We start from the raw sequence: 43,847 nt of genomic DNA on the forward strand, positions 1-43,847 counted from the left end.
TTAAAACTATTTCTCTATTATTTGTATAATTAATTGATTACAACGTATCATTTCATTTTTCAAAACTATAAAATGACTGACTCTTAGCCTTCTAACGTGGCATCGGACGAATAGTAAGAATTTGCTCACTACGACCAAAAGGCCCATGTATATCGTGCAATACCGCACTTGTCAATCCGATACCGTCGTCGCCATATTGTTGTACAGCCTCGATACCCAGCCAGCGACCTTTTGGCGAGCGATGCATATGGATTTGCAAATCAGTATTGGGAAACATCCATTCTAACTTAGACAAACCAAGACCCAATCTTGGTACAACACCATTGGCAGTATCGACCATACCTAACAGATGCACCAAATCATCAGTCGGCTCGCCTTCTATCATGTCGAGATCATTGGTAATCCATACCATACCGCGACCAGAACGGCGGTCTTCTGTCGCTACTAGACGTACGCTTTCAATAAAACCGCCCGGCCAGCCTTTCATACCTTCCCAAACTGGCAACTCTTCAGGTTTGTATTCTGCTGGTTGATCTTCAAGTCCGGCAATCTCGCTGGTATTTTGAGTAATCAGTCGCCATGCTCTTGCAATGATGGCGTCACGGCCACGGCTACTCATGACCGCTTCTACCAGCTCAATAGTCTTGCCTGGTCGGATACAGCGAGTAGTAATAGTAAAATCGTCAAGCGGTATTAACCCCAAGATATCAAGGCTCACACGTGCGATACGGGTGTTAGGCTGCGGCGCAAAGCTGTTGATCTCGGCTGTTAATAGGCCTGTTGCTGGCGCCATGTGCTGCTCATGCTCATTCCAAGCACCTTGAGCATGCTTGGTTGGCTGATAATGCGCCACACTGACACCGTCTTCTTGTAATTCTCGTTTGATAAATTTGTAATAAGCAGTCATAGCTATTCTCTCTTTCCTATATTTGGCACTTTCACCTGTATTTTTTATTTATGCTTGTACTTTCTATTTATGGATAAGCTCTTGTTTTCTTAGCGTGAGAATACGGCGAGCTTTTTGTAAGAAGAATAATAAACAGATCATAACTACTGCGAGCATCGCGTAGAAAAAGCTTTTTTCTGCCATAAACTTCATGATATTCATAAACAATACGAAAACCACTGCTGCCATCACTAGCATATTGAGTTTTAGTTGCTTGTTGACTTCAGCGAGCGTGGCCTCTGCCAATACAAATCTGGCTTTTGGTTCTTTCATGCGACCTTATCCATATCAATGATGGTTCATACAAATACAAACACGAATATTAGTTACTTACCAACCTGAGTAACAGGTATCCGCAACGCTTTCGGCAAACTAAACGTCACATTTTCTTCAATACCAGATAGCTCACTAGGTAGATCGCCACCCCAGTCTTGCAACTGTTGCAATACTTCTTGGATTAATACTTCGGGCGCAGATGCACCAGCGGTCACGCCTATACTCTGCACGCCATCTAACCAACGCTTGTCCATCTCACTGGCATTATCGATTAAATACGCTCGGCAATTCATACGCTCGGCAAGCTCTCGCAAGCGATTAGAGTTTGATGAGTTTGGTGAACCAACTACCAAGACTACTTCACAGCGACTGGCCAAATCTTTTACCGCATCTTGGCGGTTTTGAGTGGCGTAGCAAATGTCGTCTTTGCGAGGGCCTTGGATACTAGGAAATTTTTCACGCAGCGCATCGATGACTCGCGCAGTATCATCCATCGACAAAGTTGTCTGAGTCACAAATGCCAAACGTTTGGCATCTTGTACAGTCAGTGCGGCCACATCACCTTCATCTTCGACCAGATGAATCTGCCCACCATGGCGACGATTAAAGCGCCCCATAGTACCTTCGACTTCCGGATGTCCTGCATGTCCTATCAACACGGCATCCATCCCATCTTGCGCAAACTTTGCCACTTCGATATGTACTTTAGTCACTAACGGGCATGTTGCATCAAACACCGTCAAATCACGACGCTCAGCCTCATCTTCAACTGCTTTAGACACGCCGTGAGCAGAAAAGATAACAACAGATCCATCTGGTACTTCGTGAAGCTCTTCAACAAACACCGCACCACGATTGGCCAAGTCTGACACCACAAACTTATTATGCACAACTTCATGACGGACATAAATAGGCGGCTCGAAACGTGTCAATGCTTCATTAACAATCGCAATTGCACGGTCCACACCAGCACAAAATCCACGGGGATTGGCAAGATAAATTTGCATAAAAAGGCCTATCATTGGATAATTTATAGTTAAAACGTATTTTTGAATTTTTTATTCAAAAGTTAAGGCGAAATCAATGCTCTACTTTAGCATAATTTGCTTTTATCGCTCTCTAAAATAGCTGTCTGCTCATAGCAATATTTTATGGGCAAATCTCAGCATGCTTACGACATATTGCAAAACCAGCTTTAACTTGTATAAAAGCAGTTTATAATAATGCATCTATTATAATTTCTATCGCCATACATGATGGCGTTTTTTATTTTTTCCAGTCTTTGTTTTTGACTGAGGCACTGCTTAACTTTTTATCAACACGCATTTATTACAATACATTTTACGAGTTACTAAGACACCTTCTATTAGGATAAATTGTATGACAGGTTCATTATTCATCGTTACTGCCGCTTCAGGTACTGGCAAGACCTCACTGGTTAAGCAATTGCTTGCGACCACCAATGACTTGACTGTCAGCGTCTCACATACGACTCGCGCACCACGCCCAGGCGAGATTGACGGACAGCACTATCATTTCACAGATACCGATAGTTTTACCAATGGTATTAATGCGGGTCTATTTCTAGAGCATGCTGAAGTATTTGGTAATTATTATGGCACATCAGAGGAAAGTGTCCGTACTCAGCTAGCGGCGGGTATCGACGTTATTTTGGAGATTGACTGGCAAGGCGCGACGCAAATCAGAAATATCTTTCCCGATGCCGTTATGGTTTTTATTCTACCACCTAGCATTGCGACATTACGTCAACGTCTCTCAACCCGCGCGCAGGATTCTGTAGAAGTTATAGAGCGCCGTCTAGCTGGGGCGGTCACCGAAATGGCACAATATGTGAATGCTGACTATGTAGTGATCAATGATAATTTTGATGTAGCCTTAGCTGAGCTAAAAGCTATTATCGTGGCCGACAGGCAGACACTTAGCCGTCAGCAGCAGCGCTATCATCGTACGATTAGCAACTTGCTAAACGCTCAGGTAGAAGAGTAAACTAAGCACAAGCAGCTAATCTCGTAAGTAGATATAAAAAGCAACTACGCGACTTGGCAAAAAATGCTATAATATTTAGCTATCCCCCTTTATATTTTTGATATTATTTTTATTGAGTGGCGGGCAAGGTCCGTTACTAATAAAAACAACCGAGGTAGCTATTTATGGCACGAGTGACGATTGAAGATTGTTTGGATAATGTTGATAATCGCTTTGAGCTAATTTTGGTCGCAAGCAAACGCGCCCGTCAATTGGCCAAAGGTATTGCCGAGCCGTTGGTTGACGTTGATAACGACAAGCCTACAGTATTGGCACTACGTGAAATTGCCGCTGGCAAAATCACACGCGACATCCTAAATCAGCCAGAGCATAATTTTGCTACTAGCTCATTAGATTTAGCACTGTCAGGCGACCACAGCTTCTAATAAGCTGTTTTGATAAGATGTATTTTATAAAGCCAATCGTGTTTTTATAAAATAAATACATATCTTGATCAACTATAGAGACCACAGCATAGGCTGTGGTTTTTTGGTTGTAATAATAATGTATTGGCTATTTTGGTCACCATTTATCCCCCAAATAGACCACTTAGTGAAATTTTTTCATCGCCCACACGCTTATCAGTTGACATTGAAAGCGATTTGCGATTAATTAGAGAATGGCGTACTCATCCTTAAGTTTTGTATGGTAGGTCATTATTTAGCCTCCATTTGCTTCGGTAAGTGGCCCAACAAGTAGGTCATGGAAAATAGGATCATCATTTTATGAGTCAAACCCTACCCAAACTCAGTCATCACCTCGTCGATGATGCTCAATATAATTTACTACGTTCGGTAGGTTATCTCACTGCTGCTGAGCGCCGTGATATTGTTGATGCTTGTGAGTTCGGAGATATTGCGCACATTAAAGACAAGCGCAAATCAGGGGAACCTTATATCACGCATCCAATCGCTGTCGCTGAGATACTAGCGGGCTTTCGCTTAGATCGAGATACCATCATTGCAGCAATCCTGCATGATACGGTCGAAGACACCGAAGTTAGTGATGAGCAAATCAAGCAGCGTTATGGTGAAACTGTATCAAGATTGGTCGATGGTGTGACCAAGCTAAAGTCCTCTTCACATAACAAGCAGCAAAATAAAGCGGCCACCTTTCATAAGATTTTAACCGCCACTCTCGCTGACCCGCGTGTACTTATTATCAAGCTTGCTGACCGTCTACATAATATGTCTACGCTTGACGCAGTACGTCCTGAAAAACAGCGCACTACAGCTCAAGAGACCTTGGATTTTTATGTGCCATTTGCACGATTAATGGGTCTGAATGATATTGCTGACTATATCGAAGTATTGTGTTATCGCAATTTAGACTCTGATATGTACAACAAGCTGTCCGATAAACTGCTACAGCATGGGCTTGGACGTAACTTTCAAAGAGAGTCCATTCATCGTTATTTGAGTATCGTGCTAAACAACTTGGATCTCAATGGTCTGGTCAAAGTCTTAGACAATCGTGTGGTCATATATCGTCAGTTTTTCCGCAATCGCGGTGAGATTAATGCGCTACTGCGTCACTACGCGTTTGAAATCGTCCTTGATAATATCGAAGCCTGTGACAAACTGGCCTATTATCTAATCAAAAAATATCAGATTGATGATACCCATATTGCGGATAATATTCGTCGTCCGCTGCCAGGTGGTAACCAATCCCTCACCCTCATCTATGAGCGTGATAATGACGTGGTAAAGGTCACTATATTGACTAAGCAAATGCAAAGCGCTGCGAGACTTGGTGTCATCGGGGCAGAGCACGCATCTGATGTGAGTCAATCGGTTATCCAAGCGTCATTGCGCAACATGAAAGATTTGGTCGACGAAGACAATCTGAATGAAAACAGTCCTGATTTCTCAGCGGCAGTCTCTACCATTAATGAGCTGATGGATTATCTGCACTCTAGTAAAATCATTTGTTATAGCCCTCAAGGGCGTGCTTACGAGCTTCCACAGGGTGCAACGGCGCTAGATTTTGCCTACGCGGTCGGGCCTATGATTGGTAACGTTGCCGTTGGTGCAAATATCGATGGTAAAGCTGCAAAGCTCGGTACCGTGGTAAAAAATGGACAGTCCGTTGAGATAGAAGTGAACAGCCACTCAGAACCAAAAGCTGAGTGGTTGGGATTTGTAGTGACTAACAAAGCCCGTGAAGAGATTTTACGTTGGTTTAAAGATCTGTCTGTCGCTGATAAACAACACCATGGCAGGCAAGCATTAGATCGTGCGCTCAGAACGCATCAGAAAAGTTTTGATGATTTGACAGATGCTGATTGGAAAGACCTGACTGAATGGCGCGGTCTGACAGAAAAAGATGCGTTATTTGAACAAATAAGCTCAGGTACGCTACTTCCTCAGCTAGTCGTGACACGTTTATTTAGCGATGAGCTGAGCGATCTACAGGCAAAAGTACATAGCGACGACATGACCCAACCGCAACAGCTGATCGCTAATGCTGCTGGCGTCGAGCTTGATTTTGCCAATTGCTGTCATCCGATATATGGCGATCCTATCGTAGGGCATTTATCGCGTCATGGTTTGGTCGTTCATCGACATAAGTGTTTCTCACTGGACGATATCCGCAAAGACAATCCTTATCAGGTGATCCAATTACGTTGGCGCAATGACAATGCAGTCAAACAAGGCGACATCGGTGAGCACGATCTAAAAAACAGCGGTAAGATTCGTTTTCCTGCTTATTTAAAGCTCTCAATTGCGCTTAGTGACGAGCAAATTAGTGAAGTTATTTATCACTTACGCCAGCTCAATATGGGGGTTGAAACCGTTGATGTTCGCAATACTGATACCATCATTCATATCGTGGTACGTAGTCGCAACCATTTAGCACAGGGTATCCGTGAACTACGCTCGCTGCTAGGTTTCCCTAACATTATACGGTTATATCAATTATAATAAGCGCATTTGCTGATTTGCATCACTGATATAGTCGTGATGCAAATAGCTAAAATAGAACTGCTATTCTAGTAGCCATGAATCACTCACATAAAATATAAAAGGGATATCCCATGACTCGTCAAACCATCCAAACTGATAAAGCACCTGCAGCGGTCGGCACCTATTCACAAGCCGTAAAAGTCGGCAATACTGTCTATATCTCAGGTCAGCTGGGTTTTGATCCTGACACGATGGAACTAAGAGAAGGTTTTAAAGCACAAGCTGAGCAAGTATTTGAAAACATTAAAGCTATCTGTGAAGCAGCTGGTGGCAGTCTAAATGACGTGGTCAAATTCAATGTATCTTTGACTGACTTGAGTGATTTTGCTGTCTTGAATGAAGTGTTTGTCGCCAATCTAAGCGAGCCATATCCTGCCCGCGCTGCCGTCCAAGTAGCTGCCTTGCCTAAAGGTGGCGTGGTAGAAATTGAGTCTATTCTTTATATCGAATAAGATGATATTTGATGCTTAATATTAGGTGCTCATTATTAAGCGCTCATTATTAAGTGCTCATTTTAGCAACAGCCTATAAGTCATATCACAATAAGCTTAGCATCATGCTAAGCTTATTGGTCTCCGTTCTATTATTCTGATCTCATATTCACCTAATAAGACTGCGAAGCCGTTTATGTTGGTACAAGTTGCTCTGCCCGTTCCCCTTTATCGGGTGTTTGACTATAGCCTACCAGCTGATATGCTTGCTTTGCCAGACAGTGCGATACCGCAAATCGGCAGCCGTGTCGAAGTTTCATTTGGTCGTCAGACTCTGATTGGCATTGTGATTGCTCATATTTCACAAGACGATAGCCGCGTACCTGTCAATAAAATCAAACCCATTAATAAATGTCTAGATGCTGAGCCTATTTTGAACTCGGACATGCTCAAGCTTGCCTATTGGTTAGCGCGCTATTACCATTATCCACTTGGCGACGTGTTAGCAGTTATCCTGCCAAGCCTTGTTCGTCAAGGCAAACCATTAGACTTGCTGATTACCCATTGGCGCATTTTACCTCATATTACTGATGATGATTTTCGAGCCAATGCCAAGAAACAAAAGCAGCAGTTCGATATGCTAAAGCTACATGGTCAGCACGGCGCAAGTGAAGATGTATTGCTACTAGAAGGGATGCAACGATCATTTTTAAAGACGCTGGAAGATAAAGGGTTAGTCGAGCGCTATATTCAGCCAAAACAAGCACCTACTCCAGTTAAACTGGCAAAAATGCCACTTGATCTCAATGATGAGCAGAGACTTGCTGTCGACGCTATTATTGCTGCCCATGAGTCCGATACTTATACTGGTTTTCTGCTCAACGGTATTACTGGTAGTGGTAAAACCGAAGTTTATCTGCAAGCGATGCAAGCCGTACTAGAGGCTGGCAAACAGGTTCTTATTTTAGTACCAGAGATTGGCCTCACACCGCAAACGCGGGCAAGATTTGCCAGTCGGTTTGCTGCCCATATTGTGCTATTGCACTCTGGCATGACCAATACTCATCGCTTACAAGGTTGGCAAGACTGCCGCACGGGTCATGCACAAATCGTGATCGGCACACGTTCGGCTGTGTTATATCCGTTTGCAGACTTAGGCCTGATTGTCGTTGACGAAGCGCATGATGGCTCGTACAAGCAACAAGACACATTGCGTTATCATGCCGCTGATGTCGCTCTCTATCGAGGTTTGCAGTACAAAATCCCAGTGATACTCGGTACTGCCACACCTTCCCTTGAGCATTTAAAACTGGTCGATGATGGCAAACTAGTAGAATACCAACTGCTTACTCGTCCGGGCAATGCCAAACCTGCAACCATGCAACTGATCGATGCTCGCTTGCAAAGCACCCATCAACAGGCTCAAGATGACGGTGCGCGCTATGATACAGGGCTGACGAATGCCATGATCGGGGCGATACGGCAAACGCTAGAAGCCGGTGATCAGGTATTAATATTTTTGAATCGTCGTGGCTATGCGCCTGTTCTATTGTGCGAGGCTTGTGGCTGGCAAGCAGATTGTCCGCGCTGTGACGCTCACCTGACCGTTCACTATAATAGCCAATCCCAGCGAAACAGTTATTCAAGCAACTCTTACTTAAAATGCCATCATTGCGATTGGCAAACCTATATCCCTACCGTATGCCCTGATTGTGGCAGTCAAAACCTAGACGCTAAAGGTATGGGAACGACAAGGCTTAGCGAAAATCTACATGCAATCTTTGCCAACCCCCAAACTAGCAAAGAGCTCTATCCGATTATTCAGATAGACCGTGATACCACAAGACGCAAAAACAGCTGGGAAAATATTTACGAGCAAATTAATAAAGGAAACCCGGCTATATTGGTCGGTACACAGATGGTTGCCAAAGGTCATCACTTCCCCAATGTCACGCTGGTTTGCTTACCCAATGCCGATCGCGGATTTCTATCAGCAGATTTTCGCTCACCAGAGCATACCGCACAGCTCATGATTCAGGTGGCAGGCCGTGCTGGTCGAGGTGACAAAGCTGGCCGCGTATTGATTCAAACGTTGCAACCTGATAACGAGTTACTATTGAAACTGGTCAAAGATGGCTACTTGTCATTCGCGCGCGAGCTACTGCAAGAACGTCAAATGATGGGCTTGCCTCCTCATCGACATGCGGCATTGATACGCTGCGAAGGCAAAACATTGGCAGCTACTACTCAAGCGCTCAAGGATGCTATTGCGCATTTGCCTAATGCTCATAACCTCGCTGTTCTCGGTCCTATTGATGCGCCCATGAGTAAAAAGAACAGTCGCTACCATGCACAGCTTTTGCTACTGGCCAAAGACCGTCGTCAATTGCACCATGTGTTGGGACAGTGGTGGCAGCCAGTGCTTGCCCTACCAAGCGCTAAATATCTTAAACTTACTTTGGATATTGATCCTGTCGGTTGGTAGTTCTCACGCAGCTCTCAACAAATGGGTGTATATCTTTCTACTTCTCTTCTCATCATGTTTACTTCGTCGTTACAGCTTCTCATGCTTGGCTATGTTAAATTTATAATTATCAAATGGTACGCGGTAAATGCCCTACGCCTACTCTACCCATAGCAAGCATCACTTATTAGTAAACGTCACTTATCAGTAAATATCAGCTATCGAACGCAACTATCAGCGAATCTGAGTATTATTATGAATCCAAATAATCCAAACTCTGACGAGCACAATCATAGCCAACAGTATGATAATACGGATGTGCCTAAGTACGTTCGCGAAGATGAAGAAAATAACTACACTCAAGAAAACCAAGGCCATCATGATCATGATGAGCATCTAGAGCAAACAACCACAGCACGAGATACTAAAGGCTATCAGCGCACCTTGCTGTTCAGCTTTATTATCATTACTGGTTACATGTTTATCGAAGCCATTGGTGGCTGGCTCACTGGTAGTTTGGCTCTGCTATCTGATGCAGGGCATATGTTGAGCGATGCGATAGCGCTTGGTGCCACTTTGGTCGCATTTAAAATCGGCGAAAAAGCGGCTACCCATCAGAAAACTTTTGGCTACAAGCGTTTTGAGATATTAGTTGCTACGGTAAATGGCGCTACCCTTGTGATAATCGCTTTGATGATTTTTTATGAAGCGATTAAACGCTTTAACTCACCGCCAGAAATTGCGACCCAAGGCATGCTTATCGTGGCGACTATCGGTATGCTGATCAATATTTTGGTCGCTTGGCTAATGCATCGAGGTAGTCAAGGTGGCGAGCCACACAGCCATAATCATGGTACGGATGATGCCAAGGTCGCAGAGCAGAAACCTAATAATGAAGAACCCGTTAACCTTAATATGCAAAGCGCCTATTTGCACGTATTGAGCGATTTGTTAGGGTCAGTAGCTGCGATTATCGCTGCACTACTTATGATGGGTTTTGGTTGGGTATGGGCAGATGCAGTGGCATCAGTAATCGTTGCTGTGCTTATTTTAATCAGTGGCTACCGCGTTGTACGTGATTCTGTGCATATATTGATGGAAGGAACGCCTGCCAATATATCGCTCGTCGATGTAGAGCAAAAATTACTCGAAGACTCTCAAGTACAAAAAGTACATGACCTACATGTTTGGAGTATTACTAGCGGTCTCAATGCACTCTCTTGTCACGTGGTGGTCGATGGTGAAATGAGTATCCATGAATCAAATATTCTAATTACCAGTCTCGAACAAAGACTGCTAGAGCTTGGTATTCACCATGCTACTATTCAGGTCGAAAGCTCGTCTCACCCGCAGAATATCGCACATAGCGATGCATTGGTCTGTGATATTTCGGGACAGCTACCTGATGGTAATAGTCATATTGGTCATAACCATTAACGATACATTTTCAGCTAAGTGATTGAATAAAGAAGTCAATAACTTGAAACACGACCTAGAAAATACAAGTATAGGCATCTGATACTGGTTCATACTAAAAGTTACGTAGAATTAGAACTAGAATCTAGATCACATTAAGACAGTCGTGATTTGCGACAAACTTTTGCTTTATTCCATTCAAAAAACTTAAGTTCAAATCGGCTTATGTGGTTATAATAACTATTATAAAGTTTTGTTTAGCACCCCAGTTAATTTTTATAATCATACTTTTTGGTATTTTCACTCTATCTATTGATGATACAACACTATGTCTAGACGCTCAGCACCCTTTGTCGCCCCAGACTATATCGATGATCCTGCATCAAAAGATGGCAAAAAACACGCAAAAGTTTTGTTATCAACGCTGCAAGAAGACATTGCAAACTTTCGTAATGAACAGTTTCCACCTGATATTTTGCGACAAATCCGTGACATGCCTATTTATGAAGGCAACTTAGCCGAAGTCCAAACCTATCAGCAACGTTGGCAAAATCTGCTTGAGCGTGCAAAGGATTTTTATCCAGCGGCCAATATGCCACCTGACTATCTACCGCTCCCTGCCAGCCTTGAGATACCACAATTCATCTATCATGTTCAGCGTCTACATTTAACTAAGACACGCGCTAAAGAATCCAAAAGCTTTGGGTCAGTAGGTGCTCTGACCGATAAGTGTGGTCAATATACGGATGATGAAATTGAGCGTATGACAGCAGTGTTAGATAACGATGACGAAGCGCGACTGGTAGCGCATCGTGAATTTATCGATCTGCGTGCTTATGTTTTTTGTCGCGATAGTAAGGGCGAGATGCTAGAGCCTGAGCGAGTACGCTTTTATCGTACGGGTCTTATTGTACATGCCCTGCCTGACTTTAAGATTGTAGATAGTCGCCAGACACCGCGTAAACGCCGCAACGATGCTTATAATAATCCGCTTGCAGACAATGGTGTATGGAAAATTTATCGCAAAAAATAATAGATACTAGCGCGTTATCGTTTTAGCCATACTGATTTTAGTCACGTTCATTTTATATCGTATATTTTATTCAAATTTTTAAGGAGCCCAGATGTTTGCTGCCGCCGCCGGCTCACCAAATCTCATGTTGCAAGCCACTATCTTTTTGGGAGCAGCATTGCTCTTTGTCCCTCTCGGTAAACGCTTCGGCATTGCAACGGTTTTAGGCTATCTCATCACCGGACTCATATTGGGCCCAAGTGGCTTGGATGTGGCAGGCGACGCTGAAAGTCTATTGCACTTTTCAGAGTTTGGCGTGGTCATGCTGCTGTTCATTATCGGGCTTGAGCTCCAGCCTTCGCGGCTCTGGGCATTGCGCCGCTCTATATTTGTATTGGGCGGTTTGCAGGTCGGTTTGACTGGTACGCTACTGATGTGGCTCCTACACCAGTTTTTCTCTTTACAACTAGATACTGCCTTTATCGTTGGTTTTGGTTTAGCCCTGTCTTCTACCGCATTTGTACTACAGATACTGACTGAAAAACAGCAGCTTTCGAGCACACATGGTCGAGAAGCCTTCACTATCTTACTATTCCAAGATATTGCGGTCATTCCATTATTAGCAGTCATTCCCTTTTTATCAGGGGTGCGTGAACAAAGCTACGATTTGATTTATTTTGGTAAAGTATTTGCTGTCTTTGCCGGTCTGATTTTTGCCAGCCGTTACGTGGTTCGACCCTTCTTCAAATTTGTGGCTTCCAGTGGTGCGTCAGAACTACTAACAGCGGTCGCGCTATTTATCGTGATGGGCGTATCTATCTTGATGGGCCAAATTGGTCTATCAATGGCGTTGGGTGCATTTTTAACAGGTGTATTGCTCGCTGATTCTGAGTATCGTCATGAACTAGAGGCTAGTATCGAACCTTTTAAAGGGTTGCTATTAGGTCTGTTCTTTATGTCAGTCGGTATGCTTACCGACGTCAAACTCATTTTGGCAGAGCCCATCTTTATTATTGGCTGTGCGCTCGCATTGATGTTTATCAAGTTTGCAGTGATTGCAGGTATTGCAAAGGTATCGGGCAATCGCTGGCCAACGAGTATCAGATTGGGCGTAACCCTAGCCCAAGGTGGTGAGTTTGCCTTTGTCCTATTCAGTGTCGCCACTGCTCAAAACGTCTTACGTCCCGAGCTTGCTAACACCCTTAACCTTGTCGTTACTATTTCAATGGCACTGACACCTTTAGCATTCTTGCTGTTAGAAAAAGTAGGTGAGCCGCTATTTGCCAAGAGCAAACCGAGCCGCGAATACGATACCATTCCTGATCATGAACATCAGGTAATTATTGCAGGCTTTGGCCGTGTCGGTCAGATTATTGGCCGTGTACTGCGCATGCATAATATCGAATTTACCGCCATTGAACGCTCGGCAAACCGAGTAGATTTTGTAAGAAAATTCGGTAACCAAGTCTATTATGGCGACCCGAAAAACCCTGAGATTTTGCGAGCTGCAGGCATTCAAAAAGCGCGTGTGTTTATTCTTGCCATCGATGACTTAGAGCGTTCTATCACCACCGCTCAGTATCTTCGTAAGAATTATCCTGAACTGATTGTATTGGCAAGAGCGCGCGATCGTCAGCACTATTATCGTTTGCGTGAGGTTGGCGTGCGACACATTTGGCGTGAGACTTATTTGTCGTCTTTGGACATGTCACGCGAATCACTACAGTTATTAGGCATCTCACCAGAAAAAGCGCGAGAAACAGTAAAAACATTCCGTGACTATGATGATGACTTGATAGAACGCCAACAAGCTATCTATGATGATGAAGCCAGCATGATTGAATCCGCGCAATCAGCAATGGCTGAGCTTGAAAGCTTGTTTGATGAAGATATTGGTAAAGCACGTAAAATGGATTTGACCGATTTTTATGAGGCGTTAAAGAGCCAAGCAACACCAGTTGAGGAAAAAGATGATACTGCAACGGACTCTAAGCATTAACCCTAAGCAGTAGCTCTCAGTACTAGCAACATTTACAAGTACTCGTGAAATACAGCCCCTAATCAGCTATGCAGTTTTTAGGGGCTTGTTTTTTATTCAGTGAGCTGATGCAATCCCAATTATCACTGTCTGGTATACGATAAAAGACCAGCGTCTGCTCGTTTAAATAGCGTATTGGAAACGTCACGTTCTGAATCGTTGCCACTACCGCACAGTCGGTTTTTGGCACACCAGCGGCCTGAGTATCGACATGCATGCGTAGTTGCTGCTGCTCGGTACTCAGGGGCAGATTTACTGGGCACTGCCCTGTCTGCTGATAAATCAACGCCACTCGGTTTTGAGCATTCTTTGCAATATCATAAGCATCAAACAACACTTCGTTTGCTTTTGGCTTGGCAATAATCGGTAAGAACTGCACCTTAATCACCAATAGCGAAAACGCAAAAAAACCAAACCCCAATGCCAGTCCGAATAAGCTAACACCGCCTTCTCTTTGCAGATGCGCCTTCTGTGCTGCCTCATCTCGCGGATGATCATTTATCGCATCAGCGATCTCTCGCCTTGCCATTCGGTAGTAATACGCATCCGTCCAACATGCCACCATAAACGACCAAAATAGCCAAATAACGGCAGCAATACCGATACGTGTTGCCATCTGATAAGCATCTGGTACATAGGACATCGCTATAAATTCAAAAGCGACTAGCACCAGCGCGACATTAAGCTGGATAAAAGACCACCCTGCGACACTATAGACAATCGCATCCATATAGCGCTTGCGATATAGCAGCCAAGGAAAAGTGATAAAAAATGCAGCCCAGTGCCATTTTGGCGACAGATAACCTTGCTGATCAAACTGCTCAAAACGTTTAAGGTAATAACGCTGGGTACGATTACCGATGAACCACTTGTCTAACTGCTTACGTTTAGCAGGTGTTAACGACTCTTGATAAAATGGTGGCGGTGAATCGGTCTCGATAAATAACATGGCAACACGCTCTACTTGCTGACTCTTAGAAAAAGCATTTGAAAAATACCATTATATGATAACGCTAAAACCCGTGTGTAACATAGAGAAACCACAGCACTGACCAGCAAATATGCGAAAATAGGATTGTCCGTTCACAGTTGTATGGATTTGACTTATAATAAGCAAACATCACCCACCTAATTAAGCCTTACGAATCCTATGAGTCAACATTCTGATATCAATGACAACGTCAATAGTACCGATACTACTGATGAGCAAACCCTTAATAGCACAAGCGAGCCTATCGATATCGATAACAGTACCAGCCAAGAGATAGAACCGATCTCTGATAAGCATATTCGCATCGTCAATACGTTTATGAAGCGCCGTACGCACATGAACAAAAATGCCGAGCTTGCACTAACTGCTCCAGAATTTTCTGAGTATTTGGTCAATAACAGTTTTGGTGATGGCGATCTTACCGGTATTGACAACCTACGTACGTTATTCGCCGATAGCCCTAACGGTCCAGATGCGCCGCTTACGGTAGAGATTGGTTTTGGCTTGGGTGATTCATTTATTGAAATGGCAGCCGCTGACCCTACTCGTAACTTTGTCGGTGTAGAAGTGCATGAGCCTGGTATTGGTAAATGTGCTTATATGGCTGGCACCCAAGATTTGAGCAACGTAAAAATCATCAATGGTGATGCCATTCAATTGCTCAAGCAACTACCAGAAAACCATATCGACCGTATTCAGCTATACTTCCCTGACCCATGGCAAAAGAAGCGTCACTATAAGCGTCGTTTTGTCAGTCCTGAACGTATGACCATCGTTACGCGCAGCTTAAAGCAAGGCGGCTGGTTCCATACAGCAACTGACTGGGAGCATTACGCATTTTGGATGGTTGAAGTATTGGATGGTTTCGCTGGACTGACCAACAAAGCAGGTACAGGTAATTTCACTGATCGTCCTGACTTTCGTCCAATGACTAAGTTTGAGCGTCGTGGCCTCGACCGTGGGCATGGTGTGTGGGATTTGATCTATATCAAGGACTGATTAATACAGCTTTACTTTTAAGTGTTTTGACAAAGCGGCTATCTGATATAGCCGCTTTTTTGTGGCTTTCTATAGGCTATAGAAAATATCTCTAAAAATACTAGACATCGTATGCATAACTATGTCTGCTGGCATCTTAGATGTATATCTTGAGTCATACTCCTGACTTTTAATGCCTATAGTATGATTATGCATAAAAAAAGATAAATTTATAATTTGTGAAACATAGCGCTCATAGCGTTGTTTGTAGACAAAACTGCTTCTCTAAAGTGATTAAAAACGAAATATAGAATCCATTCCTAATACTAATAATCTACGTAAACTTATGTATTATAAGGCTTTACAGAGTTCTCCCCATAAGCTGTGGATAACCCTGTGCATAAGTCACTACTTGACAACTTTATAGCTAAGCAACTTAAAGGATAAGGTAAAATCGTTCATTTTTTGTACAATTTATAAACCATTTAAAATCAATAACTTATATTAAATTCACACACATAAAAAATTATTTTAAATAATTTCTAAAATAATTTAATTATTCATAATGTTTCACAATTAGCGAAAATAGTCCTTTTATTTGTTGTGGACAACTCCTAAATCTATTGACAAGCATAGTCATTATAAGGTTCAAAACAACAACGGCCTATCGCATCATTTCTATAGATTTTTAGCCGCATACCATACGACAGATAGTGTCGTCTAGCATCCCTCAACGCTCATTATAGTGCCTTGCTTTTGTTATAATTACCTTATCAAATCAACAGTGTTAAGAAGTTGAGTCAAGTAATTAGCACGCCAAGTCTGACTTAAAAACAACGATAACGACAGTGTATTACGGACTTATTTTTACTTCTCTCGCTATTTAATTTTACTGTATAGTAGAACGATACATTCGATACTACTACCTATACCAGTCACGTGACAACCTATTTTTTGATAAAACAGCCAAAAAATAATTGCCGATTTCATAAAAGTCAGTATGCGTTTGCCAAAAGTTTTAACCGTACCAATATTTTATTTATAGCATCAACTTAACTACCGAAAACAAGGAATCCAATATGGACGACAATAAAGCCAAAGCCCTTAAAGCGGCATTAGGTCAAATCGAAAAGCAATTTGGTAAAAACACCATCATGCATCTAGGCGATGACTCGGCCATTATGGATGTCGATGTGGTCTCTACAGGCTCTCTAGGATTAGACATTGCGCTTGGTATTGGTGGTCTACCAAAAGGCCGTATCGTTGAAATTTACGGCCCAGAAAGCTCAGGTAAAACCACCATGACCCTGCAAGCTATTGCAGAATGTCAAAAGCAAGGCGGTACCTGTGCCTTTATCGATGCTGAGCATGCGCTTGACCCTGTCTATGCACGCAAGCTTGGGGTAAATACTGATGACTTATTGCTCTCGCAGCCTGACAATGGCGAGCAAGCACTTGAAATCACCGATATGTTGGTACGCTCAGGCGCGATCGACATGATCGTGATTGACTCAGTAGCTGCGTTGACACCACGTGCCGAGATTGAAGGCGAAATGGGCGACTCACACATGGGTCTGCAAGCGCGTCTGATGAGCCAAGCCCTACGTAAAATCACTGGTAACGCCAAACGCTCTAACTGTATGGTGGTGTTTATTAACCAAATCCGTATGAAAATCGGTGTTATGTTCGGTAGCCCTGAGACTACGACTGGTGGTAACGCGCTGAAATTCTACGCCTCTGTACGTATGGATATCCGCCGTATTGGTGCGGTCAAAAACGGTGATGAAATCATCGGTAACCAGACCCGTGTCAAAGTCATTAAAAATAAAATGGCACCACCTTTCCGCCAAGCTGAGTTTGAAATTACTTACGGTGAAGGTACGAACCACTTAGCCGAAGTCATTGACTTAGGTGTAGAGATTGGAGCGGTTGGCAAAGCAGGATCTTGGTACAGCTATGGCGACGAAAAAATCGGTCAAGGTAAAGCCAACTCTGTGCTTTTCTTAAAAGAGAACCCTGCCATTGCTCAAGAAATCGAAGACAAGATACGTGACGAAAAGCTTGGTACAAAGAAAAATAGCAAAGCCGACGAAACTGAAGAAGCAGAACAGGCTTCTGAACCTGTACAATAATGGTTTAACGATTAACCGTTGTCAGTCACTATGATTCATTATGAAAATTAAAACCTTAGCTGAAATTCTAGCTGAGTCGGGTGCCGACTCAGCTAGTTCTGTTGATAGCAAATTAAAAAAACCGTCCAAGAATTCTCATACGAAAGAGTCTAAAAAACCAGAGAAATACAGTAAACGGACTATCCGTTCAAGTAAAGATGATTCAGTCACGAATGACGCTACTATTGATACAGCGTTTTTTGAAGACTCCTCTCTTAAGTCAAAGAAAACTTCTAAATCTAAAAAACGTAAAAAGCGTTTTCATCCAGCGGCCAATTTTACCGCTGAGCCTAGTGACGCCCCTACATATCAACCACCTGAAGCGCAAACCATTAAAGAGATGCTGGCAGAAGTCAAACTCGACATTCATAATGACGAAATTAGTGATGGTTTGACAACTGGTTCTAGTGATAGCACTGAGTTACTATCCAAAAGCTCAGAACATGAAGCTGAGCTTTTTGCTATCAATGGTAGTGAAACAGACAGCCAAAACGATAACATACCAGCCGCGCTCAAAGCTTACTTACGAACCCCTGAACAAAAACAAGCAGAAATCGATGCGATTAAAGCAGAAAGTCGATTGCGTTGGCTCGCATTTTATTATTTATCACGCCGCGAATACGGTAAGGCTGAGCTAAAGCAAAAGCTGATCGACAAAGAACAAGACCCAGAGAAAATTGATGCACTGCTCGATGAGTTTGAAGAGAAAGGGTATCAGAGTGATTACCGCACTACCCTTATGCTGATACGTGAGAACATTCGCAAAGGCCGCGGACGTGGTCGTATTAAGCAAGAATTCTATCGAAAGAAGATTACTATGCCAGTTAACATCGATGAGCTAATCGATATGGCAAATGCAGAGTCAGAGGAATTTAGTGAGTTTGTAGATGATAATGATGACAACTTGGTCGATGGGGTAGACTGGCTGAAATTGGCTGTCACAGCACGTATTAAGAAATATGGCGATAACATACCTGTTGAACAAAAAGACAAAGCCAAGCAGCTACGATTTTTGCAGTATAGAGGGTTTAATACCGATATCTGCTTTGCCGCACTTAACCATACCACAGAGACGCTAGACGAGCGATTTTAAGGGCTTACTGTCGCTGCTAAGCGATATTTACCGACAGTCATACGCTTGTGATGGACATAAAAAAGAGCACGTTATATAACGTGCTACTTAATCAATACTATCAGTAATTTCAATCTGTATGACTTTAGAGTATTCAGTTAGAAATTTTCAAATTCTAAGCTGCCAAACTACTCGAATAAACTACTTAAAATTACCAAGACGGCTAGATAGCTGGCTAATGATTTGATCTATCTCTTCATTGGCCTCAGACTCATTATCCAGATTGCCATTAGGCGTTAGCTGATTCATGACTTCAGGCAACAGCTCAGCAAGTCCCTGTCTTACCTCAGTTTCATTAGCACCAGTATGAGCGGCTACTTGCTGAATTTCGTTTTCATCAAACAAACGATTAATTTCGTTTGGATCTAAATTATCGTTTGCTTCATTATTACTCATCCAAGAGCGTGCTTGACCTTCATAGCCCATACCAGTGATTTTCGACAATGCACCGCTCAAACCACCATTACGTTTGATCCAGCTAAGTACCATAGGCATCAATGCAGCAACGAGCATACCTTTACCACCAGACCCACTATTAGTACGCTGACCACCTAATACACTACCTAAAACATCACCTAGTCCGCCAGCACCTGAGCTCATACCACCGCGCTGACTACCGCCCGTGAGACCACCAATGATGTCGTCTAAGCCAAAACCATTATCTGCTTGACGGCTATTTTGTTGAGGGCTATAACCACCTGCCTGACTGCCACCGCCTAATACGCTACCTAAGATATCACCTAGTCCGCCAGTCTGCCGTGTTTCAGTACGTTGGTTAACTGGATTGCGCTGAGCGTCGTCTGGATTCATTGCACTACGTGCCACTTGGCTCACTAAATTCCCTAATAAGCTCATTATCTATTCCTCTTTTTATCATATTGTTTAGTACAAAAATACTGCTAAAATTTATGAAACCTCATATCTGCCTACATGTTATTTAATAACAGGACAGCAGACTTATGAGTTTTATTTTCTATTTTTAATATAACAGATTTTAATATAACAAACCCCTTTGTCCTTTGAGTTAGCTATTTTGTTATGACGTGTAGAGTTTTCTCATCGTAAAAGGAAAAACTTAAGCTCCATAAATACTCAGTTATCTAGCATTACCCTTACTGGTATTGGTTAAAATATTTAATTGTCGCCATTGATCAGAATTTACTTGATCGCGGAATATAGTGGTTGAAAACGTTCTTTGATAAGGCTCAACGATATTCAACTCGATACTCACCGCCCACTGATAGCGATTTATATCGATTAACTCTGCTTGCCATAACTCATCGCCGCGTCCCGTTCGTATCAGTAACTGCCATTCTTTATCGACACGCTGACTGAGCGATGGCTGACTAATATGTAATAGTATCGGTCTCGATATAATCAGATAACTTGCGACTGCTGCCGAGACTATGAAGATCAGTAGATACTGCCACAAAGCCAAAGATGCAAACCATGCCAATATCATCATAACGCCAGTCAAGCTTACATATAGCAGCGCGCGTAAATAACTGGCAGGCTTGATAGCTGTATCAATACGTAGCGAGGTTACTAGCGTCATATAAGCGTACCATGGGAAACGTTAGATATTATGCCGATCCATTCTTTAAGACCTAAACCAAGTCTTTGGTATGACGCCATGTTTTTATCTTATTGACCAACGCCCAGATATCATCCTCTTCTGGACGATTTTGATTGGTAAAGTAATCAAGCAAGTCTGGGTCTTCATGAGTCAGCATTTCTGCAAATGTTGCTTGTTCAGTAGCATCTGCTGTCAGATACAGCTCTTTGACGTAAGGATCAATATAAAAATCCAATTCTTTTAATCCGCGGCGAGCTTGATAAATGATACGGCGCTGCTCATTGGTTGGTTCTGGCTGAGTGGTACTAGTCATAAATTTACTCTTATTAATTGAGATAGTTTTATTGGTTTAGATAGTTTAAAAATAGACGTTAAGCATAGCGTATAGAATATTTATAGTCTTAAAATCTCACTATGCATTCGGACATGTAGAATGAAATTAACAACGATATGCTGACAGTTGACTCCATAAGGCCACTGCTTGCTGCATCATCGCCACGTTATGCGTACGAATGATACTTGCTCCTTGTTGTAGCGCAAACAACCCAGCTGCCGTTCCTGCCGAATCACGCTCTACCGCTTGCGTCGTACTCACAGCGTCAACTTCACTTTTAGTCAATACTTCTGCTAAAAAACGCTTACGAGAAATGCCAAACATCATTGGCAGCCCTAATGTCTGCAAGCTGCTCAGCTGACTTAATAACGCGCAATGATGCTCATAGTTCTTAGCAAAACCAAAACCTGGGTCGATAATGATATTGCTTTGTTTGACGCCGATGCTAACTACTTCGTTAATACGGTCAATCAGCTCTGTACGCACTTCATCGATCACATCGTCATACTGTGCCAAATTATTCATTGTCGTTGGCTCACCGCGCATATGCATTAGCATAACAGGTATATTAAGCTCAGCCGCCAGCTCTGCCGCACCCGTACGTTTTAGTGCTCGTACATCATTCCAAATGTCAGCACCTTCATTAAATGCTGCCTGCATGACTTCATGGCTGCTAGTATCAATCGATAACCAAATAGCATCACCACAATACTTACGGATGGCTCGAACCACTGGTACAACTCGTTGTATTTCATCATCAGTCGCCACAGTTTGCGCATTTGGACGAGTAGATTCACCACCGATATCAATAATAGTAGCGCCTTCATTTATCATCTGCTGACAATGAGCGACGGCCTTATCTACTGCATTAAACTGCCCACCGTCTGAAAATGAATCTGGAGTTACGTTCAGGATACCCATGATATGCGGCTGCGACAAATCTAAGGTTTTATCACGGCTAGATACTTGATAGTTGGGTAAAGATTGGAATAATGACATGAATAATCCATCACAAGTAAAATTTATAATGTAGCTTTAGTTATTGTTATCTATGCTTATGATACCAGTAAATCTTATAGGGTTCTAAACCCTTCATAAAATGATGACAATAAAAAAGCCCTTTATCATAAAGGGCTTTCTATAAAACATGAATACGCTAGCACTTACATCGCTGGTAGTGGTGGCGGTGTAGCACCAGTTGTTTTGACATCGTTCTTCGACAAGTTTACTTCGTTATGCTGATAAACTCTTGGTGGACGTGGTTCCTCACCTGCTAAGATATCTTGCAGTTGGTCACGATCAATGGTTTCCCAGTTCATAAGCGCATCAACCATCGCATGCATTTTGTCTTGGTTGGCTTCAATCAATTCACGAGCGATATCATACTGCTCTTCTAGCATACGACGCACTTCTTCATCGACCTTCTGCTGCGTAGCTTCAGAGATAGTACGACCGCCACCGCCGAAATATCCTTGCGAGTTGTCGTCATCTTCGTACACCATGATACCAAGTGCATCAGACATACCGTACTTCGTGACCATCGCACGTGCCATTTTAGTAGCACGTTCAAAGTCGTTCGAAGCACCCGTTGACATTTGATTGATAAATACTTCTTCAGCGATACGACCACCAAACAAAATAGCAATGTCGCTCAGCATTTTCGACTTATACATACTAGTCTGATCATGCTCAGGCAACTGCCAAGTGACACCAAGGGCAAAGCCACGCGGCATAATAGTAACCTTATGCACCGGATCTGTACCTGGTAATAGCTCAGCTACTAACGCATGACCCGCTTCGTGATAAGCAGTGGCACGGCGTTCTTCTTCGCGTATGACCATGGATTTGCGTTCAGGACCCATATATAGCTTGTCCTTCGCATCTTCAAAGTCATTCATATCGACGCTAGTCTTGTTACGACGCGCGGCGAACAATGCAGCTTCGTTTACAAGGTTAGCAAGCTGTGCACCACTAAATCCAGGCGTACCACGAGCAAGAGAACTGGCATCTACACTGATTGTATTCGGCAGTTTCTTCAAATGAACTTTTAGGATTTGTTCACGGCCTTTGATATCCGGCAAGCCTACTTGTACCTGACGGTCAAAACGACCTGGACGCAATAATGCTTTATCAAGCACGTCAGCACGGTTGGTAGCGGCAATGACGATAACGCCTTCATTACCTTCAAAACCATCCATCTCAACCAATAATTGGTTCAATGTCTGCTCGCGTTCATCGTTACCGCCGCCCATACCGGAACCACGATGACGACCAACTGCATCAATCTCATCAATAAAGATGATACAAGGCGCACTTTTCTTTGCTTGTTCGAACATATCACGGACACGTGATGCACCAACACCGACGAACATTTCAACAAAATCAGAACCTGAAATTGAGAAAAACGGCACTTTAGCTTCACCAGCAATAGCTCTCGCTAACAAGGTTTTACCTGTACCAGGAGGACCTACCATCAAGATACCACGAGGAATCGTTGCACCCAGTTTGGTAAATTTGTCTGGATCACGCAAGAATTCAACTACTTCAACGACTTCTTCTTTAGCTTCTTCACAACCAGCCACATCTTCGAAGTTAACGTTGATTTGATCTTCGGTCAGCATTTTCGCTTTTGATTTACCAAAGCTCATTGGACCGCCGCCTTTACCGCCAGCGCCGCCTTGCATATTACGCATAAAGAATAAGAACAGACCAATAATCAATAGAATTGGGAAGCTGGCTATCAGTAGTTGCATTAATACGCTTTGGCGCTTTGGTGCAGTTCCTTGAACTTCGACTTGGTTCTCACGTAGCATTGGCATGAGCTGGTCATCTGACACAGCTGGTCTAATGGTCTCAAAAGATGAGCCATTTTTCTTTTCGCCGGTGATCTGTTCGCCGTCGATCTCGACACTGGCTACTTGGTTTTCTGACACTGCGGTCACAAACTCAGAGTAGTTAAGGTTATCCGGCTCAGAAGATTGATCAAAGCCGCTAAACACCAGCACCAAAACGCCGATTACCACCAGCCACAATAAGGTATTTTTTACCATGTCGCTCACTAGTTATTCCCATCCCTTACTTATTGGTGTGTTTATTAAACACGTGACGTCTATAAACGTATTGCTCATTTTTAACGAATATCCCGATAATAAAAAGCTGCTAAATTAAACTTATATGATTTATAGGTAGCATAAAAATTGTTTTTATAAATAATCAGTATGAGACAAACATAGATATACGATCATTGAGCTTGTAAAACGCTTATTATCAGACGACTTTGCCTAAAACGTATGCTAAAAACAAAGGTAATATACCATGATATGTGGTGCTAACCCGCATAATTCAAGCAGGTTTCACGATTATTCCTTTAACAATTGACGCAGCTTTTATATCGCGATAATAACACTTTATGGTGGTTTACCCTCACGCTTACAAGAGCAGCAACCTATTGATGTTAAAACTATTTAATCGCTATCCAAAACATCTCTTTTGAGCGTGGTCGTGACGCACCTGGCTTTATACTACGAATCTTACTAAAATCCTGCTGCATCTGCTTGCGTAATTCTTGTGTACCCTCGCCTTGAAACACTTTCATAATAAGTGCGCCACCTTCTGGTAAGGTTGCAAGCGCGAAGTCCACTGCTAACTCACATAAGTACATCATACGTGGCTGATCGATAGCACTATTCCCAGCAGTATTGGGTGCCATGTCAGATAATACGACATCAACTTGCCTATCACCTACTTCTGCCATAATGGCATCAAACACTTCAGCTTCACGAAAATCACCTTGAATGAAGGTCACATCAGGCAAGGTATCCATCGCCAAAATATCAGAGGCAATCAAGATACCATCGTCACCTACCAATCGACCAGCGACTTGTGACCAGCTACCAGGCGCACTGCCCAAATCCACAACCGTCATGCCTTTTTTGATCAGGTTGGTTTTTTCATTAATCTCTAATAATTTATAAGCGGCACGGGCACGGTAGCCATCTTTTTGAGCTTTCTGTACATAATGATCGTCAATATGCTCTTTCATCCAAGCACTGCTGCTCTTTGATAGTTTTTTGTTTTCGATACGCGTGGCCAAAATACCTGCTCCTATTGCTTTACTAAATCTAGCTGCTTTAATTGCTCTATCACTTACAAACTGATATTAATCCGTTGCGGATTATTCTAAATACAGTGTTAATCAGATTTCTTATTCATGGTTGGTTGCAAACTGACTAAATTCTATTGGTTAAATAACTGTTTTATAAGGCAGTAGCGTTTATAATGTACCAAACATTCAGTTTAACATTTTCGTCACGTAAAATCGTGCAAAATCCTGCTGATCTCATGCAAGATGGTCACAGATTATCTATAATGATCAATAACTGTTTTTGACAGTACCATTTTTATTTTTTACCAACACTTAGGAATTCTATGCAACTCGATAACGCTACCATCAAACGTCTAAAAGGCATTGGTCACGAGCTAAAGCCTATCGTTATGATCGGCAACAAGGGTATTACCCCAACCATTACTGAAGAGATTGATCGCGCGCTAACAGATCATGAGCTTATCAAAGTGAAATTGCCTGCTGGCACAAAAGAAGAGCGTGACATCGTTGGCGCTGAACTTGCTAAAGCGGCTAATGCGTCTTTGGTTCATTCTATTGGTCGCATGGCATTATTACTACGCAAAAACCCAAATGCCAACCCAAAACTGTCTAACCTAGCACGTCACGCACAGTAATATGTCATGACCGACTAGACTTAAGTGACTGGGTTTTATGTTCACTTATATCATAGCTAAACGATAATCAAATACAAAGGCCGCGACGCTTCTTGCTCACGGCTTTTATGTTTTCTGATAGTCTCGGTTATACTTACCGTATAGTATTAGTGTCCTTAATCAGTATGATTTCTCTTGTCACTATCACCTCTTTATTATTGCCGTCGAAATGTACCCATAATGAAACAAGCTTTTAACCTCCATCTAGCCACCGAGACGATAGCGAAAGACGCTCAGCAATTAGGCGTGTCTATAGAAGCGCTTGAGAATATCTCTATCGAAGTAAGTGCAGAGATCATCCAGCAACCAGCTTTGCAACTAGTGCTGACCTATCAAGTAATTCTGCCTAGCCAAATTCTAGCCAATCAATTCAATTGGTCAACATGGCAACAAACTCAAGTAAATTTCACTGATTACCTATGGGAAGAAACGTGCCTTGAATGTTTTATTGCTGGCAGTGAGGTTGATGGTAGTAAGACTGATGCTGAAGATATCGTGGCATCTGACCAGACAGAACTGCACAAGATACCATTTCAGCAAGCAACCGCTTATATAGAGATTAATGCTAACCCTGATGGTCGTTACGCACTTTATCAATTTGAGAGCTATCGTAACCCTGCGGCACTACCGCCAGTAGCGTTGTATGAGACCGATGGAACCACACGCGCATCTATTAATTGGAATAACCATAAGGATTTGACAGCCTTATCAGTAGCAAGCCTACTATCTAGCACTCCAACGGCAGTGCAGACACCTGCTCATTATGAGCGCAGCTTTAGCCTACCTATAACGCAGCTACCGAATCAACAATACGCTATTGCAAACATGCTGATTGAACAAATACATCCTTGTGTCATCTTATGGTTTGGCGAAACTGACTTATACTTTGCCTCGGGCCATGCCTCTCCGCCTGATTTTCACAATCGTGATTATTGGCCAAAATTTGAGCTTTGATTTGGTTATATGAGCTGTACTCACTTAGGCATCCCAGTTTAAAGCACAAAAAAAACCCAGTAATGTCATAAAGAGCATTACTGAGTTTGGAGAAAACTTTAGTCTTATTTAACTGATACTTACTTCATTTAACCGATGTTTATTTGTCAGCCATCGCAAGGTAGATACCACGATCTGATGCATCATCAACATACTGCGAATCACGCCATGTCGTATAGCTGTATGTACCGCTATAAGGGCTAATGCTGTTTTGACGGAAATCAGATACCCAGTCATTGCCATCAAAAATCTGAATATGACCATGTGGACGGCTTGACGTGCGGTTATAGACAACGACATCACCAACTTGTGGTGCCATGTCGTTACTGATCTTGGTAAAGCCGGCTTGGGCTAGCGTGCCACGAGAGGCGTACTGATAGGCTGAAGGGTTAGGCGTAAATTCGTAACCTGCTGACTGTAGTGCTTTTCGTACATAACGGGCACAATAACCAGAGCTTCTAGACAAAGCCACTCGTGATGCGCGTGCTGCAGCAATAGCAGGTGCAGAATTACTATCAGGGATACGACTTGCTTGCTGCTGACGCTGCTCGTATGATAAGCGGCTAGTAAGTGAAGCGAGCTGATATTCTTTTTGCTTAGCATGAGCGCTTAGATTGTCAATTGCTTGACTGATCTCATCGTTGCTATATACATGAGCACCACTGTTAGTGCTGTAGATGTTGCGACTAGAACCATAGTTCGCAGAAGTAGAAATATTTGTGATGGTATGACTCAAGGTATTATTTGGTTGAAAGGTTGTTTCGGCAGCACCACTCGCCTGTGCGATACCCATTCCCAATACTGACAAAATTAATAAAGCTTGTTTCATAAATTTACTACCTATTGTTAATACAAGTCTGCTCGTCATCCATAACGAAGCATCAATTAATTTAGAGGATATAATCATCAAATAGACGTGATAAAATCCCTATTACAACGGTTCATTCTTTTCAAATAGTGACTAGTGCCAGTAGTACCTCCCACCTAGTCAACTATCTTATAAGCCATCTGCTATATATTGCGTTTAGCACGTCTGTTATGAGTATCGAGTTTGTCACCTATTAGATGAGTACTTACGATGTCAAAAAAACAGCCTAATCGGCTTGCCCAGCTTATAGATCATCAAGCATTTGCTGGTAGCGCGCTACCTCAAACCCTTGCTAACAACATGCGACTATATATAGAAGCAACCAATGAGATAAAAGAGCTATTGGTAGACTGTCTACCTGAAGAAATACTCAATACCTGTTGGGTTGTAGGCTTATCACCTGAGCAGTTGATATTAAGTGTTAGCTCAATGACAGCAGCAAATCATATTCGCTATTTACATAGCTCGTATTTGCAAATACTAACAGAGCAGTCAATTACATTTAAACAACTCAAGCAAATCCGTGTCGTTGTGGCTAAAAGCTCTGCCGATAATTATTCATCTAAACAATCGTCAACATCATCACTGCACTTGCCAAATTCTCGTAAAGCCAATGAAAATCAGGCGCTTAGCCAGAACACAAAACGGACTATATCACAGGCCGCAGAGCATGTCACCACTGATGAAAATCTCAAAAAAGCTCTTTTGCGTTTGATTAATCATTAAAAATACCGACCGTTAAATGTAAAGTTATGTAAATAAGAGCAGGTGATGGCATTGATAAAGATGGATTTTTGTAATGTATTAGATAAAAAAAATCCTTCGTTAGTTACATCCGGATTATGGATATAGCTAACAAAGGACTTAAAAACCATCTACAGCTTTTGTACTGTGTACCTTAACGGAAAATTCATATATTCATATAGATAATATATTCAAAATATAGAATATTATATAAATGTAATTATGAGCCTTCTATGTAATATTGCGTAAATGTTTCGCTACTTCCTGTATTTATCCTTCAATAACCAAATCGTTAAGCGGTAAATACTCGATAGGACAGGTTACATTGTCATCAAAAGTTACAATTTCAAAATTGTTTTCGTCAGACAGTATTTCACGTACCAATAAGTTATTTAGAGCATGACCAGACTTATAGGCATTAAAGCGACCTAAAATTGGGTAGCCAATCAAATGCAAATCTCCCAAAGCATCTAAAATTTTATGACGGACAAACTCATCGTTAAAACGTAAGCCTTCGGCATTGAGTATGTTGGCATCATCGATAACGATGGCATTTTCCATACTACCACCTAATGCTAGGTTATTTTGACGTAGCGCTTCTATATCACGTAAAAATCCAAAAGTACGCGCAGTGCTTAATTGTTCGATGAAGTTCTGTGTAGAGAACTGCAACTGTGCATGCTGAAAGTTCTTATCAAACGCAGGATGATCAAAATCAATTTCGAAATTTAATTCATACCCTTCATAAGGACGTAGCTCTGCCCATTTATCTTCTAGTTTTACTCGTACTGGACGTATAATTTTAATAAATTTCTTTGCCGCTTCTTGCTCACAAAATCCTGCATCTAGTAAGAGCGCAACGAAAGGCGCAGCGCTACCATCCATAATTGGTATCTCTGAAGCAGAGACCCGAACTAACAGATTGTCTACTCCTAGACCAGCGATGGCACTAAGCAGATGCTCAACCGTGCCCACTCGCGTACCACCAAACACTAAGTTCGATGACATCATCGTGTCTTGTACTAAAAACGCACTCGCTGGGATTGGTTGACTACCTTCTATGTCAGAGCGCTCGAAAACAATACCAGTGTCAATCGGCTGCGGATGAAACTCCAAGTCAACAGGCTGACCACTATGTAGACCAGTACCCGTAACGGCTATTGCTGTTTTTATGGTTCTTTGGTTCATGGTTGTCTTCTCACATATTTTGTTACAATTGACATAGTGTACCATTACCGACCCCTTATTCGCTATATATAAAAAGCGCTAATTTTCTTATCTCCTTGATTGATAACACTTATCGTCAATATTCTATTGCTGATTTTTACTTTATATGGCCTACCTAATGCTATAAAACAATGAGGCTCATATACGTTTCGACAATCATATACATATAGATTACATAGAAAATTGTCATAATTTTTCTTATACAAGACGTTTCATTTTTCCTTAACCACAAAAAAACCAGCGTTAAAACGCTGGCTTTTTCTTACTCACAGTAAATTAGAAGTACTATTTATTCTGTTGACGCTTTAAATAGTCTTGAATACTATTTGTTTTCGTCTTAGGCTGCTCTTGAGGTGCACTTGCACTAGGACGTACAACGCTATCTTGATGCTGCTGAGCTTGAGACTGCTTCTGACTATTTAAAGCGCTGGTATGCACATTAGGATCAACAGGTTGCGTGCTATTAACAGAAGGTACTGGCTGCTCTACTACTTCTGGCTCTTGTCCAGCATTCTCATCTAACGTTAAGCCAGTTGCGATAACGGTTACATGTAAGTCGTCACCCATTTTTTCATCAATCACAGAACCGTAGAAAATGTGAGCGTCGTCGATGTCAGTAATTTCTTCGACTATTGCACTGATTTTGCTCATCTCATCTAGTGACAATGATTCTGAAGAAATAACGTTAACCAATAGGCCTTTTGCATTTTCTAAACGCAAATCATCAAGTAGTGGTGATCTGATGGCTTTTTCAGTCGCTTGACGCGCACGATCATCACCGCTGGCACGGCCAATACCCATCATCGCATGACCTTTCGCAGTCATTGCCGTACGGATATCGTTAAAGTCGATGTTGATCATACCTTCGCTAGCAATGGTTTCCGCAATACCTTGAACAGCATGCAGCAATACATCATCCGCTTTTTTGAAAGCATCTTGCATAGAGATGTTGCCGTATACACTCATCAACTTATCATTTGGAATCGTGATAATTGAGTCGACAAAGTTGGTCAGCTGCTCAATACCTGCTTTAGCAGCTTTGATACGCTTACCACCTTCGAATTTGAATGGCGTAGTCACAACAGCAACTGTTAGTACTTCCATTTCCTTCGCAATACGAGCAACAACTGGCGCTGCGCCTGTACCAGTACCGCCGCCCATACCAGCAGTGATAAATACCATATCTGAGTGCTCAAGCAATGCGCGAATCGCTTCTTCTTCGCTCTCTGCTGCTTCACGACCGACTTCTGGATTTGCGCCTGCCCCTAGACCACGGTTCGTTTTTGCACCTAATTGCAGTTTGTGCGGTGCAGTAAGACGATCTAGCGCTTGTTTATCTGTATTGGCACAAACGAACGTTACACCTCTGATGCCTTGCTGTACCATATGTTCAACTGCATTACCGCCGCCGCCACCAACACCGAATACAGTGAAGCTTGCTTGGCCATTGTTTTGAAGCTGATTATCATCTGGCATGGTGTATTTTGACATAAAAAAGATTCTCCAGTTGCAGATAGCGTGTAAGTCGATACATAGTAACGCACTCATGTGGCGCGCTATCGACATACTATATATAAATGTATTTAAATAAAACAGGGTATGGCTAAAATCGATCAGTATAGACAATAATATGTCATTATCACTTAATACTTTATTTTTAAAACTAATTTATTCGCAATATTACTTTATTTTCTTGCTTAACTAATTTAGAGACATTCCATAATATATGGATTTTCTAGCTATGAGGTTAAACAGATCTATAATATTTTCTTTAAAACATTTGCAAACCGTTGACCCGCGCTCCGAAACACGCCTGATACTCGATTGTTTTGAATCGCTTCAGGTTCGCTTTTCTCACTACGGCGAAACTGCTCACTTTGACTGTATAACAACGTACCAAAAGCCGTCTGATAAGCACGATCATTTACTTGGCTATTTAGTAGCTTAAATGACTCATCATTATCAAAATGATTATAAGCACTGATAGCAGGGTGAGTATTGGTCAGTACGACAGGCATTTTTAGTAGCTTTTTGGCAAAGGGTATCATACCTTTAATCGTACTACCGCCGCCAGTCAACACAATCCCTTTATCGATATAGCCTATCAAACCTGCTTCGTGTAATTGACGCGCTACTTCAGTGAATATCTGAACGTAACGAGCTTCAATAATACGTGCCAAGTTATAGATGCCAATATTGATTTCGTCGCCCGATCCTTGAGGCTTGAACAAAAAGAATGCGCTTGGGTCGACACTATTAACATCAGCTGTACCATGAGACTTCTTCAGCTTTTCAGCTTCAATCATGGAAATACCAAAATCAGCTGAAATATCCATTGTCACTTCATGACTGCCCGTTGCTATACAATGTGTAAAAATCAGCTTATTTTCTTTATACACACAGATGCTGGTCGTACTTGCACCAATATCGACCAAGCAAACCCCTTGCTGGCGTTCCTCAGTCATCAAACTGTACTCAGCACTGGTCACTGCATCGAAAACAATATGATCAATGCCGACGTCACAACTTTGTAACAGCTTTTGGATATTCTGACGGCTGGCAACAGGCATCATCATCATGTGGTACATCACGGTGATATTGTGTGCCATCATTTCGATGACATCATCCACCATAAAATCTTGCTCATCGACATAGATACCTTGCTGACAGCAATGCATCAAATAATAGTCAGATGATAAATCACGCGATTTTGCATTAGCCAATGCTTGTACCATGTCTTTGGCACGTACAACTTCATCTTCTACTTTGACCTCTCCAGCACTGTTTTTGCTGGAGAGTTCAGGGGTCGCAAGCGTTAACCAAACACTATGCACACGGCAGTTAGCGGTGTCTTCTGCTTCTTGAATAGCTTGCTTAATAGCACCTTGCAGACGTTCACGATGCTTTATTTGACCTTGATAAAAATCGCTGTTTCTAACTTGCCCTACGCCCAAAATACGAATGTCTTTTGCAGAGACAACATTGCCTATGACGACATACACTGCCGTGGCACTTAGATGGACAACAACCAGATTTTCATTATTTTTCATGGTACCAGACAAATTATCGCTAAATAGAAGAACAAGTGATGCTCTTCTATTAAATCATTAAAAAAAGCGTTACTAATACGCTATGATGTTGTACATATTTTCTTCAAACTAAATAAACCGTATTAGCTCACATCGGTTATGCATAGATGTAGCGCTTACTTAGGCTATTCTGATTCAGCACTCTGTGTCACGTTCCAAGCGATGGTAAAGCCGTTTTTGTATCGTAAATCTACAGACTGCATTTCATCTCGACGCGTCCTTAACTGATTGCCAAGCAGTTGGCTTAAATTCAGTAGTTTTTGCGCCGTGTTTTCATTGTCTACAATCACACGTAATCCATTATCAAAGCGAATTAGCCAAGTCATTCTCGGTGACAGAATGATATCTTGGACATGCATACCAACCGGTGCATACCAATCATTAACTTGCTGCATCTGTTGCATAATAACTGGCGCTTGAGACATCTCGCCCTGTAAGGTCGCAAAACGTTCTTGTGTTAAATCTCTGCTATCAGCAGGAACAAATACAGCCCCTTTTGCATCGACCAAACGTTCTGTACCAAAATTAGCAACTGCTTGTTTTGGCAGTGCGTTGACGACGATACCACGTTGCCAATCACGAGAGATGCTCACTTGGTCTACCCAAGCTAAGCCCATCGTAATGTCTCGCAATGCCTGCAAATCAGAAGTAAAGAAGCTACTTATTTGTTGTTGTTCCATCACTTCTTGCAATGATCGATACTGAGCAACAGACAAACCTTGATTACTCACATAAATGTTTGCTGGCGGTGCATCACGCAATGCTTTGCCGCCCATCATTAATATTAGCACTAACAAACCTAAGACTAGTATCATAAATAGATACTTTACCGTTGCCGGTACTTGGAGATTAGACTTTGGGCGACCGGCTTTATCACTCATCAAGTCAGTTACCTCGTTGACAGTTTGAGCCATAACGACCTTTGTCCCTATATATGATATGCATAAAACCGATCATGCTATTTATTGATATAAATCTGCTCACTTTTAGCAGAAGCTAATTAAGTCGGTATCTTATCAAACTTTATTAAAAATATGGCTTATATACCGTTGTGACACCCATTTAAACGTAACACTTTTCTTAAATTATGAATAAGTTATCAGTTATATATGGAAAAGAAATCAATAGCACCAAAATAGACTTATTCTTACAATATTAACGTATTTTGTGGTTAAACAATAGCCAAACACTAACTAGCAGCAGCGAATTTACACAAGTTTACATGAAGCTGTGGTATAGCAGCTCTAGTGACACAAAGAGTCATCACTATCTGCTCAATTTAGTTGATTTGACAGTTATAGCGTTTGTGCCAAAATGTGCCAGCATAGTGCATCAAAATCTAATCCGCGCGCTTTAGCCGCCATCGGCACCAAACTGTGACTGGTCATACCTGGTACGGTATTGATTTCGAGCAACCAAAAGTTGCCTGCTTCGTCTTGCATGGCATCGATACGCCCCCACCCTTTTGCATCTACTGCACGAAATGCTGCAAGGCTTAAGTCTTGCAAGTGCTTTTCATCAGCAGTGCTCAATCCACAGGGGATGTAGTAACTGGTATCGTTACGATTATACTTGGCTTCAAAATCATAGAAATTAGTAATGTCAGCTGGTTCGAGACGAATAACTGGATAGGCTTCGTCATCGATAATCACAATCGTAAATTCACGTCCTGTAATCCAGCGCTCAGCCATCACCGCATCACCACATTCCACTGCAGTTGCATAAGCAGCAGGTAGTTCGTCAAGATGATTGACCTTAGTCATACCAATACTTGAACCTTCATGAACTGGCTTAATGATAAGGGGCAGACCTAACATGTTAACTACTTGCTGCCAGTCAGTATCAGCTGTCAGCAATGAGAACGGTGCAGTTGAGAGGCCGCAGCCTTGCCACAGTTGCTTGGTACGTACTTTGTCCATACCTAGTGCAGAAGCTAGAATACCTGAGCCTGTCTGAGGTATATCAAACCACTGTAATACGCCTTGCAACAAGCCATCTTCGCCGCCACGACCATGTAAAACATTAAACACGCGGTCATATTTGCGTAGCTCAGTAATGTCTTGATGCTTTGGATCAAAGTGAGTGGCATCAACGCCTTGGTTTTGAAGCGCTTGCAATACTGCCGCACCACTGTCCAAAGACACGCTGCGCTCATTGCTACTGCCACCATAAATAACGGCGACTTTGCCAAACTGACTGGCGTCTTTTGCATGAGTCGTCGTGTCTAAAGATGTATCATTGGTAGCTGCATTTTGAGTGCTATTATTGTCTTTATTATCAGTTGTCATGAGGATCGTCCCTAAATTTTAGCTTACTTAATATAAAGGTTATTGGCAGCCAAATCGATAGCAATCTGCCCGACATTACCAGCGCCTTGGGTAATCAGCATATCGTTGGCTTTTAATAAACGCTGCATAACAGGAGCTAGATTGTCTTTATCAATAATAGTCGGTTCAACTTCACCGCGCAAACGGATACTACGCGCTAGTGACTTGGTATCAGCGCCCGTAATCGGGCTCTCACCTGCTGAATAAACATCTAATAATAATAGCTCATCAACGCTCGATAGCACCTCTACAAAATCATCGTAGCAATCACGGGTACGGCTATAACGATGCGGCTGAAATAGCATCACCAAACGACGATCAGGGAAGCTTTGACGAGCGGCTTTGATGGTCGCATCGACTTCTTTTGGATGATGACCATAATCATCAATCAATAAGACATTGCCATCATCGATATCGACAGAAGCGTGCTGCTCAAAACGACGACCCACGCCTTCAAATTTCTGCAAGGCACGCTCAATCGCTGCATCATCAACGCCTTCATCGGTCGCCATCGTGATGGCAGCAAGCGCGTTATAGACGTTATGTGTACCAGGAATGTTTAACGTTAGGCGTAATGGCTCACGGTCACGGCGCAATACGGTAAAGTGAGTCTTAGTCCCTTCTGTCACCAAGTCTACAGCTTGTACGTCATTGAACGGCTCAAGACCAAAGGTCAATACCGGACGACCGATATCATCGATCATTGCATACAGTTCAGGGTCATCACCGCAGACCACTGCTAAACCGTAAAACGGCATATTTTGTAGAAACTGGATATAAGCAGCTTTTAATTTATCAAAGCTGTTTTCGTAGGTTTCCATATGGTCTTGGTCGATGTTGGTCACAATCGCGGCCATCGGATGCAATGACAAGAACGATGCATCAGACTCATCTGCTTCTGCTACCAAGAAACGGCTGCTACCCAATGCCGCATTTTTTCCTGACGCATTTAACTTACCGCCAATAACATAAGTAGGATCTAGCTGTCCTTCTGCCATCATCGTAGTGAGCAAACTCGTCGTCGTCGTTTTACCGTGGGCGCCAGCAACTGCGATGCCATGACGATAGCGCATTAGCTCACCAAGCATATCGGCGCGGCGTACTACCGGCAGACGAGCTTCAAGCGCTGCTTTTACTTCAGGATTGCTACGATCAATCGCTGATGAGACAACGATAACATCGGCATTGGCAATATTTTTAGAGTCATGGCCAATCGATATCTCGATGCCAATCTGCTGTAAACGCTTAGTCACTAGACTTTCTGCGATGTCAGAACCACTGACCTGATAGCCTTGATTGTTCATTACCTCAGCGATACCGCACATGCCTGAGCCACCAATACCGATAAAATGCAAATGCTGAATACGGCGCATTTCTGGTATTTCAATCAAACGCTTAGGTAGAGCTTTCGCAGAGGTAGGCATAAGGATCTCTCTTTATTAAAGGTCAATAAAACTTAGTAAATTCAAATAAGGTTATAGATTACAGACTATAGCGCTTGCCAAATGATGTCAGCAACTTGCTTACTCGCACTACGGTTGGCCAATGCGTGGCCTTTTTTTGCCATCGCTAAGCACTTCTCTCGATTGAGTGCGCCAAGCTCGTCACTTAGACTCTTGGCAGTTAGCTCTGACTGTGGCAGTAGAATTGCCGCATCATGTGAGGTCAGCGTGCGCGCATTAGCTGTTTGATGATCATCCACTGCATGCGGTAGCGGTACAAAAATAGCGGCGATGCCGACGTTTTGGATTTCGGTCACGGTCAGTGCACCTGCGCGGCAAACGATGATGTCTGCCCAGTTATAAGCTGCAGCCATATCATCAATAAAAGGCTGTACAGTAAACTGATGGTTGTTTAGGTTTTGTGCGCTATAAGCTGCTTGCGTGGCTGCTTCATTGTTGCGTCCGCACTGGTGTAGGACTTCAAGTGGCTGATCTAGTAATGCTAATGCTTTTGGTACTGTATCATTTAATACCTGAGCACCAAGTGAACCGCCCACTACCAACAGTTTAAGCGGTGAACTGTCATTTACATCGTAGCGTATGGTTGGCTCTGCGACACCAGTAATGGCGTTACGCACAGGATTGCCCACTGTCTCAAGCTTGGCATCTTGCTGACTATTAGCAAAGGTATTCTCGAACGCTTGTAATGTCTTAGTCGACAGCTTAGATAAGTAGCGGTTGCTCATGCCAGCGATGGCATTTTGCTCATGGATAATCAAAGGCGTATTAGTCATACGCGCAGCGATACCGCCAGGTGCAGTGACATAACCACCGAACCCAACGACCACGTCAATCTGATTACTACGAATCACTTTTACTGCTGCCATCGTCGCTGATAGCAGAGTCATTGGTAGCTTCAATAATCGACCAACGCCTTTGCCACGAAGTCCTTGCATATTAATAGCATGAAAAGGATAACCTGTCGGCTCAACCAACCCATTTTCCATACCGTTTGGCGTTCCTAACCAATGAATCACTGCACCGCGCTGGGTCAGCTCGTCGCTCACTGCAAGCGCTGGAAAAACATGCCCGCCCGTACCAGCTGCCATCATCAATATATGCGGTGTTTTCATGAACGCCTGCCTATCTTTACTTTATTTATATGAAGGGTTTATCTCACTGCGGCGGTAACAATTATGAAAAATAATGACCTAGCCAAAGCCCGCATAGTATAGAGGAAATCATTGTCTTATATACAGTACTTTATGCAGCAAAAATAACAAAAATCCAAGCCATGATCGGTCATAGCTTGGCGTCGTGTAATGCTAATAAACGGTAAGGAAAATCAATGACTAACAATACCTCAAAATATGGGTTTTACGTAGTCAAAATATTCCTGAACTCAAAACTTTCCTGAACATAGCGAAAGCTACGCAGTAAATTTATTCTCAATAGCAATAATAAAGTCGGTCGCGATATCTGTACCGCATTGGTCATCAATCTCACGTACGCATGTTGGGCTAGTAACGTTAATCTCAGTGATGCGCCCACCGATCAAGTCTAGACCAACGAACATTAGGCCTTTTTCTTTGACGATTGGTGCCACAACTTCTGCTACTTGGCGTTCAATATCAGTCAATGGCATAGCAACGCCACTACCACCAGCTGCTAGATTACCACGGGTCTCGCCTTTGGTTGGAATACGAGCCAAACTATAATCTACCACGACTCCATCGACGATTAATACGCGCTTATCGCCCTCTTTGATTTCTGGCAAATAACGCTGCGCCATGATGGGCAAAGTCTCAAGCTCAGTCAGTATCTCTAACGTCACTCCGATGTTTGGGCTATCAGCGGTTAAGCGAAAGATACCAGTGCCGCCCATACCATCTAGTGGCTTGACGATGACGTCCTGTTGTTCAGCGATGAACTTACGAATGTGTGCTTGTTTGCTGGTCACAATCGTTGGGCTCATATAATCGCTAAACCACGTCGCAAATAATTTCTCATTGCAGTCGCGAATCGCTTGTGGATCATTGACCACGAGCACGCCTGCTGCTTTGGCATGGTCAAGCATATAAGTGGCATAAATAAAGCGCATATCAAACGGCGGATCTTTGCGCATCAAAATCACGTCATAGTCGCCGACTGGCCCTGTGCTTTTATCACCCAATGTATAGAAATCTGCAGGATCACGCTTTACTGTCAGTGGCTGCGTATCAACCATCAACTGACCACGGTCCAACCACAGGTCATGAATCTGACAATAACCGAGCTGATGGCCACGGTCTTGAGCGGCCCACATCATAGCGAGACTGGTGTCTTTTTTATAATTAACCCGCTCGATCGGATCCATAATAACGAGTATTTTTAGCGACTTTTCTTGTTTTTGTTGGCTCATGATAAAACTCACTTACGTTATATTATTAATATGAAACACACCTACTAAACAACATCAGTGCCCAACTATACGCCGTACTGCTCACGGTAGTGTTGCATTTTGGCTAACTGGGTCGCGTCTTTATGCTGGCCGTTTCGTGCACCATGGTCATCGGCCAAATAACTGATCAAATCATCAATATCAACCAATGCACGTACGGGCACTTCTAGTGTCGCGGCAAGCTCTTGAATAGCAGAGTGATCTGCTTGACCTTTTTCTTTACGATCAAGTGCGACGAGAATACCAGCAACGCTTGCGCCTGCTTGCTCTAAAATATCGACCACTTCGCGCATGGCTGTACCCGCTGTGATGACATCGTCGAGCACCCAAACGGCCTTGCCAGTTACGTCAGCACCGACCAAATTGCCGCCTTCGCCGTGAGTTTTGGCTTCTTTACGGTTATAGCCCCATTTGGCATTGATGCCATGATGTAGCCATAACGCTTGCGCCGTCGCTGCGACAAAAGGAATGCCTTTATAAGCCGCACCAAAGATAACCAGTTCTTGCTCATTATCGCCATTATTTGCACTTATTTGTTCAGCTAAGGCATCTGCATAGCCGCGTGCTAGCAGTGACAACATCTCACCAGTCGCAAGCAAGCCTGCATTAAAAAAGTACGGACTGATACGACCAGACTTTAGGACAAACTCACCAAACTTTAGCACTTGGTTGTCGAGAGCCAGTTGAATAAATTGATGAGATGAAAATGTAGGGTCTTGAGGGCGTGTTACATGAGACATTATGACATTCCTATCAGCAAAAAGAGGGGGCAAAAAATTTGCATTATTGTACGCATTATTGATCAGCTTGACCAACCATTGATCTCATAATCCTGCATATTGGCATAGCGAGTCAGCAAACCACTACGCGACGAGATATTAAAATAGCTCTGTCCATCTGCTCGGACTTGTATCTCCCAGCCCAAATGATAAGCGGCAACAATAATATGGCCAGCAAACAGTCGAATCTGACGATATGCATGGCGCTGTGACGGCTCACAAACGATCTGACTGAGCAAATAGCTACGCACATGCTGGCAGATTTCTGCGGCGCTATAACTATGATTGATACTCTTACGGGTACTACATTGCTTTAGCGCATGGACAGCCACGCTACATGCCATAATATCCGTGGCCAAACTACCCTCGCCTGTTTCAAACTGCTGCGGCTGTAGTATCACTTGCCAATCATCGGCATACAGACTGTTGAGTAGCTCATCAGGATTATAACGTTTGGTCAATGCGCGCATAGATAATGCAGAATTTTGAGCTTTGCTGTCATTATTTGAGTCATTATCTGAATTGTTACCTGACTCAACTCCTGTAGCGCTATGAGTAGGCAAAAACCCGTAACGGTTCAGTTTTGGATAAGCGCGAATCGCCTGTTGAATATCTGACATATCTAATAATGTCATATCCGATAATGTCGATATTAGTGGCTGCTCACTGTGATTCTGATAAAAGCTATCCGGCAATTCGATAAGCTGTGCTGCATTCAGCAATGATAAATGCTCAGCCAGTGCTTCTGAAGCAATCAGCGACCATTTCGATAAGCTGTCTGCATTGGGCTGATAGAACCGAGTCGAGTTACCATAAAGCCTGCGCAGTTGACCATTTAGGCGACGAGCGGGCTCAGGTATATCACTTAATGGTCTGGCAGGATCAAGAGGAGATTGTTTGGGATCAAAGTTAGGATGTACGATCGCAGGTTGCTGTGAATCAGCTAATATAGACGATTGCTCAGCCTTTTTTCGGACGTGACCTTCTGCCAGCTGCCCGCCTTCTGTTGCCAGATTAGCATGAGACAAACGGTCATCAGAAGTAGAAGGCTGGGACATGAAATCTCCATAGACTAGAAAATAAATAAGAACGATTATACCAAGGGCTATTTTACTCTTTAGGGCTTAACTCTAAAGGCTTACTTTTGATGATTTAAAATATCTCGGTAGCCTGTTTGCCAATCAGCATAATCAAGCCAAGCTAACGGAATGTTGCTGTGCAAGCGTTTTCCTGTCACTGAGGTTTTTGTATTATCGATAGTAGGAGGTGTCTCGCCAACCTGCTCACTAAGCCAAGCCCCTAGCTCAAACGTAGTAACAGGTCGATAGTCCGTCGCTAGATAAACAGGCTTTGATGTTTCTATCGTCAACACTTTAGTGAGGATATTGACCAAGTCGCGATCCATGATGCGGTTGCTCCAATGCTCAGCTGGCACTGGATCTTTATTTGGCTCACGAGCCTTGCGTAGTCGCATTAAGCGCTCGCGACCGTAGATGCCACTAGGACGAATAATAATGGCTTTATCACCGAAGCCTTGTTGCAGCGCTTGTTCTGCTTGCAATATAACTTTTGAGGCTTCACGCGCTGGCGTGACAGGTGCAGTATGCTCATCAATCCATTCGCCATTATCCTGACCATAGACACCAGTAGAAGAAATGAATACCACACGTTCAAGTTTAATAAGCTGTGGAGCAAGCGTTGCCAAATGCTGACTAATCGCTAGATAACTGTCGTGATAACCGCTGGTTGAATACTCGTCAGGGGTGACGATAATCGCAATATGAGTAAATGCTTGTAGCTGCTCAGCAGTCAAAGTCAACGCATTAGCCTGCAAAAAACCTGCACTATCTACCAAATCATAGTATTCGCGCTCACTACGAGCCAGCCCAGTCACACAATAGCCATCTTGGGCGAGTTTATTGGTCACTGGTAGGCCAATATCACCTTGCCCGATAATTAGTAAATTTTGCGTACTCATAAAGCATGTTTCCCTTTATACAACTTCCTTTATGCAACGATTACAGCACTTAGAAGCCATTTTGTTTAAATTAATGCCTAAATCAACGGCTAAATCAGTGTCTAAACCAATATCTAAATCAGTGACTAAAAGTATCGTCTGTATGATAGCTGTATATCATCATTGGCATCGATACGTTCTTGCCATTCGTAATTAGCATTAATACGTAGTGCTTGTTTTTTATCAATGTCATATTGCAGTCCTAAGCTTGAGACTGGTTGCCAATAATGACCACGGACGTTGGTTTCATCGTTGTTGCCATGATACCAATATGGCAATTGCAATTCAGCTTGCGCGCGTAACTGATTGTTAATCTGATAACGGCAGCCTGCATTGATACCTGCGCCTAGACGAAAGCCTTTATTGATACCTCGTCCTACTTGCCCTGTACCTGCCAAAAACGTATAGCACAGTTGCGGCGGCATCTCACCAGTACCTGCGGCTGGTGTACCAAATGCCCATGACCAGCCTTTTTCGTAACCCACGCTGCCGACCAAATGATCCGTACCTGCCTCTTGCGAGCCATCGTTTACTCGCGTCGCCTCGATACTGGCGCCCCAAGTATTGCCTTTTTTGGCAGCATTGACAGGGTTAAAAGAACGGCCTCGAATCAAAGTAACGTTTTGCAAGACCACATTGTCTGGCTGATTGGGCTTATTATCATCTGTGTCATACAATCGTAATGTCGCAGCCAGCCCTTCTAAATTAAAAAACTGTGGATACCCTGAGGCGTGGTCAAGCGTATCATGAAACCCCGCTCGAAACCCAATATCCATATAGTCATTGTCGCCACGCTGCCCTATACCTATCGTACCCAACTGTAGCGGATGCCTGTCTATCGGATTATTATCCGATACGTCGATTTGACGCTTGAGCAGTGTTTGCCCATCAGCTGACATGCTCGATACAGGGTTGAGCTGCGCAGACTTGATCTCATTCACGGTTTGTTTGGCACTATTGTGATAGCCCAACTTTGCGCGCTGTTGTTTTTTCTCATTGAGCTGAGATTGACGTACGGTATTATCAGCAGGCGTATAAGTGGTACTTGCCAGCAACTGCTCATCATTTAATAGCTGAATCACATCAGAAGGCACGACTGCGTAAGACAATTGGCTCAGTAAGTTTTGCTGTGGACGGACCACATCAATAAGACGCAGAATCTCAGAAGCACAATTGTCCGTGGTAAAGTAATAAGGCATCTTTAATGCTTTGGTTTCCCAAACGTGGCGCATAATCTGCTGAACTTCCTCCGGCGTCAGACTCAACTGATATGTCCACGTATCACGTTCATCATCTTGCAGGTATTTCGCTAGCATCTCTGGATATGGATCAATTTCGATAGCGCTGTTGTAGCTGCCAATCATTGACTTGGTAGCATAGATCGGGAAACTGTCGTTTGGATCACCGTCTACCGTATAGTTCAGTGCATAAGCCTTATCGATTTGGTTTGGATCAGCGATGCTCGCTTTTGAGTCAATGCGTAACAGCGTATGAGCAAACGCAGAGAGCGGATTGTCCAAGTACTCCTGCGCAAACATAATAGATAGCTGCTCAGGCGCTAATGTCGACATCCATTCATCCAATTCTGGACAGTCAGCAGATAGACTTGCAGCATCGATCGCTAGCGCCTCTGTCAACCATGCCACTCGTGCTGGAAAACGACATAAGACAGAATTATTATTGGTATCAGTTTTGGCTTGGTCGTTATCAGTTGCTGATGATGACACCAACTCTTGTGCAAGTGCTACAAGCATCGCATCCAATTCTGCACCTGAATCTCGTTGACCATTTTTACTTAAAAAAAAGCTCGGATCATTAACCAAACTCTCGGTTTTCTTTTTACCCAATACACTGTTTTTATCATCGTAAAAATACAACAAGCGTCGCCATGTTGTATGCTGTGCCAACTTGTCTGTTTTTACTTGTTGACGCCATGTCGATAGTAGCTGCTCTGTCTCTAAGCTTGATTCAGATAAAGTACTATTTTGAATGTTAGGTTCAGCACTACTGATGCTACCCGACTCAGATAATGCATCTGAATGAGAATAAGTAGGTGCTGTGCTAGATGCGTCAGGTGACAATGTATCTGATTCTAGGACGGACAGCGGCGTTGGTAGAAATGCCTGTGTTTGAGACGAGAGCAATAACCCTGCTATAGCCAGTGGTAGACGTGCTCGCAGGCCAATGGCCATTAGCGTACAATCGATAGGTATGGACGTCAGTTTTATAGACATGAGTTAAAATCTCGCACGTTATTATTCATACGCTATCAGCGTTATTAAAGTTGCTGGGTCAAAAAATCAAACACGTCACCCACTATCATTTAACTATTTAGATAGATTGTTTATCACACCATTATCAATAC

At 42.9% G+C, this 43,847-nt stretch carries 37 protein-coding genes; 14 read left to right on the plus strand and 23 right to left on the minus strand.

What is annotated here, in order from left to right:
• Nucleotides 1-91: 91 nt before the first annotated feature.
• From CXF61_RS06745 to ispH, 3 genes are all read right to left on the minus strand, one after another.
• Nucleotides 92-907 (minus strand): thioesterase family protein, encoded by an 816-nt coding sequence (locus CXF61_RS06745; RefSeq protein ID WP_165597648.1) that lies wholly within the window; start codon nt 905-907, stop codon nt 92-94.
• A gap of 63 nt (nt 908-970) precedes the next feature.
• On the minus strand, nt 971-1,219 hold the full coding sequence (locus CXF61_RS06750; RefSeq protein ID WP_102092783.1) for a hypothetical protein: 249 nt from the start codon (nt 1,217-1,219) through the stop codon (nt 971-973).
• Between the two features lie 53 nt (nt 1,220-1,272).
• Nucleotides 1,273-2,229, minus strand: coding sequence for a 4-hydroxy-3-methylbut-2-enyl diphosphate reductase (ispH, locus tag CXF61_RS06755; RefSeq protein WP_165597649.1), 957 nt, complete (start codon nt 2,227-2,229; stop codon nt 1,273-1,275).
• A 373-nt stretch (nt 2,230-2,602) separates the two neighbouring features.
• Between ispH and gmk the strand changes: the two genes are divergently transcribed.
• The 8 genes from gmk to CXF61_RS06795 all read left to right on the plus strand — a co-directional run bounded on the left by gmk (nt 2,603) and on the right by CXF61_RS06795 (nt 13,556).
• A complete protein-coding gene (gene gmk / locus CXF61_RS06760; RefSeq protein ID WP_165597650.1) occupies nt 2,603-3,229 on the plus strand; it encodes a guanylate kinase in 627 nt (208 codons plus the stop codon).
• Between the two features lie 164 nt (nt 3,230-3,393).
• Entirely contained in the window at nt 3,394-3,654 is a 261-nt protein-coding gene (rpoZ, locus tag CXF61_RS06765; RefSeq protein WP_057761396.1) for a DNA-directed RNA polymerase subunit omega, read from the plus strand.
• Between the two features lie 339 nt (nt 3,655-3,993).
• Nucleotides 3,994-6,192, plus strand: coding sequence for a RelA/SpoT family protein (locus tag CXF61_RS06770; protein WP_101205788.1), 2,199 nt, complete (start codon nt 3,994-3,996; stop codon nt 6,190-6,192).
• A gap of 113 nt (nt 6,193-6,305) precedes the next feature.
• Complete coding sequence (locus CXF61_RS06775) at nt 6,306-6,686, plus strand: RidA family protein (RefSeq protein WP_057761400.1); 381 nt, start codon at nt 6,306-6,308, stop codon at nt 6,684-6,686.
• A gap of 175 nt (nt 6,687-6,861) precedes the next feature.
• Nucleotides 6,862-9,150 carry a primosomal protein N' gene (locus tag CXF61_RS06780; RefSeq protein WP_165597651.1) on the plus strand — a complete coding sequence of 763 codons (2,289 nt, stop codon included), beginning with the start codon at nt 6,862-6,864 and terminating at the stop codon, nt 9,148-9,150.
• Nucleotides 9,151-9,384: 234 nt separating this feature from the next.
• On the plus strand, nt 9,385-10,566 hold the full coding sequence (locus CXF61_RS06785) for a cation diffusion facilitator family transporter (RefSeq protein WP_165597652.1): 1,182 nt from the start codon (nt 9,385-9,387) through the stop codon (nt 10,564-10,566).
• A gap of 307 nt (nt 10,567-10,873) precedes the next feature.
• Nucleotides 10,874-11,578, plus strand: a complete 705-nt coding sequence (locus CXF61_RS06790) for a hypothetical protein (protein ID WP_165597653.1) — start codon at nt 10,874-10,876, stop codon at nt 11,576-11,578.
• A 91-nt stretch (nt 11,579-11,669) separates the two neighbouring features.
• Nucleotides 11,670-13,556, plus strand: coding sequence for a monovalent cation:proton antiporter-2 (CPA2) family protein (locus CXF61_RS06795; protein ID WP_114700593.1), 1,887 nt, complete (start codon nt 11,670-11,672; stop codon nt 13,554-13,556).
• Nucleotides 13,557-13,614: 58 nt separating this feature from the next.
• On the opposite strand, the gene CXF61_RS06800 is transcribed toward CXF61_RS06795, so the two are convergent.
• A complete protein-coding gene (locus CXF61_RS06800) occupies nt 13,615-14,544 on the minus strand; it encodes a DUF2628 domain-containing protein (protein ID WP_165597654.1) in 930 nt (309 codons plus the stop codon).
• A gap of 201 nt (nt 14,545-14,745) precedes the next feature.
• On the opposite strand from CXF61_RS06800, the gene trmB reads away from it, so the two are divergent.
• From trmB to CXF61_RS06815, 3 genes are all read left to right on the plus strand, one after another.
• Nucleotides 14,746-15,585: a tRNA (guanosine(46)-N7)-methyltransferase TrmB gene (trmB, locus tag CXF61_RS06805; protein WP_165597655.1), complete on the plus strand. Its 840-nt coding sequence runs from the start codon at nt 14,746-14,748 to the stop codon at nt 15,583-15,585.
• Nucleotides 15,586-16,643: 1,058 nt separating this feature from the next.
• Nucleotides 16,644-17,696: a recombinase RecA gene (gene recA, locus CXF61_RS06810; protein WP_101205782.1), complete on the plus strand. Its 1,053-nt coding sequence runs from the start codon at nt 16,644-16,646 to the stop codon at nt 17,694-17,696.
• Nucleotides 17,697-17,736: 40 nt separating this feature from the next.
• Nucleotides 17,737-18,828: a regulatory protein RecX gene (locus tag CXF61_RS06815; RefSeq protein WP_165597656.1), complete on the plus strand. Its 1,092-nt coding sequence runs from the start codon at nt 17,737-17,739 to the stop codon at nt 18,826-18,828.
• Nucleotides 18,829-19,008: 180 nt separating this feature from the next.
• Here the strand turns inward: CXF61_RS06815 and CXF61_RS06820 are convergent, their stop codons facing one another.
• The 6 genes from CXF61_RS06820 to CXF61_RS06845 all read right to left on the minus strand — a co-directional run bounded on the left by CXF61_RS06820 (nt 19,009) and on the right by CXF61_RS06845 (nt 24,870).
• The gene (locus CXF61_RS06820) at nt 19,009-19,722 is read right to left on the minus strand and encodes a YidB family protein (RefSeq protein ID WP_165597657.1); all 714 of its coding nucleotides are present in this window, start codon (nt 19,720-19,722) and stop codon (nt 19,009-19,011) included.
• Between the two features lie 241 nt (nt 19,723-19,963).
• Nucleotides 19,964-20,422, minus strand: coding sequence for a hypothetical protein (locus CXF61_RS06825; RefSeq protein WP_165597658.1), 459 nt, complete (start codon nt 20,420-20,422; stop codon nt 19,964-19,966).
• Between the two features lie 52 nt (nt 20,423-20,474).
• The gene (locus tag CXF61_RS06830) at nt 20,475-20,756 is read right to left on the minus strand and encodes an FAD assembly factor SdhE (RefSeq protein WP_057761419.1); all 282 of its coding nucleotides are present in this window, start codon (nt 20,754-20,756) and stop codon (nt 20,475-20,477) included.
• 126 nt (nt 20,757-20,882) lie between these two features.
• On the minus strand, nt 20,883-21,776 hold the full coding sequence (gene folP / locus CXF61_RS06835) for a dihydropteroate synthase (protein ID WP_165597659.1): 894 nt from the start codon (nt 21,774-21,776) through the stop codon (nt 20,883-20,885).
• A gap of 164 nt (nt 21,777-21,940) precedes the next feature.
• Nucleotides 21,941-23,836 carry an ATP-dependent zinc metalloprotease FtsH gene (ftsH, locus tag CXF61_RS06840; protein ID WP_057761422.1) on the minus strand — a complete coding sequence of 632 codons (1,896 nt, stop codon included), beginning with the start codon at nt 23,834-23,836 and terminating at the stop codon, nt 21,941-21,943.
• 401 nt (nt 23,837-24,237) lie between these two features.
• Nucleotides 24,238-24,870 (minus strand): RlmE family RNA methyltransferase, encoded by a 633-nt coding sequence (locus CXF61_RS06845; protein WP_057761424.1) that lies wholly within the window; start codon nt 24,868-24,870, stop codon nt 24,238-24,240.
• Between the two features lie 335 nt (nt 24,871-25,205).
• On the opposite strand from CXF61_RS06845, the gene CXF61_RS06850 reads away from it, so the two are divergent.
• Both CXF61_RS06850 and CXF61_RS06855 read left to right on the plus strand, forming a co-directional pair.
• The gene (locus CXF61_RS06850) at nt 25,206-25,517 is read left to right on the plus strand and encodes a YhbY family RNA-binding protein (protein ID WP_057761426.1); all 312 of its coding nucleotides are present in this window, start codon (nt 25,206-25,208) and stop codon (nt 25,515-25,517) included.
• A 219-nt stretch (nt 25,518-25,736) separates the two neighbouring features.
• Entirely contained in the window at nt 25,737-26,510 is a 774-nt protein-coding gene (locus CXF61_RS06855) for a DOMON domain-containing protein (protein WP_165597660.1), read from the plus strand.
• A gap of 139 nt (nt 26,511-26,649) precedes the next feature.
• Here CXF61_RS06855 and CXF61_RS06860 read toward each other — a convergent pair whose 3' ends face one another.
• Entirely contained in the window at nt 26,650-27,378 is a 729-nt protein-coding gene (locus CXF61_RS06860; protein WP_165597661.1) for a CHAP domain-containing protein, read from the minus strand.
• 249 nt (nt 27,379-27,627) lie between these two features.
• Here CXF61_RS06860 and CXF61_RS06865 point away from each other — a divergent pair, with 249 nt between their 5' ends.
• Complete coding sequence (locus CXF61_RS06865) at nt 27,628-28,143, plus strand: hypothetical protein (RefSeq protein ID WP_165597662.1); 516 nt, start codon at nt 27,628-27,630, stop codon at nt 28,141-28,143.
• A 288-nt stretch (nt 28,144-28,431) separates the two neighbouring features.
• On the opposite strand, the gene lpxC is transcribed toward CXF61_RS06865, so the two are convergent.
• From lpxC to CXF61_RS06925, 12 genes are all read right to left on the minus strand, one after another.
• Complete coding sequence (gene lpxC, locus CXF61_RS06870; protein WP_193834198.1) at nt 28,432-29,349, minus strand: UDP-3-O-acyl-N-acetylglucosamine deacetylase; 918 nt, start codon at nt 29,347-29,349, stop codon at nt 28,432-28,434.
• Nucleotides 29,350-29,673: 324 nt separating this feature from the next.
• Nucleotides 29,674-30,879, minus strand: coding sequence for a cell division protein FtsZ (gene ftsZ / locus CXF61_RS06875; RefSeq protein WP_165597664.1), 1,206 nt, complete (start codon nt 30,877-30,879; stop codon nt 29,674-29,676).
• 266 nt (nt 30,880-31,145) lie between these two features.
• Nucleotides 31,146-32,438, minus strand: coding sequence for a cell division protein FtsA (gene ftsA / locus CXF61_RS06880; RefSeq protein ID WP_165597665.1), 1,293 nt, complete (start codon nt 32,436-32,438; stop codon nt 31,146-31,148).
• Between the two features lie 164 nt (nt 32,439-32,602).
• Nucleotides 32,603-33,391, minus strand: coding sequence for a cell division protein FtsQ/DivIB (locus tag CXF61_RS06885; protein WP_165597666.1), 789 nt, complete (start codon nt 33,389-33,391; stop codon nt 32,603-32,605).
• 381 nt (nt 33,392-33,772) lie between these two features.
• Complete coding sequence (locus CXF61_RS06890) at nt 33,773-34,765, minus strand: D-alanine--D-alanine ligase (protein ID WP_165597667.1); 993 nt, start codon at nt 34,763-34,765, stop codon at nt 33,773-33,775.
• A gap of 23 nt (nt 34,766-34,788) precedes the next feature.
• Nucleotides 34,789-36,228 (minus strand): UDP-N-acetylmuramate--L-alanine ligase, encoded by a 1,440-nt coding sequence (murC, locus tag CXF61_RS06895; RefSeq protein WP_101205772.1) that lies wholly within the window; start codon nt 36,226-36,228, stop codon nt 34,789-34,791.
• 65 nt (nt 36,229-36,293) lie between these two features.
• Entirely contained in the window at nt 36,294-37,379 is a 1,086-nt protein-coding gene (murG, locus tag CXF61_RS06900) for an undecaprenyldiphospho-muramoylpentapeptide beta-N-acetylglucosaminyltransferase (protein ID WP_165597668.1), read from the minus strand.
• Between the two features lie 296 nt (nt 37,380-37,675).
• Nucleotides 37,676-38,647 carry a glutathione synthase gene (gene gshB / locus CXF61_RS06905; protein WP_165597669.1) on the minus strand — a complete coding sequence of 324 codons (972 nt, stop codon included), beginning with the start codon at nt 38,645-38,647 and terminating at the stop codon, nt 37,676-37,678.
• Between the two features lie 65 nt (nt 38,648-38,712).
• Complete coding sequence (gene pyrE / locus CXF61_RS06910; RefSeq protein ID WP_165597670.1) at nt 38,713-39,426, minus strand: orotate phosphoribosyltransferase; 714 nt, start codon at nt 39,424-39,426, stop codon at nt 38,713-38,715.
• A gap of 62 nt (nt 39,427-39,488) precedes the next feature.
• Nucleotides 39,489-40,523 (minus strand): hypothetical protein, encoded by a 1,035-nt coding sequence (locus tag CXF61_RS06915; RefSeq protein ID WP_165597671.1) that lies wholly within the window; start codon nt 40,521-40,523, stop codon nt 39,489-39,491.
• Between the two features lie 80 nt (nt 40,524-40,603).
• A complete protein-coding gene (locus CXF61_RS06920; RefSeq protein WP_165597672.1) occupies nt 40,604-41,443 on the minus strand; it encodes an SDR family oxidoreductase in 840 nt (279 codons plus the stop codon).
• 125 nt (nt 41,444-41,568) lie between these two features.
• Nucleotides 41,569-43,716 carry an Lnb N-terminal periplasmic domain-containing protein gene (locus tag CXF61_RS06925; RefSeq protein ID WP_165597673.1) on the minus strand — a complete coding sequence of 716 codons (2,148 nt, stop codon included), beginning with the start codon at nt 43,714-43,716 and terminating at the stop codon, nt 41,569-41,571.
• Between the last annotated feature and the right edge of the window lie 131 nt (nt 43,717-43,847).

This window comes from Psychrobacter sp. 4Dc, from assembly GCF_002836715.1.
Lineage (GTDB): Bacteria > Pseudomonadota > Gammaproteobacteria > Pseudomonadales > Moraxellaceae > Psychrobacter.

Excerpts from the sequence above, each read along its gene's own strand:
- ftsZ (WP_165597664.1), bottom strand. The coding sequence starts at position 30,879 with ATGTCAAAATACACCATGCCAGATGATAATCAGCTTCAAAACAATGGC.
- ftsA (WP_165597665.1), bottom strand. The coding sequence starts at position 32,438 with ATGAAAAATAATGAAAATCTGGTTGTTGTCCATCTAAGTGCCACGGCA.
- rpoZ (WP_057761396.1), top strand. The coding sequence starts at position 3,394 with ATGGCACGAGTGACGATTGAAGATTGTTTGGATAATGTTGATAATCGC.
- murG (WP_165597668.1), bottom strand. The coding sequence starts at position 37,379 with ATGAAAACACCGCATATATTGATGATGGCAGCTGGTACGGGCGGGCAT.
- CXF61_RS06750 (WP_102092783.1), bottom strand. The coding sequence starts at position 1,219 with ATGAAAGAACCAAAAGCCAGATTTGTATTGGCAGAGGCCACGCTCGCT.
- CXF61_RS06795 (WP_114700593.1), top strand. The coding sequence starts at position 11,670 with ATGTTTGCTGCCGCCGCCGGCTCACCAAATCTCATGTTGCAAGCCACT.
- CXF61_RS06745 (WP_165597648.1), bottom strand. The coding sequence starts at position 907 with ATGACTGCTTATTACAAATTTATCAAACGAGAATTACAAGAAGACGGT.
- ispH (WP_165597649.1), bottom strand. The coding sequence starts at position 2,229 with ATGCAAATTTATCTTGCCAATCCCCGTGGATTTTGTGCTGGTGTGGAC.
- trmB (WP_165597655.1), top strand. The coding sequence starts at position 14,746 with ATGAGTCAACATTCTGATATCAATGACAACGTCAATAGTACCGATACT.
- CXF61_RS06925 (WP_165597673.1), bottom strand. The coding sequence starts at position 43,716 with ATGTCTATAAAACTGACGTCCATACCTATCGATTGTACGCTAATGGCC.
- CXF61_RS06915 (WP_165597671.1), bottom strand. The coding sequence starts at position 40,523 with ATGTCCCAGCCTTCTACTTCTGATGACCGTTTGTCTCATGCTAATCTG.
- recA (WP_101205782.1), top strand. The coding sequence starts at position 16,644 with ATGGACGACAATAAAGCCAAAGCCCTTAAAGCGGCATTAGGTCAAATC.
- CXF61_RS06920 (WP_165597672.1), bottom strand. The coding sequence starts at position 41,443 with ATGAGTACGCAAAATTTACTAATTATCGGGCAAGGTGATATTGGCCTA.
- CXF61_RS06855 (WP_165597660.1), top strand. The coding sequence starts at position 25,737 with ATGAAACAAGCTTTTAACCTCCATCTAGCCACCGAGACGATAGCGAAA.
- lpxC (WP_193834198.1), bottom strand. The coding sequence starts at position 29,349 with ATGAACCAAAGAACCATAAAAACAGCAATAGCCGTTACGGGTACTGGT.
- CXF61_RS06820 (WP_165597657.1), bottom strand. The coding sequence starts at position 19,722 with ATGAGCTTATTAGGGAATTTAGTGAGCCAAGTGGCACGTAGTGCAATG.
- murC (WP_101205772.1), bottom strand. The coding sequence starts at position 36,228 with ATGCCTACCTCTGCGAAAGCTCTACCTAAGCGTTTGATTGAAATACCA.
- CXF61_RS06780 (WP_165597651.1), top strand. The coding sequence starts at position 6,862 with ATGTTGGTACAAGTTGCTCTGCCCGTTCCCCTTTATCGGGTGTTTGAC.
- CXF61_RS06785 (WP_165597652.1), top strand. The coding sequence starts at position 9,385 with ATGAATCCAAATAATCCAAACTCTGACGAGCACAATCATAGCCAACAG.
- CXF61_RS06815 (WP_165597656.1), top strand. The coding sequence starts at position 17,737 with ATGAAAATTAAAACCTTAGCTGAAATTCTAGCTGAGTCGGGTGCCGAC.
- gshB (WP_165597669.1), bottom strand. The coding sequence starts at position 38,647 with ATGAGCCAACAAAAACAAGAAAAGTCGCTAAAAATACTCGTTATTATG.
- gmk (WP_165597650.1), top strand. The coding sequence starts at position 2,603 with ATGACAGGTTCATTATTCATCGTTACTGCCGCTTCAGGTACTGGCAAG.
- pyrE (WP_165597670.1), bottom strand. The coding sequence starts at position 39,426 with ATGTCTCATGTAACACGCCCTCAAGACCCTACATTTTCATCTCATCAA.
- CXF61_RS06825 (WP_165597658.1), bottom strand. The coding sequence starts at position 20,422 with ATGACGCTAGTAACCTCGCTACGTATTGATACAGCTATCAAGCCTGCC.
- CXF61_RS06770 (WP_101205788.1), top strand. The coding sequence starts at position 3,994 with ATGAGTCAAACCCTACCCAAACTCAGTCATCACCTCGTCGATGATGCT.
- CXF61_RS06850 (WP_057761426.1), top strand. The coding sequence starts at position 25,206 with ATGCAACTCGATAACGCTACCATCAAACGTCTAAAAGGCATTGGTCAC.
- CXF61_RS06885 (WP_165597666.1), bottom strand. The coding sequence starts at position 33,391 with ATGGCTCAAACTGTCAACGAGGTAACTGACTTGATGAGTGATAAAGCC.
- CXF61_RS06800 (WP_165597654.1), bottom strand. The coding sequence starts at position 14,544 with ATGTTATTTATCGAGACCGATTCACCGCCACCATTTTATCAAGAGTCG.
- CXF61_RS06860 (WP_165597661.1), bottom strand. The coding sequence starts at position 27,378 with ATGAAACAAGCTTTATTAATTTTGTCAGTATTGGGAATGGGTATCGCA.
- CXF61_RS06865 (WP_165597662.1), top strand. The coding sequence starts at position 27,628 with ATGTCAAAAAAACAGCCTAATCGGCTTGCCCAGCTTATAGATCATCAA.
- CXF61_RS06830 (WP_057761419.1), bottom strand. The coding sequence starts at position 20,756 with ATGACTAGTACCACTCAGCCAGAACCAACCAATGAGCAGCGCCGTATC.
- folP (WP_165597659.1), bottom strand. The coding sequence starts at position 21,776 with ATGTCATTATTCCAATCTTTACCCAACTATCAAGTATCTAGCCGTGAT.
- CXF61_RS06790 (WP_165597653.1), top strand. The coding sequence starts at position 10,874 with ATGTCTAGACGCTCAGCACCCTTTGTCGCCCCAGACTATATCGATGAT.
- CXF61_RS06890 (WP_165597667.1), bottom strand. The coding sequence starts at position 34,765 with ATGACAACTGATAATAAAGACAATAATAGCACTCAAAATGCAGCTACC.
- CXF61_RS06775 (WP_057761400.1), top strand. The coding sequence starts at position 6,306 with ATGACTCGTCAAACCATCCAAACTGATAAAGCACCTGCAGCGGTCGGC.